The sequence below is a fragment of the Sphingomonas sp. LR55 genome, from assembly GCF_036856015.1.
Taxonomy (GTDB): domain Bacteria; phylum Pseudomonadota; class Alphaproteobacteria; order Sphingomonadales; family Sphingomonadaceae; genus Sphingomonas.
Genome location: NZ_JASPFO010000001.1, coordinates 605,001 through 662,671, shown reverse-complemented (window position 1 = coordinate 662,671; position 57,671 = coordinate 605,001). Strand labels below are relative to the sequence as shown.

Here is a 57,671-nt window from a genome sequence, read left to right as displayed (position 1 = left end):
CCGAGCGGTCGGCCGCCTATCTCCTGTCGCTCAGCCTCGTGCTGTTCATGGCGGGGCGGTTCATCGGCGCCGCGCTGATGCACAGGCTGCCCGCGACCCGGTTGCTGTTCGGCTGCGCGGTCGCCAACATCGCGCTCTGTGCGGTGGCGATGCTGTCGGGCGGCTGGGTCGCGGTCGGTGCGCTCGGCCTGACCAGCTTCTTCATGTCGATCATGTTCCCGACGATCTTCGCGCTCGGCGTCCGCGATCTCGGACCGCGCGCGACGATCGGCTCATCGCTGATCATCATGGCGATCATCGGTGGCGCGCTGGTGCCCCCGGTGATGGGCCTGATCGCGGGCGCAGCGGGTGGCCTGCACGTCGCGATGGCGTTGCCGCTGATCTGTTTCGCGGTCGTCGCGCTGTTCGCGCGCGGCGCGACCGACGCCCCCTTTCCCCTACCATGAGGACGATCCATTGAGACTGAACGGTAAACGCGCGCTGGTGACCGCTGCGGCACAGGGCATCGGCCGATCGATCGCGGAGGCGTTCGTCGCACAGGGCGCGACGGTCTACGCCGCCGACCTGAACGGCGAGCTGCTGGCGACCGTCCCGGGCGTGACGCCCATCATGCTCGACGTCACGGATGCCGCGGCGGTCGCCGCGCTGCCAGCGCAGATCGGTGACATCGATATTCTCGTCAACGGCGCAGGCTATGTCCATGCGGGCGATATCCTCGTCTGCGACGAGGACGATTTTGCCTTCTCGATGTCCCTGAACGTCACGTCGATGTACCGGCTGTGCCGGGCCTTCTTGCCGGGCATGCTCGCCCAAGGCAGCGGATCGATCGTCAACCTCGCCTCGATCGCATCGAGCGTGAAGGGCATTCCCAATCGCTTCGCCTATGGCACGACCAAGGCCGCGGTGATCGGCCTGACAAAGGCGATCGCCGCGGATTATGTCCTGCGCGGCGTCCGTTGCAACGCGATCTGCCCGGGCACGATCGATTCCCCGTCGCTGCGCCAGCGCATCGCCGAGCAGGCGAGCGCGGCCGGCATTCCGCTCGAAGAGGCGACCGCCGCCTTCGTCGCGCGCCAGCCCGTCGGGCGCCTTGGCCGCCCGGAAGAGATCGCAGCTCTCGCGCTGTACCTGGCGTCCGACGAGAGTGCATTCACCACCGGCACGACCCATGTCATCGACGGCGGCTGGGTCAACTAACCACCCCCTTCCCACGACCTAGAACCAGAGGACGTTCGCTCCATGAAACTGTTACGCTACGGCCCGATCGGCCATGAAAAGCCCGGCATGTTCGATGCCGATGGTGCGATCCGCGATCTGTCAGGGTTCGTGGGCGACATTGCCGGCGACACGCTGACGCCCGAGGGGATCACGACACTGGCGGCGATCGACCCGGCGGCGTTGCCGCTGGTCGACGGCACGCCGCGCTATGGTGCCTGCGTCGGCGCGGTCGGCAAGTTCATCTGCATCGGCCTCAATTACAGCGATCACGCCGCCGAAAGCGGGATGGACGTGCCCAAGGAGCCGGTCGTCTTCAACAAATGGACCAGCGCGATTTGCGGCCCCGACGACGCGGTCGAAATGCCCCGCGGGTCGACCAAGCTCGACTGGGAAGTCGAACTCGGCGTCGTGATCGGCAAGCCCGGGCGCTATATCGACGAAGCCGACGCGATGGCGCACGTCGCCGGCTATTGCGTCATCAACGACGTCAGCGAGCGCGAATACCAGCTTGAGCGGGGCGGCACCTGGGACAAGGGCAAGGGCTGCGACACGTTCGGCCCGATCGGCCCGTGGCTGGTCACGGCCGACGAGGTACCCGATCCGCAGGCGCTGCGGCTGTGGCTAGAGGTCGATGGTCACAAGTATCAGGACGGCACGACCGCGACGATGGTGTTCGGGGTGGCCGAGATCGTGTCCTATCTCAGCCGCTTCATGAGCCTCCAGTCGGGCGACGTGATCTCCACCGGCACGCCCCCGGCGTCGGCCTCGGCCAGAAGCCGCCGAAATATCTGGCGGTGGGCAATGTCATGCGGCTCGGCATCGACGGCCTTGGCGAGCAGACCCAGCGCGTCGTGGAATCGCGCGCATGACGACGATCACCGGGCTGCGCATTCGCGACGTCCGCTTCCCGACCAGCCTGTCGCTCGACGGCTCGGACGCGATGAATCCCGACCCGGACTACTCCGCCGCCTATGTCGTGCTGGAAACCGACACGGCCGGCCTCGAAGGACACGGCCTGACCTTCACGATCGGGCGCGGCAACGAGATCTGCGTCGCCGCGATCAGCGCACTGCGCGAGCGGGTGATCGGGCTCGACCTCGACTGGATCGCGGCAGATGCCGGGCGGTTCTGGCGCCACGTCACCAATGACAGCCAGCTGCGCTGGATCGGCCCCGACAAGGGCGCGATCCACCTGGCGACCGGCGCCGTCGTCAATGCGGTGTGGGATTTGTGGGCGAAAAGCGTCGGCAAGCCCGTCTGGCAGCTGGTCGCGGACATGACGCCCGAGGAACTCGTCCGCACGATCGACTTCCGCTACATCACCGACTGCATCACGCCCGACGAAGCGCTCGCGCTGCTGACCAAGCGCGCCGAGGGCAAGGCGGAGCGCATGGCCACGCTGAAGGTCGAGGGCTTTCCCTGCTACACGACGTCAGCGGGCTGGCTGGGCTATTCAGACGAAAAGCTCTACCGGCTGGCGCGCGAGGCGGTCGATGCCGGGTTCGATCATATCAAGCTGAAGGTCGGGCGCGATCTGGACGACGATATCCGCCGCCTGCGGATTGCGCGCGAGGCGATCGGTCCCGATGCCAAGCTGATGATCGACGCCAACCAGATCTGGGAGGTCGATCAGGCGATCGAATGGGTCAACGCGCTCGCTTTCGCGAACCCGTGGTTCATCGAGGAGCCTACCAGCCCGGACGACGTGCTGGGCCATGCCAAGATCCGCCGCGGGATCGGATCGGTCAAGGTCGCGACCGGCGAGATGTGCCAGAACCGCATCCTGTTCAAACAGTTCATGGACGCGGGCGCGATCGACGTGGTGCAGATCGACGCATGCCGTCTCGGCGGCGTCAACGAAGTGCTCGCCGTCCTGCTGATGGCGGCCAAGCACGACCTGCCGGTCTGTCCGCATGCTGGCGGTGTGGGGCTGTGCGAATATGTCCAGCACCTCTCGATGATCGACTATCTCTGCTTTTCGGGCACGCGCGAGGGTCGGGTGATCGAATATGTCGATCATCTGCATGAACATTTCGTCGATCCCTGCGTCATCCGCGACGCCGCCTATATGCCGCCGACGCGGCCGGGCTATTCGATCGAGATGAAGCCCGCATCGCTCGATCGCTATGCGGTGTCGGCGGAAGTGCGATACTGATCGCGTCATGATCATCGCCTCGACGCACGACTTTCGCGAAGCCGCCCGACAGCGGTTGCCGCGCTTCCTGTTCGATTATGCGGATGGCGGCGCGTACGCGGAGCAGACGCTGCGGCGCAATGTGGACGACCTCGCCGACATTGCGCTGCGCCAGCGCGTGCTGCGCGACGTCGCCGACATCGATCTGACGACGTCGCTGTTCGGGCGGACGATGGCGCTTCCGGTCGCGCTGGGTCCAGTCGGGATAAGCGGCATGTATCATCGGCGCGGCGAGACGCAGGCTGCCCGCGCGGCGACCACCGCGGGCGTCCCCTTCTGCCTGTCGACGGTTTCGATATGCCCCTTGTCGGAGGTGAAGCAGGCGAGCGGCACGGGCGCGTTGTGGTTCCAGCTCTACGTGATCCGCGACCGGGCGTTCATGCGTGACCTGATCGCCACGGCGAAACAGATCGGTGCGGAAGCGCTCGTCTTCACCGTCGACATGCCGGTCCCCGGCGCACGGTACCGCGACGCGCATTCCGGCATGTCCGGCGCGGGTGCACCCCTGAAGCGCGTCCTGCAGGCGATAGGCCGGCCCGGCTGGACGTGGGACGTCGGGCTGCGCGGGCGACCGCACAAGCTCGGCAACCTCGAACCCGTGCTCGGCAGCAACAGTGGGCTCAACGACTATATGGGCTGGCTCGGCGCGAACTTCGATCCGTCGATCGGCTGGGCTGATCTCGAATGGATCCGCTCGGCCTGGGATGGACCGCTGATCATCAAGGGGATCCTCGACGTCGAGGATGCGCGCGAGGCGGTGAAGATCGGCGCGGACGGCATCATCGTCTCGAACCATGGCGGCCGGCAGCTCGACGGCGTGCTGTCGACCGCACGCGCACTGCCGGCAATCGCGGACGCGGTCCGCGGCCAGGTCACGGTGCTGGCGGACTCCGGCGTACGGTCAGGGCTCGACGTGGTCCGGATGCTGGCACTGGGCGCGGAGGGCGTGCTGCTCGGTCGCGCCTGGGTCTATGCACTGGCCGCGCGGGGCGAGGCCGGAGTCGACTTGCTGCTGACGCTGATCGAACGCGAGATGCGCGTGGCGATGGCGCTGACTGGTGTTCGCTGCGTAGCGGATATCAATTCTACCATCTTGGCATAGCGTGATTGGTGACCTCGCTCGTGGACAGTTAAGCGGTACGAATTTTCGTTGATCCACGTTGAGTTCGCGGTCCGTCATGTACCGCCGGTATCAGCCTCTGATCTTCGACAACACGTCCGCCGCAACGTCGGTTCTGACCGCAAGCTTGCTCGCGTATCCCAGCGCGTTCGACGGTGAAGACCAGCGCAGCACCTGTGCAAAGCCAACGTCGCCTTACTTACCGAAAACAGATTCTGCGTAAGCCCAACGCGCAGCGAATGCCTCTGGACATTTGTCCCGTTCAATCGTCAGCCACTGGCCGCGATTCTGATTCAACCTGACTCATTGGCGTTGCGCACAAACTGCCAGCGGGCATCATCCATGCCATGGAACAGCGGATCATTCATGCCTGCGGTCATGAGCAAGCTCATCATCTCACCGGCTTTGAAAGCCAGCAGGAACGAAAGGCCAAGTGGCTGAAGACGACTACCTGTCGTGACTGCTTCGTTGCGGAGAAGCGGGCTGAGGAGGTCGCTGCGGCAGCGTTAAGCAGCGCCGCTGTCTCACACCTTGTCCTTCCGCCGCTGACTGGGACTGATCGGCAAATCAGCTGGGCGTCGACGATCAGGAACAAGCGGCTCGCAGCGCTAACCAACTCAAACAGCGACGCCGACTGTAACGCATGCCTCCGGGTCACTGACGCCAAATGGTGGATCGATTGCCGCGATCTAGGTGATGTTGATCTGATGGCAGCCGCGAACCGAGCGTCAAACATGCAATGCGTGTCGACGCTTATGCCATCGACTACAAATCCCACGATCGCCCTCTGAAGGCATAGGCCGGCCTCGCGATCCACGCCGGTAAGCCAGACGCCTATGTGTGCAAGCAGGGTCTAAACCTCCTGAATAAGGTGTTCAGTTTCGCTGGCACCGACCCTGTTTGAACGGGATTTGTGTTCAAACCATATGCTCACTCAGGGTATACCCAGATTGACTTGAGGGTGACTTCCCGCCTTTTTTGGTAGGCGACGGAAAACCCCCGGATTTTGGTTTCCGCACAATCGGACAAAGCGACAGGGTTTGTCGCATGTGCCACGCGTAGAATGGGCTAGCCCTGATCGCCTGACCTGCGGCCCGACGACAATCATGTGTTTTACGTCACTTTGAGCTTTCCCGTTTTCCCATCGAAATTCGCAATTTCGAGAAACTCAATTCGGGAACAGATTTTGGGAAAGCGAAACCCGCCTGTGGCCGTAAGCCTGAACGGCAGTGCCGCTTCCCCCGCCCCACGTTCCTTGCCGGGAATGCCAAGGCCGTCTCGATCACTATTCCCAATCAAGGCAATCTGAGGCGGGGCGTCAGGCTATTAAGCACTCAACTCGAATAGCAAGGCCATGACAAAAACGCGGTGTGATATACTTGCCGATCACGTTTGTAAGTTTGTAGCTCTCCAGCGAATAGCCTTGTGTAAAACGCGGGAAAGCTGCTCCAGTGAGTAGGGCTTATGCAAAAGTTCGAACCCATGCGCGCCATTTTCTGCAAGAACATGGCTGTAGCCGCTGGTAAGGATTATCGGCAGATCCGGGTAGTCACGTCGGACGCGCTTTGCCAATTCAACACCGCTTATTCCAGGCATGACTACATCAGTGAATAAGACATCGAACTTTTCAACGTCCTCTTCCAATTCGGCAAGGGCCTTTTCTGCGTCCCGGGCAAGGACGCTGGCATAGCCTAAATCCTGCAACGCGCTGGTCGCAAAGTCTCCAACGTCGGCATTGTCTTCGACGATGAGTACGCAGACGCCGCTTCCGTCTATGTTCTCCTCAGCCAACGGCTCGTCCTGTGTTCGCGCATCTGTCAGCATCCGCGGAAGATAGAGCGTGAAGGTACTCCCTTTTCCAGGCTCGCTCTCCACCCTGACATCGCCGCCGGACTGCTTGGCAAAACCGATGACCTGGCTGAGGCCAAGTCCGGTACCATGCCCTGCTCCCTTGGTGGTGAAGAACGGTTCAAAAATGCGGTCGAGGTTCTCTTGGGCGATGCCGGTCCCTTGATCCGTGACGGCAACAGCTATGAAGTCTCCAGCCACCGCGTCATGTGATCGGCGTGCAGGCAAACCGGATACGGCGCCTACGGCGATCGTCAACCTTCCCTCACCGTTCATGGCGTCACGGGCATTGATAGCAAGATTGACGATCGCGGTGTCGAACTGGCTTCGGTCAGCCATGACCAGCAACGGCTCTTTCGGGGACTTCAATTCTAATTCGATACGCGCCCCCGCTAGTGTCCGTATCATCGTGGCCACGTCCAGAATACTGGGACCTACGTCAAACAGCTCCGGCATCAGCGCCTGACGGCGCGCAAAGGCCAGCAACTGGCCCGTCAGCTTCGCGGCCCGATCGGCAGTGTCGCCGATTGCGGCGATATATCGGTCGCGCCGATCGGCGGTAAGGTTCGGACGCCGCAGCAGATCGACCGACCCCCGGATCACGGTGAGGAGGTTGTTGAAGTCATGAGCAACCCCACCGGTAAGCTGCCCGATCGCTTCCATCTTCTGTGCTTGGCGCAGGGCGTCCTCAGCCAGCTTCAGTGCTTCGGCCTGCTCCTTCTCGCCTGATATGTCGCGGGCGACAGCATGGATTAAACCTTCACCCGGCACGGCTGTCCACGACAGCCAGTGATAAGCGCCGTCCTTGCGCTGGTATCGATTTTCAAACCGCAAGGTGGTTCGCCCTTCGGACAGCTTTTCCACTTCGTGCAGTGTGATCGCTACATCATCCGGGTGAACGAGATCGATAAAGCGCCTCCCGACCAGTTCACTTTCGGCCCAACCAAGAAGAGTCTTCCACGCAGGATTTACGGCGGTGACCGTCGCGTCAAACCGAGTGACCAACATCAGGTCCGTCGAAAGCAGCCACATACGGTTACGATCGGCCGTGCGTTCAGCCACCTGCGCTTCAAGAGACTCGTTCAACTCGCGAAGCCGTAATTCGTCAGCCTTGCGCGACGTGATGTCGACGGCAGTACCGATCATGCGATAGCATGTCCCTTCGGCATCGAACAAACCGCGGCCTTTTGCGGCAACCCACCGAGTGACGCCGTCTTCCCTGCCGATCGTTCGATATTCGACATCGTAAAGAGGGCGGTGCCGGGGATCGGAGGCTGCTTCGTAAGCTGCTAGGGTCCTCTCTCGATCATCGGGATGCACGCCGTTGGCATAGTCATCCAACGTCACTGGGACATCGGGCGAGATACCGAACATCGCCTTCACGCGCGGTGGCCAGAACATGACTCCGGTGTCAGTATCGACATGCCACTGCCCGATTTCTGCAACCTCAAGTGCAAGGCGAAGCCGCTCTTCGTTGAGTGCCAGCCTGTCTTCTGCTTCTCGACGCTCGTCGATGTCGATGACTGAGCCGACATGACCAAGAAAGGTCCCGTCATCAGCGAAACGCGGCGCGGCCGCGTCAATTGCCCACCGATACACGCCATCGGCGCGGCGCAGTCGATACTCGACGCGAAAAGGACCTTGGGCAGCAACCGCAGCAAGGAAAGTGTTCTCGGCCAGATTCTGATCGTCCGGATGAGTCGCCGCCGTCCAGCCTAGACCGAGCGCTTCTTCCTCGGTCTGCCCCGTAAAGTCATACCAGAGCTTATTGAGGTAGCTGCAGTAGCCATCTGGCTCTGTAACCCACATCATGACCGGTGCATGATCGGCCATATTCCGAAACCGGGTTTCCGCTTCGCGCGCGCTGGCATGGCCGGAACCGCTTAAGGGCATCGTTTGGTCTGCCTCGGACTGTTTCGACATTGAGCCTGGAGTTCCTTGCACAACGGCAAGGAGCATACCTTCCGTTATCTGATCAGCCCGCTACGGGCATCGGCATGCGACAGGCCAAAACAATCCGCCGCATCGAAAAATAACCCGCTACCGGCGAGTATCCATGATCGAGAATGCACAATCACTGTGTCACAATCAATGATCGCGCCATGAAATGTGCCTACGATCTGGCTCTAAAGGAACGATATTCCTGCAAGCGACGTTCACGCATGCGTGGAGCCTTCCGGCCTTCGCTGGAGGTAGCTTTGAAACAACGTGACGACTGGCATCTAACTGACGTACTCGATTACGAACATGGCCGTGGCGATCCCTTTGCGGCAGCTGTTCGCGCCACCCGGATGCCGATGGTCATTACTGACCCGGCCCGCGATGATAACCCGATCGTGTTCTGCAACGTCGCGTTTCAGGAGCTGACGGGTTATTCCCGTGACGAGATTCTTGGACGAAACTGCCGCTTTCTCCAAGGTCCTGAAACCGACCCTGCGACAATCAACCAAGTCCGCGAAGCCATCAGGGTCGGGCAAGCTGTTGACGTCGATCTCCTGAATTATCGCAAGGACGGAACGACGTTCTGGAACGCGCTGTATCTGTCGCCAGTCAGGGATAACGAGGGGATAGTCCGCTTCTTCTTCGCATCCCAGCTCGACGTCAGCGATCGTGTCGAGGCTCAAAACATTATCAATGACCAGAAGCTTTTGGTCGAACGCGAAGTTGAACGTCGCACAGCCGATCTGCGTGCCGCGCTGGATGCCAAGACCATCCTCCTTCATGAGGTCGATCATCGGGTCAAAAACAACCTTACGATGATCGGATCGCTGTTGCGCCTTCAGGTTCGCACTATTGATGATCCTTCCGTGGCATCAAAACTCGATTCCATGCTCGAACGCGTCGATGCCCTTGCCGTCGTCCATCGCCAGCTCTACCAATCCTCCGACATTGCAAGATTCGATATAGGTAGCTTCGCGCAGAGCCTGGTGTCGGACGTGGTCGGATCAAGCGGTCGTAGCGACATCACGTTGGACGTGCAGGCTCAGCCATTGTTCGTGGACGCAGCCAATGCATCTGCGCTCGGCCTGATCCTCAACGAGATTCTGACTAATGCCGTCAAGCACGCCTTCACAGACGGGCGCTCAGGTCACCTCAGTCTCGTTGTCGAAGGTGGTAACGACTATGGGACTATCCGAATATGTGATGACGGCCCGGGCATGCCCTCGGCCGCCCGCAGCAAGAGCATCGGCACGTCACTGATAACCCGCCTCGCGCGCCAAGCTCGCGCGGAGGCCATCTGGCGTAACAATACGCCTGGAACATGCGTGACGATCACGTTTCCTCAGACCGAAGCGCGATAATGACCAATATATTGCAGGTTTTAATCGTTGAGGACGAAATGCTCCTCGCAATGGATATGGAGGCAATGATCGAGGACAGCGGACATCGCGTCCTTGCTGAAGCGGCGAGCCTTCAGGACGTCGAGGCGCTACCAGACGATTTGAATCCGCAGCTTGCGTTTGTTGATATCCATCTCGCGCAGGACTCCAACGGCCTCGACGTGTGTCGTTACATACGGACACACTGGCCCGATGCGCTGATCGTTTTCGTTACGGCCAACGTGTCGAAAATACCGGCAGATTTCTCCGGTGCGCATGGGGTGATTGCAAAACCATTCTCCCATGCGGGTGTCGTCAACGCCATCAATTACCTAGCGAACGGTGTTTTCGCCCCACCGCCTAGCATGCCGAGGCCAGCGAGCCTTATTCCATCACCAAATCTCGAGGGCCGGTGGGCGAATACGATAGCGTAGAAGCTATATCGACGCCGATCAGGATCACGGATTGTCACCGACCACCATTCCCAAAATACCGTCCAAATCGAGAATTGGAAGACGACTAGCCTAGAGCCGCCTTGTAGGCCGCAACTGCTGGCCCGAACCCCATCACTAACGCGTCTGCCGTCAACTCGTGGCCTATGGACGCTTCGGCGATCGGAGGCATAGCGCCGATCAAATCGGATAGGTTGGCAAGGTTGAGGTCATGACCGACGTTCACCCTCATGCCGGCAATATGCAGTGCTCGCGCCGCCTCCGCTGCGGCCGCGAGAATACGACTGGGACCATTGGCGCGATGCTCGGCCGCATAGGAGCCGGTGTATATTTCTGCGCCATCAGCGCCGCTTTCGATAAGGCCGCGTACTGCCGTCGGGTCCGGATCAATAAACAGGATTACGCGTCCGCTTACCGCCTGGAAGCGGGCGACATCATTATAAATCTGTATTGCCGCGTCTCGATCGTCAAACTTCCAGCCTTCCTCCGATGTGAACGCGGAGGGAGGATCAGGAACGAGTGTGCATTGCTCAGGCTGCACAGCAGACACGATCCGGAATAGTCGATCGTCGGGATAGCCCTCGATATTTAGTTCAAAGGTCGGTCTGAGAGGCTTCATCCACTCCGCGAGTGCCGATACGTCATCATCACGGATATGGCGTTGGTCGGGGCGCGGATGCACTGTAATCCCGTCCGCGCCAGCTTCATGAGCAATGCGGGCGAAGGCGAGTAGATCGGGCACGCCTGTTCGCCGGGAGTTTCGCAGTAGGGCGACCTTGTTCAGGTTCACACTTAGACGCGCCATAAACACTGATCCCAAATCGCCTTCGATACGGGAATTATTGCATGTAGCGGCCAATGGCGAGAGCGAGCCATGCGTAAACGGCAGGGCATCCGCCCTCGCCTGCAATTCCCGTTTCACGATCAATTCCGAGAACGCCGCGCCTTCTCGCTGACCGTTCTTTTTCGAGAAGCGGGAGACCGGCAGAAAGCGCCCATTAGCGGGCAATCGGCGCAGCTTGACCGGCGTCGAAAATCGGCCGCATTTGGTGTGCTACTAGATCGGGCATGAACTATCTCATGCTCGCAATCGCCATCGTCGCCGAGGTTTGTGTCACAACTGCTATGAAGCAGTCGGATGGTTTCACGCGTATGCCTTGGACGGTCGTCACCGTCGTTGGCTACGGTATTGCCTTCTACTTTCTGTCCCTGACCCTTCGAACGATCCCAACAGGAATCGCATACGCAATATGGTCGGGTGCCGGCATTGTTCTCATTTCAACTGCGGCATGGGCATTCCAAGGGCAAAAACTCGATGCTGCTGCCGTAATAGGTATGGGACTGATCGTGACTGGCGTCATAGTAATGAACGCGTTCTCGCACACGGCAGCTCACTAAATCTGACGTCCTCTTTCCTCTCCAACTTGGGCATTCCTGAAAACTCGATGCTCAAACGGGAAGAGCATGAAGCGCCTGTAACCCGTGCTAAATGGCGTGATAGATCGAGGCACCGGACGCTACCGTTCCAGTGACCAGCAGGCCCTGACATCGCAAGCGCGGCCAAGTGAGAGTGAAGTAATGACAGACGCCGCAAACGTTATTGCCGTGGACCATACAGGCTTCGCCGTATCGTCTTTAGACGAAGCCGTTCGCTTCTGGAAGGAAGCGCTCGGTTTCACACTTGAGCGGCAATCGGAGATGGGGGGCCATTTCCTGCATCAGGTGACTGGTGTCGATGATCCTAATGTCAAAACGGCGATCGTCAGGGCACCGGACGGCTATGTGGTCGAACTGTTGCAATACTCAAAAGGGCGCCAGAACGGTGCCGTGCCCAACAGCGCGGGGGCGATCGGTGCGGCCCACCTGGCCCTGGCTGTAAACGATATCCATGCCGCTATTGCCCGCGTCGAGGCAGCAGGATGGAAGGCCAAGGGTAGTCCGCTACCGATCGCGGGTGGTCCCCGGAAGGGTACGTTGGTGGCATACGTTTCAGGCCCCGATCATATCACGATAGAGCTTATGCAGCCGCCGGCCCGTTAATGAGCCTGCGGAAGTTTTCCCGCTTCACCATCGATTCCGAGAACGCTCACCCCTTCTCGCCTGCCGTTCCCAATCGAGAAAGGGGATCGGCTAAAGGTCCACCAACGTCGTCTCCGCTTAGCCGCTCAAGCTGCGGTACTGCTACGTCCATCAATACGGCGCTGTCGACGTTCGAAGAATACGACGATGCCAGCGAGTAGCAGGACGCATACTAAGGCAGTGGCAAAGGTGTTGAGGCCAAATCCACCCTTGGCTGCCTCCTTCGTGAGCAAATTCCCGAAGTCGGCGCCGAACGGCCTTGTGAAAACGAATGCTGCCCAAAATATCAGTGCCGCGTTGACCCGAGCAACATAGTGCAGAAGCAACACTACACCTATCACCACCATGCAGACCAAAGACCCCGTGGTGTATGTGAGGCCGAAAACATAAACCAGTCCATCGCCGAACGCAGTGCCAAGGCTGTTCGAGAACAGAACGGCCACCCAGAAGAATAATTCGCTCTCACGGTCCACCACCGCGCTCACGTCACAAGTGCCCCGCCTCAAATACCAAACGCCCAGGGTCAGCAACATGCCACCGAAAAGGATGGCCGACGTTGCATTATAGCCAAGGCTGAGTGTGTGCGTCGACAGGTCGGCTATTTCGGTTCCGGCCGTCGTCGTACCAACGATTGTCGCCCAGAAGAGAAAAGGGCGATAGTGATCAACACGAACCTGTGCGACGAGGAAGGCCGCCAGCATGGCCAGTGTGATGGCAAGCCCGGCGACGTAGCCCAAGTTCAGCGTCTGGGCGATGGCGTCGCCAGCAACCTCGCCCAATGTGGTTGCGACGACCTTGGCCAGCCAAAAGCCCAAAGTGATTTCAGCAACTTTACGGGCAGAATGATTCCTCGTCACGTTGACCCTCACTATACGCATCCCCCCAGAGCGGGCGATCATCAGGTCGGAGCATAAAATTCAAATCGAAACTGGTGGGACACCGGCTACATTGGGACTTTGTATAGTCGGCTCCAGCAGCGCCCATCGTTTCGTGACTAAGCCGTCACGATGCGCCAAACATGCCTTCTGATCCTGACCCTGCTCGCCGGTTGCGGCGAGAAGACCGCGAAGCCGCCCGCACCGCCCGCCCATGCCGAAACGATCGCGCACGAGGGCGACCTGCTGAAGCTGACTCTGACGCCACAAGCGCAGCAGCGGTTAGGCATTGTGCTGGCGCGGGTGGGCGGCGGATCTGCAATCGCGAAGCGCGAGGTGGCCGGCGAGATCGTCGTGCCGCCACTCACCGCCAACGGAGTGCCGGTCAATTCGACGTCCAATCTCCAGCAGATCGGAAGCCAGCAGGCCGCAGCCGATGCCGAACTAACGCGTGCCACCGCGCAAGCGCGACTTGCGCGGATCGCGTTCGACCGCACGGAAAGCCTCGTTCGCGAGGAAGCCGGGAGCGTGCGCGCCCGCGACGAGGCCGCAGCGGCGCTGGCGTCGGTGCAGGCCGCACTCGGGGCCGCACGGCAGCAGCGCCGGCTGCTCGGACCGGCGGTCTCGTCGCTCGGTTCGCAACCCGTGTTGTGGGTGCGCGCGTCCGTGTTCGGTAGTGACATGGGAGAGGTCCGCCGCGAAGTTGGTGTTACGGTCCGCACGCTCGGGGAAGGCGGCGCGCCGCGCATCGCACGTCCGGTGCAGGCTCCGCCTTCGGCCAACACCGTCGCGGGCACGGTCGATCTCTATTATGCGCTCGACAATCGCGACCGCGCCTTCCGGGTCGGCCAGCGGGTAGCGGTCGACCTGCCGCTCGCTGGGCAGACCGACGGGTTGTCGGTGCCATCGACCGCGATCCTGCGCGACATTCATGGTGGCGAGTGGGTCTATCAGAAGACCGCGCCGAACACCTTCGTGCGCCAGCGCGTCGAAGTAGCGTCGGAGACCGGCGGACGGGCACTGCTCGCGCGCGGCCTGGCCGCCGGGGCGCAGGTGGTAACTGATGGCGCGGCCGAACTGTTCGGCACCGAGTTCGGGGCGGCGCACTGATGCTCGGCCGGCTTGTTCATTTCGCGCTGGCGCAGCGCGTCCTCGTCCTTGCGCTTGCCGCGTTGCTGGTCGTGCTCGGCGTCCGCGCTGGCCGCGACGTGCCGCTCGACGTATTCCCCGAGTTCGCGCCCCCAATGGTCGAAATCCAGACCGAGGCACCGGGGTTGTCGACCGAGGAAGTCGAGAGCCTGGTCACGGCGCCAATCGAAACCGCGGTCAACGGCGTCCCCGGCTTGATGACGTTGCGCTCCAAATCGGTGCTGGGTCTGTCGTCGGTGCAGATCCTGTTCGAGCGCGGCTCCGACGTGATCCGCGCTCGACAGATGATCGGCGAGCGGATCGCGCAGGTGCAGCCGCGGCTGCCGCTCGCGGCGCGACAACCTGTGTTGATGCCTCCGCTGTCCTCGACCAGTCGCGCGATGAAGGTCGGCCTTTCCTCAGGCAAGCTCGACCAGATGCAACTGTCCGAGTTGGTGCGCTGGACGATCCGGCCGCGCCTGATGGCGGTTCCCGGTGTCGCCAACGTCGCGGTCTGGGGCCAGCGCGACCGGCAGTTGCAGGTGCTGGTCGATCCCGATCGCCTGCGCGCGGCCAGCGTGACGCTGGCGGAGGTACGCGCCGCGGCCGGCGATGCGGTGCTGGTCGGGGGCGGCGGGTTCGTCGATACGCCCAACCAGCGCCTCGCCGTCCAGCAGACCGGCACCGTCCAGACTGCGGCCGACCTCGCGCAGGCGATCGTCAAGCAGGCGGGCGAAGCGCCGGTCAGGATCGGCGATGTCGCGCGCGTGGTCGACGGCTTCAACGCGCCGATCGGCAATGCGATCATCGATGACGGTCCCGGCATCATGCTGATCGTCGAGAAGCAGCCCACCGCCAACACGCTGGAGATGACCCGCGCGGTCGAAGCCGCGTTTGCGGAGCTGAAGCCCGGTCTGAAGGACGTGAAGGTCGATACGAGGATCTTCCGGCCGGCCACGTTTATCGAACGCTCGATCGACAATCTCACCCGCGCGCTGATGATCGGCTGCGCGCTGGTGGCGGCGGTGCTGTTCCTGTTCACGCGCGACTGGCGGCAGGCGACGATAAGCCTAGTCGCTATACCGCTGTCGTTGCTCGGCGCGGGCCTGATACTGTTGTGGTCGGGCGCGACGATCAACGTGATGATTATCGCCGGCCTCGTCATCGCGCTCGGTGAGGTGGTCGACGATGCGATCATCGACGTGGAGAACATCGCACGCCGGTTGCGCCTGAACCGTGAGTCGGTCGATCCAAAGCCAGCCTTCGAGGTGGTCCTCGCCGCGTCGCTGGAGGTGCGCTCGGCGGTTGTTTTCGCCTCGCTGATCGTGATGCTGGTGTTCGTGCCGATCTTCTTCCTCGGCGGGGTGGCGGGCACCTTCTTTCAGCCCCTCGCCATCGCCTATGTGCTGGCAATCGGCATGTCGCTGCTGGTCGCGCTGACCGTGACCCCGGCGATGTGCCTATTGCTCCTGCCGAACGCACCGCTGACAGAGGAGCGAGACACCCGCATCGTCGCCGCGCTGAAGCGCCGCTATGTCGGCTTCCTGCCGCGCGTCGTCGGACGTCCGGCGCTGGCGGTCGGGGTAGTGGCGGGCGGGCTGCTGCTGGCAGGCGTCGGCTATGCAACCTTCAAGGACCAGTTCCTCCCCGACTTCCGCGAAACCGACTTTCTGATGCACTTCGTCGAAAAGCCGGGCACGTCGATCGAGGCGATGGACCGGATCACGATCCGCGCATCGAAGGAGTTACGCAGCATCCCCGGCGTCCGCAATTTCGGCGCGCATATCGGCCGCGCCGAACAGGCCGACGAGGTGGTCGGCCCCAACTTCACCGAACTGTGGATCAGCCTCGACGAGAATGCCGACTACGATGCGTCGGTGAAGCGGATCAAGGAGGTAGTGGAGGGCTATCCCGGCCTCTACCGCGACGTGCTGACCTATCTGCGCGAGCGGATCAAGGAGGTGCTGACGGGTGCTGGCGCGACTATTGTCGTACGCATCTACGGCCCCGATCAGGCAGAATTGCGCGCGGCTGGCGCGCGTGTCCGCGATGCGATCGGCGGTATTCAGGGCGTTTCCGACCTAAAGCTGGAGAGCCAGGTGCTGGTCCCGCAAATCCGCATCCGTCCGCGCGCCGGCGAACTGGCGCGGCTCGGCCTGACCGCGGGCGAGGTCCGCCGTCAGGCGCAGACGCTGGTCGCGCAGACCAAGGTCGGCGAGATCTACCGCGATCAACGCGCCTTCGACGTCGCGGTGTGGGGGAGCCCGCAGTACGGAGCAGCGTCCATGCGCTCCGCGACCTGATGATCCAGGCCCCCGTCACCGGTGCGCCGGTTCGGCTCGGCGATGTTGCCGATATAGAGATCGCGCCTGCCCCCAACGAGGTGAAGCGCGAGAACGGGCAACGCCGGCTCGACGTAACGATGAATGTCGCGGGCGCGGACCTCGGCACCGTCGCGCAGGCTGTCGAGGCCGCAGTCGCGAAGGTGCCGTTCGCCACCGGCTATCACCCTCAGGTGCTGGGCGAATATGCCGCGCTGAAGGAATCGCGCAGCCGCCTGTCGAGCATCGGTGCGCTGTGCTTGGTCGGCATTCTGTTGCTGGTCTGGATGGAGTTCCGCTCGTCTCGCATCACCGCACTGGTCGCCATCAGCTTGCCGTTCGCGCTGGTCGGCGGGGTGGTCGCAGTCGCGCTGACCGGCGGGGTGCTGTCGCTTGGCTCCCTGGTCGGGTTCGTCACCGTCATCGGCATCGCCGCACGCAACGGCATCATGCTCCTGTCGCATTATCAGCATCTCGAACGGCATGAGGCGATGACGTTCGGTCGCGAGCTGGTGCTGCGTGGTGCGGAGGAGCGTCTGGCGCCAATCCTGATGACCGCCGCCTGCGCCGGGCTGGCGCTGGTGCCGCTGATCGTCGCGGGTAATGCGCCGGGGCATGAGATCGAGCATCCGATGGCGATCGTGATACTCGGGGGTCTGATTTCCTCTACTGCGCTCAACCTGCTGCTGCTGCCCGCGCTCTACGCCTGCTATGGCAAGGAACAGCCCGATCCGCCTGCCGCCCCACATAAGGAGGCGCTGGCATGATCCGTCGCTTGGCCCCCGCCGTTGCCCTGCTCGCCTCCGCCTGCATGAGTGTGCCTGCGCCATCGCCGACGATCGCGCCGCCCAGCGCGACGGGCGCTTTCGCCAGGCTTCCCGTCGCATTGATCGCGGCGGTGCCCGACGACTGGTGGCGGCTCTATGACGATCCGGTGCTTGACGGTTTGGTCCGGTCTACACTGACCGCCAACGCCGATCTGCGTGTCGCCTACGCCAATCTCGACGGGGCACGCGCGGTCTTGCGTCAGGCACGGGCCGCAAGATTGCCGCAGACGACGATCGAAAGCGCGCTGGGCGTCGACGATCCCGCCGGACAGCCAAGCGCGTCAGGGAAGGTGCCGACGACGGATTACGATATCGCTGCGACGGCGAGCTGGGATCTCGACCTGTTCGGCCGGCTGCGATCGGCCGCGACCGCCGCAGGCGCGGATGCGGAGGCGCAGGCCGCCGTCGTCGATGGCTTGCGCGTCGCAGTCGTCGCCGACACCGTCCTCGCCTATGTCGACCTGTGCGGATCGACCCGCGCCATCGCAACCGCACGCGAGGTTGCCTCCGTACAGGATCGTTCGGTCGCGCTGGTCCGCGAACAGCTTCGAGCCGGCGAGGTATCACCTCTGGAGGTATCGCAAGTTGCGACGATCGCAGCCGCCACCCGCGCCGCCATCGCCCCGTTCGAGGCGCAGCGCGCCAACGCGCTGTACCGGCTCGTCACGCTACAAGGCCGTCCCCCTGCTGAGGCCCGCAATTATCGCTTCGCCTGCACCGCCGCACCGCGCCTGCGCGGGGCCGCGCCGGTCGGCGACGGCACCGCGCTGCTGCTGCGCCGTCCCGACGTGCGCGAGGCGGAACGCCGCCTTGCTGCCGCAGCCGCGCGGATCGGCGTGGCACGCGCGGACCTCTACCCCCGCGTCAATCTGGGCGGGGCGGTCGGGCTGCTATCCGGCGGTATCAGCGCGGCGGTGACGCCGCTTGTCAGTTGGGCCTTCCCCAACCAGGCACCGGTCCGCGCGAGGCTGGAACAGGCCCACGCAACCGAGCGTGCGGCGCTGGCCGGGTGGGACGTGGCAGTCCTACGCGCGCTTCGCGAGGTTGAGACGACGCTGGCCGCTTATGATGCTGAGGCCCGCCGTAACCGCGATCTGGCGACCGCCTTGCGCGAGGCGCAGGCCTACGCGCGGCGGGCCGGTGCCCGGGTCCGCCTCGGCGACGCGCCCGGGCTGCTCCAGGTCGACGCCCAGCGGGCGTCGGCGTCGGCCACGCTGCAACAGGTCCAGTCCGATCTGGCGGTCGCTCAGGCAGAGGTCGCACTATTCCGCGCGCTGGGTGGCGGTTGGCGAACCGACGCCGCTACGCGATAGGTGGGGGATGCGGATATTGATCGTCGAGGATGATGCCGACACCCGCGCCTTCGTGGCGCAGGGGCTGGGGCAGGCGGGGCACCAGGTCGCGGTCAGCGCTGATGGCCGCGACGGGCTGTTCCAGGCGACCGGGGGTGGGTTCGACGCGATGGTGGTCGACCGGATGCTGCCCGGTCTCGACGGGCTGGCGCTGGTTAAGGCGTTACGTGCGGCCGGCGACGCGACCCCGGTTCTGATGCTGACGGCTGTCGGCGGGATCGCCGATCGCGTCGAGGGACTGGAGAGCGGCGCAGACGATTATCTGGTCAAACCGTTCGCTTTCTCCGAGCTGGCCGCCCGCCTCAACGCATTGACCCGTCGGCCTGCTGTGCGTGGCGATGACGCGCACATTCTTCGAGTCGGTGAAATCGTCCTCGATCTGCATCGCCGCACCGTCGAGCGGCGTGGTCGACGCATCACGCTTCAGCCGCGCGAGTTCGCGCTGTTAGCCGAACTGATGCGCAACCCGCGCCAGGTCATGACGCGCACCATGCTGCTGGAGCGGGTGTGGGATTTCGACTTTGATCCGAAGACCAACATCGTCGAGACGCACCTCAGCCGCCTGCGCTCCAAGCTCAATGCCGGTTCCGACGCCGATGCGATCGAGACGGTCCGCGGTGCCGGCTACATGATCCGGGGCGAATAGATGCTCGCCCGCCTGTGGCGCTCGACCTTCGGGCTCGTCGTGCTGGTCGCGCTGGCATTCAGCGCCGCGACGGTAGGCATCGGTGCCATCGCCTATGAGGTGACGCACGAGGCCCTGGAGGAGCAGCTGGACCACCGTATCGCGGTTGAAACGCGCGCGCTGGTGGCGGAGGCACGCAAGGGTGGCATAGCTGCGGTGGCTGACGCGATCCGATTGCGCGAAAATGCACGCAACGAAGCGAGTCTCGATTATTTGCTGGTCGACCACACAAGCCGGCAGATCGCCGCCACCATCGCGCCACTGGCCCCGCTGGCATCAGGCTATCAGGAGCATTTCGGTTTTCGGCGCGGCAACGAAACCGGCGTAGGACAGTCCCTCGCCACGCCGCTGCCCGCGGGAATGCTCGTCGTCGTCGCCGATCGGCGCGACCTCTCGGCGATCGACCGGACGTTGGCGCTACTGTTTGCAGCCGCCCTCACGGCGATGCTGGCGCTCGGGATCGGCGCGGCCGTGCTGGTCGGATGGCTAACTCGGCGTCGCCTGTCGCGTATCGATGCCACCGCGCATTCGATTATCGCCGGCGACCTGACGCAGCGGGTACCCCGAGACGACTCCGGCAGCGAGTTCGACCGCCTCGCTGCGACGCTTAACCGAATGCTCGACCGAATGTCGGCGCTGATGGACAATCTGCGGCAGGTGTCGACCGACGTCGCCCACGACCTGCGCACGCCTCTGACGCGCTTGTGCAACCAGCTCGACCGCGCAGCCGCGGGCGATGCCGCAGCTATTGCCGTTGCCCGACTGCAAGCTGACGACTTGCTGGAAATCTTCGCTGCGCTGCTCCGCATCGCCGAGATCGAAGGAATGGCGGAACGCCGGGCGCTGGCGTGGCTCGATCTCTCGGCACTGCTGGAGGACATGGCTGAAACCTACCGCCCGGATTTCGAAGCCAGCGGCCACATATTATTGACGAACATTCCGACCGGTCTGCACATTGAGGGCGACCGCCGTCTGCTGGCTCAGGCGCTGTCGAACCTGCTGGAAAACGCCCTCCGCCACACGCCGGCCGGTACTACGGCGATACTGACCGCGAAGGCGACGCGGGATGCGATCGAGGTGATGCTGGAGGACAACGGCCCGGGGGTTCCTTCTGCTGATGCCGAACGCCTGTTCCAGCGTTTCGCCCGCGCCGAGACGTCACGCACCACTGAAGGGCATGGGCTGGGCCTCGCATTGGTTCGCGCCGTCGCGATCGGCCATGGCGGCGATGCCCTTCTATCCTCACCGGATCGCGGCTTTGGTGTCATAGTGCGGCTCTCCAAGTAGGAGGAGGGCCGCGGGTCTTCGACTGACAGATTCCTCAAAACAGCATGAGCGGCGGTTTTTGGGAAGGGTGCCTGCTTTCCCGATATTCGATCGTTTTCGGCAAGTAGTCTAATTTAAGGGTCATGTTTCTAAGCATCGTGCGAGACGACGGGGGCAGCTGCAACGTGTTCGTAAGGTTAAACCTGACTATGCAGGATCGCAGCCCCATATTCCGGGATCGCATGGCTAACGAGATGCCCCGACACCTCGATGGCGTAGCGCCAGACTTCATCGTCTGGATCGGAAAGGGCAAGCCGGAGCATCTTGTCAAAGCGACCCTCGCCAATCTGCTCGGGCAGGTTCTGAGATACGTCCTGCGGACTTGGCGCACCCGATCGAAAGAGCCGAGCATGACTTTCTGGCAAAATCGCAGCGCCAGGGTCGGTAGCCGTTTCGATTGCGCTGCTCCTCATAATTACGATAGATGATGTCCACCGAATTGCGATCAAGCAGGTACAGACCTCATCCTCCAGTCCGCCGCCATACCATATCGCAAAAGTGACCTGAACGGCGTCGAAGTTCTGCTAGTCACCTCTCGCAAGCGATCCAGGTGGGTATTGCCCAAGGGTAAGGTAAAGCGCGGGATGCCAGCGCATCGATCTGCCGCCCGCGAGGCCTTCGAGGAAGCGGGCGTCGTAGGCACGATCAGCACCGTACCCGTTGGGACCTACCGTCAGGTCAAGACCCACGAAGACGGCCAAGCCGAAATGATAGCCGTACGGGCGTTTCCAATGCTGGTCCGTCAGGAAAATGCCAGCTGGCCCGAAATGCGGCAACGAGAGAGATGCTGGATGCCCATCAACGCAGCGATCGAGGCCGTTAAGAATGGCGAGCTTCGTGCGCTGCTGATTACTTTCGCTGGTGCAATACCCGACTTCGCCTAATGTCGGCGGTTCCCGATTGAGCATCGTTTGTGAGAACCCTACCCGCTTAAGTGGGGGCGTTCGCGATCTGAAAGCAGAGCCCATGCGTGCGCTATGCAACAACATTGTAGGTGTGCAGCAATCCAGCAATCCAACGATCGCCAGCTTCATTCGAGGCTGGCGATCATCTAGCACTGTCTAGAAATTTACGCGGGCACCCAGGCGCAAGGTGCGTGGCTCAACTACGCGGCTCAACCGACCATCGGTCGGTCCCGCGGTATCGAACGAGGGAATGTAGGACTCGTAGGAATAGGCGATGTCCTTGTCGCGGCTGTCGAGGATGTTGAGCACCTCGCCGTACACCTCGAACCGTCCGATCTTGCGAGCCGCGCGGACGTTGACGACCGTGCTTCCTGAATCCCGGACACTGTTGTCTTCGATCAGCGGATAAGGCCCGAGGTGACGGACGCGAACGCTCGCTTCCCACGGATCGAGCACCAGCGCGATCCCGGCGGATGCGGCGTTCTCGAAGGCGTTGGGAATGCGGTCGCCATTGTCGTAGCGCGACCGGCTTGCCGTATAGTTGCCGTCGATCGCGAGCCACGGCCTAGGCCGCCAGAACGCCACCAGTTCATAGCCGCGACGTTCGCTCGCACCGGTCGGCTCGACCGCGTTAGAGTCGCCGACGAAGCGCAGTTCACTGTCGACGTCGAGCCACCAATAGGTCGCGGTCAGCGTAATGCCGGGTAACTGCCACCGGGCGCCGACTTCACGGCCGTTGCCGCGGACCAGCACAGGCACCGGCGTTTCGACGTTTACCGCGCCGCGGACGTCGTTGGAGTGGAACCCGCGCCCCCAGTTGCCGTAGAACTCCAGCCGATCGGTTGGTGAGTACGCGATCGACGCCTTCGGTGACAGGATCGTATCGTCTCCACTGCCCTCGCCGGCTACCGCCGCCGCCTGATCCCGCGCGCACGACATAATGATAATAATCACCGCGCACCCCGCCGATCAGTCGGAGACCAGTGACCGGTGTCCAAGTCGCTTCGCCATACAAAGCTGCCGACGCCTCCTCGACATGGTAGCGGCCGAGCGACGACAGGAACGATCGCGCACTAGTGCGATAAACACCGACGCTGCCGATATGGTCGTAGCGCTCTTCGGTACCGAGCGAGACGGCAAGGGTCGGTGCGACCGTCCAGCGCTTTTCGCCCCTTGCACCGACGATCCAGCGTTTGTCGAACTGGCGGATCTGCGCGCTGGTCCCCTCCGGATCGGTGTAGGTCGGGTTCGAATACATCGACCAGTCGTAGAACTGACCATAGACATTGGCGTGCCAGTCAGGCTGGCGGACCGCGACGTTGCCGACGAGCCGTGTCGTTTCACCCCGCGCCGTCGGATCGGGTGAGCAGAACACGTCCTTGCAGAGCGCGGTACCGATTATGCGCTCGGGAATCTGTTCTGTCGGACGCCAGGTCGCGCGGTAGGCGTTGAGCGAGGCTTCGAGCTGGCCTGCGCCAGCTGGAGCGGCATACTTCGCGAAGCCAGATGCGTGTCGCAGATGCTCAGGCTCCTCCCATGGTCCGTCGTAGACCTTGGTCTGCGCGACGAGCGTCAGCTTCCCCGCACCAATCCCGTCAATCGTCCCGCCCGCGGCGATCCGACCATAGCCATAAGAGCCGCCCTCAACCGAAAGCCACGGCCGGGCAAAGCTGTCGATCGTGGTCATGTACGCAGCCCCCGCCAGCGCGAAGTCGCCGCCATCGGCACGGTATGGCCCTTTGCGAAAATCCTCGCGCGCGACGATCTCCGGTATCAGTCCGTTGAGATCGAGATAGCCCTGGCCATGACCGTGGGTGCGCAGGTTCATTTGCACCCCGTCGATATAGGTCGTGAAGTCCGAACCGTGATCGAGATTGAAGCCACGCAGGAAATACTGATTGGCCTTGCCGCTTCCCGAATGCTGCGCAGCGACCATGCCAGGGATCGCCTCCAGCAGTTCGGCAACGCGCAGCAGAGGGCGAATCAGAAGGTCGGCACCGGCGACGGTGCCCTCACTTGCTGCATGCGCAACACCGATCTTCGCTTCGCCGCGGCCGAATACGACGATGTCGTTTGGTGCCTGTGACGGCACAGCCTCGGTGTCTTGCCTCTGAGCCCATGCTGGTGTGGTGCTACATGCCGAAGCGATAGCCACGCATTCGAGCCATTTTGTTCGTAATCTCAGATTCTGCATGTCCGTCCCCCGTGCGCCAAGCGACTTCGGACGGGGGCGTCCGCTGCGAACGGTCGGCACGCGTCGGCAGGCGGACGCAAGCGCCCGCGACACGAACCGATGCGACCCCCGCCGCTCGTTCGTCGCCCAGACGGAAGAACCGTGCCCCGACCATCCCCTGGATCAAAGCAAGAGCGACCAGACGCTGGCAGGTCTCCTGGCTCACGGGTCGTCGCTCGATATACGGCCTTCCCGGATCTCGGCCGTTATGGCGTTGATCCAGTGGCTGCACCCTCCGGAAGAGGACGCGATGTATGTCTCGCTCGCCGCTTACAGTTGCAGGGACAGCCTCGGCTTCGGGAGAGCGTCTCCCACACCGTGTTCCCTATTAAGTCCCTCTCGGGACACCAGCGCGATCATTGTCGGGTCGGAGATACTTCTCCGGCCTGACAGACATTGCGTACCGGGGATGGTTCCGATCGGCAAGACAGCCTCGGCCTTCTTTGATCCCGTCCGTTTGCAGGGGAGATCGACACGGCAATGACAGGACTGCCTGCCTGCGCTACCCGCGTCCGGTGTTCGCCGTTCGTCGCCTCCTAGCGCAACGCTACTTCGCCGTGCTCGTGTGCGCGGCAACGCTGTTGCTCAAGCTGCTCGTGCCGGCCGGGTACATGATCGGCAGCGAGCACGGCCGGATCACAATCGAGCTATGTTCCGGCGTCGCCCCTCGAGCCGTGACGATGGCAATGCCGGGTATGCACGGCGACATGCCTGATCACGGCAAGTCGCGGGACCACGGCAAGGCTGAAATGCCGTGCGCGTTTGCGGGCCTGTCAGCCGCAACGCTCGGTGCGATCGATCCTATTCAGCTCGTCACCCTGATCACCTTCGTCATGGCGGTCGGGCTGTCACCAACCGTGCTGCCGGCAATCATTCGCCGCACCCATCTTCGGCCTCCGCTTCGAGGCCCCCCAGCCGTCCTTTGACCAACTGATCGCGTGCTCCTTCGGGAGCAACCACGTCCACGGCCCGAGTGCTTTCTCGGGGCCGGTCAAAGGCCTATTCATGATCCGATCCCACTTGTTGGCGGGGGCATGCCTGCCCTGCCTCCTGCTCGCCGTACCAGCATCTGCTCAGGAGCTGGCGGCACCCCCCACGAAGGCCGACGCAACAGCGAACAACGCGCTGAGCGTTGGACCAGCGGAACCCGGCGACATCATCGTCACCGCGCTGAAACGCCCGCAAGCGCTCCAGGATGTGTCCGCTAGCGTCACCATCTTTTCCGCTGACCTGCTTCGCCGCCTCAACGCGCAGGACTTCTCCCGCGCGGCGGACTCCGTACCGGGCTTAGCCTTCGCGACCACCGGGCCCGGCAACTCGCAGTATATCATACGCGGGATCGGCGGGGTGGGGTTCGTTCAGTCGCCGACCACAGGCGTCTACCTCGACGAGACCCCACTTCAGACCCGCGCACTCCGCGGTTTTTCACAGCCCGACCCGCAGCTGTTCGACGTCGCTCGGGTCGAAGTGCTGCGCGGACCGCAAGGCGTGCTGTTCGGATCGTCATCGATGGGCGGCCTGGTCCGCATCGTGACCAACCAGCCCGATGCCACCAAGATCGCCGCACTGGGGCAGGCGAGCGTTGCGACCGTTACCGATGGCGGTACGAGCTGGGACGCCAAGGCGATGCTCAATCTGCCGATCGTCACCGATAGACTGGCGCTGCGCATATCGGGCGGGTTTGTCCGGCAGGGCGGCTGGATCGACGATCTGCGGCCGACTACCGGTGACCTGACCGAGAATGCGGGAACGTCGGCGGTTCGCAAGGACGTCAACTGGACGCGCACCGGCACGGTTCGCGCGGCGCTTCGCTGGAATGCCACGCCGAGCCTGACGATCACCCCGTCGTTGGTCTGGCAGGACGCGTACAGCAATGCGGACCGCCCCCATAGCGACGTGACCTTTGGCAAACGCGCGCGGCTCAAGGCGCGGTATGCCGACACATATGCCAAGGATCGGTTCGTCATCGGCTCGCTGCTAATGGAGAACCGGTTCGATGCACTAGGTGGTTTCACCGTGTCGTCCAACTCGTCCTGGCTCGACCGGCGCAACCGGCTGTCGTTCGACGTCACCGCGTTCGACTCTCCAATCGTCGAGGACATTGTCGGGCCGGGTCCAGGCGGCAAGCTGTTCCCAACACCGCTCAAGGATTTTGGCCGCACGAAGCAGTTCACACAGGAGGTGCGCGCGGTGTCCGACGGCCCGGGGCGGCTGCAATATGTGTTCGGCGCGCTCTACCGCGACCTTCATCAGGACTCCGGCCGTACGATCACCGTCGCTAACCTGTTCGGCGTCGCCGCGCCGCTGCCGCTCGGTGCCAGCAGCCCGGCCGTCATCCAGGACACGACGGTGCGTTTCCGTGAGAGTGAGATCGCGGCGTTCGGCGAGCTGACCTACGCCGTGGTGCCGAAGGTGAAGGTCGCGGCGGGCGCCCGCGTGTTTGCCTATCGCCAGGGTGAAGCGAGCCGACGCTATGGCATCGGTGGCGTAGCAGACGGCGATCTCGCCTACGACTATGACGAGCGCAATCGCGAGAACGGCGTCACACCGCGCTTCACGCTAAGCTATGAGCCAAGCCGTGCCGCGACGCTCTACGCCAGCTACTCGCAGGGATTCCGCACCGGGGGCGTCAACGCGCCCGTGACCGATGATATCTGCTCGGCTGCGGAACGTCGCGCGGCAGGCATTCCCGATGTACCGCCGCCCTACGACAGCGATCGTACCGACAATTACGAGATAGGCGCCAAAACCAGCCTTTGGGGTGGTCGTGTGCGGATCAACGGCGCTGCCTATGCGATCGACTGGAAGGACTATCAGCAGGCGTTCCAGACAGCGTGCGGGATCAACAACGCGACGACCATCTCCTTTACCGTCAATGCCGGCCGCGTTCGTAGCCGTGGCGGCGAGCTTGAAGTTTCCGTGTCGCCGGCCCGGGGCTCGATCTTCACGCGGGCGGATCGTTCACCGACGCGACCTACCGCAACGACGTGCCCAACCTGCTGCTGCCGGCAGGGTCCCGTGTGCTCGATGTGCCGCGCTGGCTGTGGAATGTGCGCGGCGAGTACGAGACCGCGCTCACAGAAGGGCTGACCGGCACGCTGTTCGCCGCGGCGCGCCACGTCGGCGGATCCAACAGCGGGTTCGGCGAAGGCGAGGTGCTGCCGCGTCCGGCCTATACGTTGGTCGACGCATCGGCCGGGGTAACGATGCGTGGCGGCGTGGGGATCGACCTGTTCGTCACCAACCTGTTCGACGCCGTGCCGGTCTTCGGTCAGGAGTTCACGACGTCGCCCGGCAACACCACTGCGACCAGCTACTTTTCCTATCTCGTCGGACCGCCGCGGACGGTCGGGATACGTTTGACCAAGGCCTTATGATGGCGGGCATGGACGCTTCGGTAATGAACAGGAACTCACCCAACGGACGGGGGACACCCGGCGCACGGTGGTACAACGCGGTATGGCGCTGGCACTTCTATGCGGGGCTGTTCTGCATCCCGTTCATCATCTGGCTGTCGCTGACGGGCACGATCTATCTGTGGCGGCCGCAGCTGGAAGCCTTGTTGGACCGGCCCTACGATCATCTTCCCGTTGCCGGGCGGACGGTCTCACCCGATGCGCAGGTCCGCGCGGCGCTGGGGGCAGTCCCAAGATCGTCGCTGCATAGATATGTGCTTCCGGAATATCCGGGAAACGCCGTGCGTGTCATCGTCTCCGCGGATGGCGTTGATCACCGCGTCTACGTCGATCCGCACTCGCTTGCGGTTCTCAGGGTCATTGGCGAGGAGGACCGGCCGCTCAACGTGGTGTCGCGCCTTCACGGCGAATTGCTGGCGGGGGTGTGGGGCAGCTACCTCGTCGAGATCGCCGCCTGCTGGGCGATCGTCATGCTCCTGACGGGTCTCTATCTGTGGTGGCCGCGCAACCGGAAAGGGCTCGCGGGTGTCCTCTACACACGCCTGGGGGGCGGACGACGCTTGTTCTGGCGTGATATCCACGCGACTGCCGGCATCTGGGTGTCGGTGTTCGCGCTCGGGCTGATCCTCACTGGCCTTCCGTGGGCAAACGCCTGGGGCAGCTATCTCGGCGAAGTCCGCACGCTCACGGGCGCGACGCAGGGTCCGGTTGACTGGACGATCGGCGGCAAGGCGCCGACGCCGAAAACGGACGCAATGCTCGGCCCTCACGCTGGGCATGACGGCATGGTGATGGCCACGCCCACGATCCGACCGGGTGAACTTGCCCGCGTGATCGCGACGGTCCGGCCGTTGCGGATCGCGCCGCCCGTGCTGCTGTCTCCGCCCGAGCATGATGGTGCACCGTGGGCGGTGTCATCGGACGCAGCCGATCGTCCGCTGCGATCGGACGCGCAGGTGGATGGTGCGACAGGGCGCCTTGTCGGCCGTGTCGCGTTCGCCGAGCGCCACTGGATCGACCGGGTCATCGGCTACGGCATCGCAGCGCACGAGGGCGCGCTGTTCGGTATCGCCAATCAGATCCTCGGCACGCTCACTGCGCTGTTGCTGGTCGTTTTAGCCGTATCGGGCGGGGTTACGTGGTGGCGGAGGCGACCGACGGGTTTGTTGGGTGCGCCGGTGCCATCGGCGCACCCACGCTACCGGCCTGCGTTAGTCGCAGCGATCGTCGGCCTTGGGATCTATATGCCGCTGTTCGGGCTGACGCTGTTGGTCGTGACGATTGTTGAAAGGGTCCTGCTGCGGCGCGTCCCTCAAGCGCGGCTTTGGCTGGGACTGGAGTCTCCCGCCCTTCGCACTGCCTGAACAACGACCCTACCTCGGGGGCAACTGTGTGAAAAACCCTGTCGCAATCACGACTATGCGGAAAACAGGTGTTTTGCGACACTTGGGCGGGTCGCATGTAGCGCTGACAAGCCGCGCCGATCAGCATCGACGGTTACACAGCAATCGGCTGTCCTGCTGTCGCGAAAGTTAGGACTTCCGCGAGAATGCCGCGGAAGTCCTATGTGATACGGGCTTTAGGTGACTTGCTTAGATTGTGATCTCGCCCTCATCGCTACCATCCCAGTAGCGGATCGCCTTTGCATCGACACGGATCATTACGATACCGGGTGTGTCGATGCCCTCGGGAAAGTACCGATCGAGATCCTTGGTCCAGTGATCGGCGAACGCGCCTTTGTCCTCGATCAGCGCAGCGGCGCCTTCGACAGTTACAAACAGCGGGGGACCGCCGAGCATACCGACGGCACCGGTATAGCTAAGCGTGACGTGCGGATCGGCACGCAGGTCAGTAATCTTTCGCGAGTTTTGGTAGGCGAAAAAGTAGCTGTCGCCTTGGTATTCTACATCGCCGTTGTTGCTCATCGGGCGGGCTGTCAGGGTGCCATTGGGTGAGCGAGTGGCCATCATCGTGAAGTCCAACTTTGCCATCTTCTTTGACAGGTCGTGTAGGCTGAGGTCCGACATCGTGTTGCTCCTTCAAAGTGGGGCCATGAAAGTTTGCCCAAGCGGTTGCAACGAACATGGTGGCATAACGGTCGCGTGCGGCAATACGACTATCGGTACAATCGGGAACAGTTTTTGGAAAATGGACAGGCGAGACAGAGGCCCCTCCCCAGTTCTGCCGAGCCACCTCTGTTCGCAGTAGTTGCTAAGAACCACTGCTCACGACTGCAGATAACGATCCGTCCGGATTGCGCCCCTCACGAATTAGTACAGCATCCTGTTGCACTTGCCGGATATCTTGCGGACTGCCTTCTCTAGCCGGCGGAAGCGCAACCTCGGCAATTCCCCCGACGTTAGCCGAACCATGGAGCGCACCTGCTATCTCACGATCAAATTCGCCTGCTTCGATAGCGGCCCGCATGTTCACTAGGTAGTCGGCAAAGCGGTCAGCGGGAATGAAGTTCGTCGTTTGACCACCGATCGTCAGTGTCGCCCCATTTCGCGTCGTGGGCGTGAAGGCAACATGCTCGCCGTCACGGACGAACCATACTCCTGAATGAACACCGTCGGTCGCCCATGCCTTTTCGGCCAGATGTAAGTCCTGCAAAACCTCGTCACGGTCGGAAATTGGGTCAGCAGATGGCGACGAGACGACATCCTTCAAAGCAGACTTGGCCGCGTTAACAATGTTTTCTAGTGCCATTTCACTTCTCCAATACGGCTCCGGGACGTTATGAACGCAACGGTCTAATTTGCAGATTGGGCGCAGGTTCACTGAATCAAATCGCCAGCGCCCCGCGTGGTCGGGCGTGCGGCTGATGTCGCCGGGCGCGCTCAGCAACGTCCATGTGCTGCGGCTCGACTTCGACGGGCAGCTCAGCGGACTTCGGCGCCGCCCGAGGGAACGGAGGACCAGCTTGCTCTGCCGGACAGTGCAACGAGGACCAAGCGATGACCGGCCGTACCGACGACGACCGCCGAAATGCATCCGTCGCGGCGGTCACGCAGGGTCCGGATACCGACCGCCGCCTCCGCTTCACCGGAGATCATCTCGATCTGCCGATCCTGCTCGTCGCGGCGGTCGAGGCGGCGGACACCACGGTCGAGGCCTTCATCGCTAGGCTCCGGCGTGAGGCAATCTGGCAGGATCAGTCCCTACGGTCGGCCGACCGCAAGATAGACATCCAGGCCTATCTCGCTCCCGAAGGCCTGCGGTGCGTCATCCGCGTCGCCGAGAACATCTGGTATCATCACCCGCTCGAGACGCTCCATGTCTGGTTAATGCACCTTCCGACGGTCGAGCGAAGCGCGACGGTCCCGCTTACCCGCCTGGTGCGCCATGATCTCACCGACCCCCTGCCGATAGTGGTACGAAGCCTGACGTATCTCAACGCGAGAAAACCCGAGCTCGGCACGTGTCTGCGGCTCGACATGCCGAGGGTAAGCGTCGCCCTCACCAACGACCCATCGGCTTCTACCGATGGAAGTTGACCCATATCATCCATCGGTTAAAACCGATGGATGATTGAAGATGACGCACTGGGTGCCCTTGCCGCGCTGGCGCACCCCACTCGACTCGCGACCTTCCGCACGCTGATCCGCCATGAACCTGACGGGCTGTCCACCGGCGAGCTCGTCGACAAGCTCGCGCTGACGCAGAGCACGTTCTCGACGCATCTCGCCGTTCTCGTCCGGGCAGGACTGATCCGTTCCGAGAAGCGCGGCCGGAACCTCATTCAGCGTGCGGACGTCAGCGCGCTGAAAGCGCTGATGGTCTTCCTTGCCAAGGACTGCTGCCAGGGGAGCGCCGAGCTGTGCGAGCCGCTCGTGGCCGAACTCACCTGCTGCTGAATGGAGCCGAGCACATGACCACCGATGTCGTCATCTACCACAACCCTGCCTGCGGCACGTCGCGCAACGTGCTGGCGCTGATCCGCAACTCCGGCGTCGAACCGCACGTCGTCGAATACCTGAAGACGGCGCCTTCCCGCGCAATGCTCGTCGAGCTGATCGAGCGCGCCGGCATCACGCCACGACAGCTGCTGCGCGAGAAGGGCGGCCCGTACACCGAGCTCGGCCTCGACGACGAGGCGATCAGCGACGAAGGATTGATTGACGCAATGATGGATCACCCAATCCTCATCAACCGCCCGCTGGTCGTCACATCGCTCGGCGTGCGTCTCTGCCGTCCGTCCGAGGCGGTGCTGGGCATCCTGCCCAAGCCGCAACGCGGCGCCTTCGCCAAGGAGGACGGCGAGAAGGTCGTCGACGCAGACGGGAACCGCGTGGCGGGATGATTGCCGCGCTACTCATCTTCGTCGTCACCATCACGCTAGTCATCTGGCAGCCCCGCGGCCTCGGCATTGGATGGAGCGCGATGGGCGGCGCCGCGGTGGCGCTGATCGCCGGCGTGGTGACCGTATCCGACATCCCGGTGGTGTGGGACATCGTCTGGAACGCGACCGCGACCTTCGTGGCGATCATCGTCGTCAGCCTTCTGCTCGACGCCGCCGGTTTCTTCGAATGGGCCGCGCTCCATGTCGCCCGATGGGCTGGCGGGCACGGCCGTCGCCTCTTCGCGATGGTCGTCCTGCTGGGGGCGGCCGTCTCCGCGCTGTTCGCGAACGACGGTGCGGCCCTCATCCTCACGCCGATCGTCATCGCGATGCTGCGTGCGCTCGGCTATGGTCCGAAACCGACGCTCGCCTTCGTCATGGCCGCCGGGTTCATCGCCGATACCGCCAGCCTGCCGCTGGTCGTGTCCAACCTGGTCAACATCGTGTCTGCCGACTTCTTCCGCCTCGGCTTCGGCAAGTATGCGTTGGTCATGGTGCCCGTCGATCTCGCGGCGATCGCGGCCACTCTGCTCGTTCTGACGTTCTACTTCCGGCGAGACATCCCCGCGAAATACGACGTCGGGCAGCTCCGGATGCCGGCGGACGCCGTTCGCGACCCTGCGACCTTCCGCACCGGCTGGATCGTTCTGGCCCTGCTGCTGATCGGCTTCTTCGTGCTCGATCCACTCGGCGTACCGGTCAGCGCGGTCGCCGCGGTCGGGGCGATTCTGCTGCTTGCAGTGGCCGGACGAGGAAAAGTCATCGAGACGCGCAAGGTGATCCGCGACGCCCCATGGCAAGTCGTAATCTTCTCGCTCGGCATGTATCTCGTCGTCTACGGCCTGCGGAACGCCGGCCTCACCACGCACCTCTCGACACTGCTCGATAGAACCGCCGAGGGTGGCGTCTGGGGCGCGGCGTTCAGCACCGGAATCATCGCGGCCGTGTTGTCGTCGGTGATGAACAACATGCCGACCGTGCTGGTGGGCGCCCTGTCCATCGATGCGTCGCACGCCACGGGCACGATCAGGGACGCGATGATCTACGCCAACGTCATTGGCTGCGATCTCGGGCCCAAGCTCACCCCGATCGGCTCGCTGGCTACTCTCCTCTGGCTGCACGTACTCGACCAGAAGGGCGTGAAGATCGGCTGGGGCTACTACTTCAAGGTCGGCATGACGCTTACCGTGCCCGTGCTGCTCATCACGCTCGCCGCCCTTGCCCTGAGGCTCTCCATCGCATGACCGCCATCGTCTACATCGCCGCCGCGCTCGCCGAGATCGCCGGGTGCTTCGCCTTCTGGGCGTGGCTCCGGATGGGAAAGTCACCCATCTGGCTCGCCCCGGGCATCGTATCGCTCATCCTGTTCGCATGGCTGCTCACCCGAGTGGCCAGCGACGCGGCAGGACGAGCGTATGCTGCATATGGCGGCATCTACATCTGCGCCTCGCTACTGTGGCTATGGAGCGTCGAGGGTGTTCGACCGGACCGATGGGACGTCGGTGGAGCTGCACTATGCCTGGCAGGCACCTGCGTGATCCTGCTTGCACCGCGAACAGCCTGACGGCGAACAGCTATCCTGGAGCTATCTTCATGCCTCTCCGCACGCTTGCCGACCCGACGCACACCCCGGCACTCGACCGATCCTTCGTCATCGATCAGCTGGCGCTTGGTCTCGGGACGGATCAGCCGCCGCCACGCATCCTTCTGCTCTACGGGTCGCTCCGGGAGCGCTCGTTCTCGCGCCTCTGCGTTGAAGAGGCGGCACGGCTGCTGCAGCTGTTCGGCGCGGAGACACGCATCTTCGACCCCCACGACCTGCCGCTGCCCGACCAGGTCGCCGGCGACGACCACCCGGCGGTGCACGAACTGCGTGAGCTGTCGATGTGGTCGGAGGGGCACGTATGGTGTAGTCCCGAGCGGCACGGGCAGATTACCGGCGTCATGAAGACGCAGATCGACCATCTGCCGCTTTCGATGGGCGGCATGCGACCGACGCAGGGGCGCACGCTGGCTGTGATGCAGGTGTCGGCAGGATCCCAGTCGTTCAACAGCGTCAATACCCTGCGCTTGCTCGGCCGGTGGATGCGCATGTTCACGATCCCGAACCAGTCGTCGGTGGCGATGGCCTACAAGGAATTCGGCGAAGACGACCGTATGCGGGCCTCCAGCTACTACGACCGTATCGTCGACGTGATGGAGGAGCTGGTGCGGTTCACGGTGCTTCTGCGACCCCACTCGGGCCAGTTGGTCGACCGATATTCAGAACGCAAGGAACGCGGCGTGCCGATCGATCCATCCATGGACCACTCCGCAATCGCCATCGCACGATGATCTACTGCCGCCGTCATCCACGTCGGCGAACATTTGCCCTCGCAGGTTTTCTCATATCAGCCGAACGCGCCTTACGCCCTCTCTCCTCGGCCTCGGGAAACAGACCCGACATGTCACGTATCGCCGGGGTCAGAAGGGTCGCCGCGAACTCCAGAGCGGACGCCATATAGAAGGTGTCCTTCTCGTTCCGGTAACCTGCCCCCGACCGTGCTCGCCCATGCGGTAGAAGGCGACCGGGCCTGTGTGGGTGTGGTTGCTCAGGAATCGGTATAAGAAGCGGAAGTTCTTCTTGTCGAGGTCCGTTCGGTCGATCACGTCGTCCTGAACGAAGAAGGTTTTCTCACCCCTTAAAAGTTCGCGCTGTCTCTTCTCCGGCAGCGCCGCGAGATAGGAATTTGCGGCGAACTTCGTCTCCAAGTCGGTCCTGACGACAATGCGGAGAGCACGTGTCTCGTCATCCAGTTCCTCCTCGCCAAGTTCGGCAAATAGTTTCGCCCTTGATCCGTCATCGTGAAGATTGAGCAGGATGATGCGCGCGTCCTTCTGATCCTGCGGCACATCGTCGATGCAGAGGAAGAAGAAGAACAGGTAGCATTCGGCCAGATTGCGAACGATCGACGCGACCGCGCTGAAGTCGACGTGCGTGTTCGGGCCAAGCGCCGGCGTCAGGACTTGGATGCTCTTGGCCGTCACCACCAGCCGGGTGAAAAGCACTGATGCCCAGTAGTGCTGCGGCGTTGGGCTGGATATCCCGCTAGCTCCAACGGAAACGATATCAGCCGTTGATACTAGCTTGCCGAAAGCTGCTCGAGCCGGGCCATACATGGCCTCGGCATCCATCAGCGGCCACCCGGGGCGAATGCCTCGAGGATGCGACACTCCGCCATCGTGCCACCGGCGCAGCTCGAGATGACCCCGGCAAGCTCGCGCCGAAGCGCTGTAAGGTCGGCGATCTTGCGGTCGATCTCCCCCAGGTGCCTGTTGGCGAGCTCGTCGACAGTACCACAGTCCCGGTCCCGCTGCACCGCCATGTCGAGCAGCGCGCGCACCTCGTCCAGTGAGAAGCCGAGATCGCGCGTGCGACGGATGAACCGCAGCCGCTCCAGATCCTCCGACTGATACGAACGGTAGTTGCCCGATGTCCGAGCCGGTGGGGCGATCAGACCCGCACGTTCATAGTAGCGGACGGTCTCCACCTTGGTGCCGGTCGCCTCCGCCAGCTTGCCGATCGTCAACGCATTCATGTCTTGACCCTGTAGCAGCTACAGGGTGCATATAGGGCGTCGCACGAAGAACACGAAGGGCGACGACCATGGCCTGCAACAGCTGCTGCGCATCATCCGGCAATGGGACTTCCGCCGATCCCAGGTGGAGGCGAGCGCTCTGGATCGCGCTCAGCGTGAACGGCGCGATGTTCGCCGCCGAGATAGTCGCCGGCGTAGCCGGGGATCGAAGGCGGTGCAGGCGGACGCACTCGACTTTCTCGGCGACAGCGCCAACTACGCGATCAGTCTCGGCGTGACCGGCATGGCCCTCGCCTGGCGCGCAAGGGCGGCGCTGCTGAAGGGAGTCACGCTCGCCATCCTCGGCGTCTACGTGCTGGCAACCGCTCTGTGGAGTGTCTGGCACGGGGGCACGCCGCAGGCCGGGATCATGGGCGTGGTCGGCGTGATTGCGTTGGTGGCGAACGCGGGCGTCGCGCTGATGCTATATCGCTATCGCACCGGTGACGCGAACATGCGTTCGGTCTGGATCTGCTCGCGCAACGACGCGATCGGTAACGTGGCAGTGGTGCTCGCCGCAGTCGGCGTGTTCGGGACCGGGACCGCCTGGCCAGACCTGATCGTAGCGGGCGTCATGGCCGTTCTCGGCATCAGCGGCGGCGTGCAGATCATCGTGCAGGCGCGATCCGAACTTGTCCCGAATGGACGGGGTTACACGGTGCCGGCGGAATGATAGGGAACGGCATGCGCAAGCTCGTGCCCTTCCTGGCGTGCCTGATGCTGGTCCTCACGACGTGGGCCGGCATGGCTCATGCCGCGGAAGCACGCGGCGTCGAGATGAGCCGGACCGAGATGGCCGCGCACGCCCCGGGCGATGGCGACGAAGTTCCTGCGGACGCGGACAAAGGCTACCCGCACCACCACGCGAGCTGCCACGAGCACCACGTGAACACACCGATGATCCGGACCACCATAAGCGCGGCCGTCGCGACATCGGCGATGCCGCTTGCACCGCCCAGTCGCACGTTGAGCGGTCACGTCACGGAAGCGGCCCTCCGACCTCCCCAGGCCTGACGCGTCGATCGGGCGCGCGCCGACGCGCGTCCGGGTCACCATCGTCAGGAGCACTCCATGTATCGCATCATCGCGGCCGTCCTGGCCGCAGGCGCCTGCGCATCGTCGCTGCAGGCCCAGACCGACCCGACCGCGGCCTCGTCGCCGGTCCTCACGCTCGCCGAAGCGCTCGACCGAGCGGGTGCCTCATCGCCCTTTCAGGATGTGGCTGCGGCCGGCATCCGTGCCGCCGAGGCCCAGCGCCGCGTCGCCGGTCTTCGCCCCAACCCGTCGATCGTCGGCGAGGCGGAAAACGTCGCAGGCACCGGCATCTATCAAGGACTGCGATCGTCGGAGACGACGCTCGGCCTCGCCCTGCCGCTCGAACTCGGCGGCAAGCGCGGAGCGCGCATCGCCGTCGCCGAGGCACAGATCGGACGCGCCGGTCTCCAGTCGGAGATCGCTCGCGCCGACCTGCGGCTGAGGGTCACACAGACCTACAATGCCGCCGCAGCCGCGCAGCGCCGGATGGCAATCGCACAGGATCAGGTCGGTATCGCTGCCGAAGTGCTTCGCGGGGCCCACGTGAGGGTTCAGGCCGGCCGCGCATCGCCGCTCGAGGAGCAGCGCGCCGACGTGGCGCGCATTGCAGCTGAAGGTGCGCTTGAACGGGCACGGCGCTCGGCAGAAGCGGCCTCCGGCAATCTTGCCCGGCTGCTCGACATGCCGGTGGGGCAGCTCGATCGCAGCTGGTTCGACGCGGTCCCTTCGACTGGCGCGATGCGACCGATCGCGACCTCCGGAACCCTCACGGTCGCAGCGGCGCGTGCCGACCTCGACACGGCGACCGCGCAGGTGCGTCTGGCGCGCAGCCAGAGGGTGCCCGACCTCACGGTCAGCGCAAGCGCACGGCGGCTGGAACAGACCAACGACGTCGCCGCAGTATTCGGCATCTCCATCCCCCTCAACGTCTTCAACAACGGGCGCGCGAACATGGCCGTAGCCGAGGCGCAACGCGAGCAGTCGGATGCTCTGCGACGGGTCGCGATGCTCGACGCCGACCAGGACGTGGCGACGGCTCGAGCCGATGCCGACAACGCCGCGACCACTGCGCGCAACGCCACCGGACCGGCGCTCGCCGCCGCCACCGAGGCGGCACGGATCGCCCGGATCGGCTACCGCGAAGGCAAGTTCGGGCAGCTCGATCTGCTCGATGCCGAACGCACGCTGCTCGAAACCCGGACGGCCGCGATCGACGCGCTGGCCGCCCTCCACGATGCCCAGGCACGCCTGGAACGCCTGACCGCCGCCGCACCGCTCCCCAAGGACGATCAACGATGAACCGCATACTGAAGGTCGCCATGCCGGCCGTCCTTACTCTCGCCATCGCTGGCTGCGGCCGCTCGGAGGCACCGGCCGACAATGCCGGCAAGGCCAACGAGAGCAAGGAGGCCGCCACCGGCGATCCGATGACCGCCAAGCTGTCAGCCCAGCAGATTGCCGATGCGGGCATCGAGGTCACCCGTCCAACCGTCGGCGGCGTCGCCGGCGCCATCGAGCTTCCCGCCACCATCGAGGGCGATCCTCAGGGCGTGCAGGTGGTATCGGCTGCCATCGGGGGACGCCTCGTCTCGCTCACGCGCAATCTCGGCCAGCCGGTCCGGCGAGGCGATACGCTCGCCATCATCGAGAGCCGTGAAGCCGCAAGCCTGAACGCCGAGGTGGAAGCCGCCCGCGCTCGCTCCTCGCTGGCCCAATCGAACCTGCGCCGCGAGCAGCGCCTGTTCGCAGAACGCGTGTCGCCCGAACAGGACCTCATCGCCGCCCGCACCGCCGCGACGGAGGCGAACATCGCGCTGCGTCTCGCCCGACAACAGCTGTCGGCAACCGGCGGCGGCGGCGGCGCCCTCAACCGCATCACGGTCCGCTCGCCGATTTCCGGTCAGGTGATCGCCCGGTCAGCGACACTTGGCCAGCAGATCGCTGCGGACGCCGAGATCTTCCGGGTCGCGAACCTTGCGAAGGTGTCGGTAACGATGTCGCTAGTGCCGGCGGATGCCGGCCGCGTCAGGCCTGGCGCACGCGTCGAGGTGACGTCGGCGGGGCGTCGACAGGAGGGTCGCGTGACCTTCGTTTCCCCGATCCTGGACGAAACCACCCGTCTAGTGCCGGTGATCGCCACCATCGACAACGCCGGCGGCACATGGCGGGTCGGCGAGAACGTCGGCGTTTCGGTGCTGCTGCCCGCCACTGGCGATCGCAGCGTCGCCGTGCCATCGGCCGCCGTTCAGATGATCGGCGACAAGCCGCATGTCTTCGTCCGCACGCCGTCGGGCTTCAAGGCTACACCCGTGACGCTCGGCCGGACAAACGGCGGTTCGGTCAGCGTCACCGCAGGCCTGACCGGTGAGGAGCGCATCGCATCCACTAACTCGTTCACGCTCAAGGCCGAACTCGGCAAGAGCGAAGCGAAGGACGAGGACTAGGCCATGCTCGCCCGCATCGTAACCTTCGCCGTCGAGAAGCGATGGCTCGTCCTGCTGCTGACGATCGCCGCGGCACTCGCCGGGGTGTTCGCAATCCAACGGCTGCCGATCGACGCTGTACCCGACATCACGAACAACCAGGTGCAGATCAACGTCGTCGCACCTGCGCTCTCGCCCGACCAGATCGAGAAGCAGGTCGCCTTCACCGTGGAGACCGCACTCGCCGGCATCCCCGGCCTCGAATACACGCGTTCCCTCAGCCGCAACGGCTTCGCTCAGATCACCGCCGTCTTCGACGAGAAGACCGACATCTACTTCGCGAGGGCGCAGGTCGCCGAACGCCTTCGCACGGCGGAGGAGAACCTGCCCGAGGACGTGAACCCGGAGATGGGGCCGATCGCTACCGGGCTCGGCGACATCTTCATGTGGACGGTAGAATACCGCGAGCTCGACCAGGTCAACCACCGCAACGGTGAGCCGGGCCTGCAGAAGGACGGCAGCTACATCACGCCGGAGGGCGACCATCTCGTCGATCCCGCGGACAAAGCGACCTACCTTCGCACCGTTCAGGACTGGATCGTCACGCCGCAGCTGAAGAGCAGCGCAGGCCTCGCGGGCGTCGATAGCCTCGGCGGCTACACCAAGCAGTATCTGGTCGTCCCCGACATCCAGCGCATGGCGGCGATGAAGATCACTCTGCAGGATCTCGCCATCGCGCTGGAGCGCAACAACACCAGCGCCGGTGCTGGCGTCGTAAACCGCAACGGCGAAGGGCTTGCCGTTCGGGCGGATGGCCGCGTGCGCAACGCCGACGAACTGGCGCGGACGGTCGTGGCCACGCGCGAGAGCGTGCCGATCCTGCTCAGCCAGATCGCCACGGTCCGCACCGGACAGGCGCTGCGCATGGGTTCGGCATCCGAGAACGGCCACGAGGTCGTCGTCGGCACCGCGGTCATGCGGATCGGTGAGAACAGCCGCACCGTGTCCACCGGCGTCGGCGAACGACTGAAGGAAATTGGCCGCGCGCTGCCGGTCGATGTTGTGGTCAAGCCGGTGCTCAACCGCACCGAGCTGGTCAACTCGACCATCGCCACCGTCACGCGCAACCTCGCAGAGGGGGCACTGCTCGTCATCGTCGTACTCTTTGCGCTGCTCGGCAATTTCCGCGCGGCGCTGATCGCAGCGCTGGTCATTCCAATCACGATGCTGCTGACGAGCGTCGGCATGCTCCGCGCGGGTGTCTCGGCCAATCTGATGAGCCTCGGCGCACTCGACTTCGGCCTGATCGTCGATGGTGCCGTGATCATCGTCGAGAACGCGTTGCGGCGGCTCGGCGATGCCCAGCACGGCCGCACCGAACCGCTGCCGATCCGGCAACGCCTCGATCTGGTCGCGGCATCGGCGCGCGAGATGATCCGCCCGTCCGTCTACGGCCAGGCGATCATCATCCTCGTCTATGCGCCACTGCTCACCTTCACGGGTGTCGAGGGCAAGATGTTCGAGCCGATGGCGCTGACCGTCATCATCGCGCTGGTGTTCGCCTTCATCCTGTCGATGACGTTCGTGCCCGCCGCGATCGCCATTTGGCTGAGCCGATCCGTCGACGAGAAGGAGAGCCGGATCATCGGCTGGCTCCGTCGCCGCTACGAACCAGGTCTCGGAAAGGCGATGAGGCGGCCGAGCGTCACGCTAGGCGTCGCGGTCGGTGCACTGGCACTTGCCGGCATCGCGTTCACGACGCTGGGGCAGGAGTTCCTGCCGCAGCTCGACGAGGGCAACATCCTCGTCCAGGCCGTCCGTATTCCCGGGACCTCGGTCGACCAGAGCCAGGCGATGCAGTTCCAGGTCGAGAAGATGCTCGCCCGGCAGCCCGAGGTGCGCTTCGCCTTCTCGCGCACGGGGACGTCGGAAATCGCGTCCGACCCGATGCCGCCCAACGCCACCGACACCTTCGTCATCCTGAAGCCGCGTGCCGAGTGGCCCGACCCCGGCCTGAGCAAGGAGGAATTGGTGGAGCGGATGGAAAAGAGGCTCTCGACGCTGCCCGGCAACGCCTACGAGATCACTCAGCCGATCCAGATGCGCTTCAACGAGCTGATCGCGGGCGTCCGGGGCGACATCGCCGTGAAGGTGTTCGGTGACGACTTCGGCGGCATGAACGCCGCCGCCGGCCGCATTGCCGAAATCCTGCGCGAGACCCGCGGTGCCGTCGACGTACGGGTCGAGCAGACCGAAGGGCTGCCGATGCTCGACATCCGCCCCAACCGCATGGCGATGTCGCGGATCGGCGTCACCGCCGGTGACGTGCAGGATACGGTCGCGGCGGCTATCGGCGGTCGCCAGGCCGGTGTGATCTTCGAGGGCGATCGCCGCTTCCCCGTGGTCATCCGCCTGTCGGAGGCATCGCGGTCGGACCTGACCGAGGTGGCTCAGGTGCCGGTACCGACCTCCGCCGGCGGCTTCGTGCCGCTGTCCACGGTCGCCGACATCGCGGTCGTCGACGGACCGAACCAGATCAGCCGCGAGAACGGTAAACGCCGCGTGGTCGTTCAGGCGAACGTCCGGGATCGCGACGTCGCCGGCGTGGTGGCCGACGCCCGTGCCGCCATAGACGCGAAGGTGAAGATGCCCCCGGGCACGTATGTCGAATGGGGCGGGCAGTTCGAGAACCTCGCTTCGGCACGCGACCGGCTGCTGCTCGTCGTTCCCGTCTGCTTCGCGGTCATCATGCTGCTGCTTTACGGGGCGCTTGGCTCGGTACGCGATGCGGTGATCGTCTTCACCGGCGTTCCGCTGGCGCTGGTCGGTGGCGTGCTGGCGCTGACGCTGCGGGGAATGCCGTTCTCGGTCTCGGCAGCCGTCGGCTTCATCGCGCTCTCCGGCATCGCCGTCCTCAACGGCCTCGTCATGGTGTCGTCCATCCACGACCTGATGGCGCGCGGCATGGACCGGGTGCAGGCCGCCCATGATGGGGCACTCGCCCGTCTGCGGCCGGTCGCCATGACCGCGCTAGTCGCCAGCCTCGGCTTCGTGCCGATGGCGCTCGGCCACGGTGCGGGCGCGGAGGTGCAGAAGCCGCTGGCGACGGTCGTCATCGGTGGGTTGATCTCGGCGACGCTGCTGACGCTGTTCGTCCTGCCGACGCTCTACGCCCGCTTCGGCGGGTGGCGGCGCGCCGACACGAAACCCGCAACCACATACGAGGAGGCGCATTATGCCGCATGACCACGGCCAAGCCGGACACTCGCACGATCACACGGCAGGAGCCAACGCCAAGATGCTCGGCTGGGCACTCGCCCTGACCTCCACCTATCTCGTGGCGGAGGTGATCGGCGGCATCGTCTTCAACAGCCTCGCCCTTCTTTCCGACGCCGCCCACATGATGACCGACGTCGCGGCGCTGGTGATCGCGCTGCTGGCGATCAGACTGTGACGCAAGGCGCCGGACGAGAAGCGGACGTTCGGCTACCGACGCTTCGAGATCCTCGCTGCCGCCTTCAACGCGGTGCTGCTGTTCGGCATCGCGATCTACGTATTCGTGGAGGCGATCCGGCGGTTCACCGAACCACAGGAGATCCAGTCCTGGGGGATGATGATCGTCGCGGCGATCGGTCTGGTCGTGAACCTCATATCCATGCGGCTGCTGACCGCCGGCAAAGATGCGAGCTTCAACGTAAAGGGCGCGTATCTCGAAGTCTGGGCCGACATGATCGGCTCGATCGGAGTCATCGCAGGCGCCGCGGTGATCCACTTCACCGGCTGGGCCTGGATCGATCCCCTGGTTGCGGTGGCGATCGGCCTCTGGGTGCTGCCGCGCACCTGGATCCTACTTCGCGATACCACCAACGTGCTGCTCGAGGGCGTTCCATCCAGTCTGCGACTGACCGAGGTTCGCTCCGCCATCGCGGCGGTGCCGGGAGTGGCCGGGCTCCACGACCTACACGTCTGGTCGATGTCGAACGACGACGTCAGCTGCACGGTACACGTGACGCTGGGACAGGGCTGCGATCCGGATCCCGTTCGTCTCGGCGTCGCGGCCATGCTGGACCAGCGCTTCGACATCTCGCACGTCACTGTGCAGACCGAGGCGCGGGGCGAACCATGCGGAGACGGGCATGAGGTCCATGCCTGAAGACGCTCCGCCGGGACGAAGGCCGCCCCGACGTTGGTCGGAAGAGGATGACGACGATCTACGCCGGCGCATCGCCGCCCGTCAGGAGATCAGTGACATCGCGCGGGCTGAATCGTACGGCAGACGGCATCCGCGGCCGAGCGGCGTCGCTTCGTCTGAGACTGCCGGGGCGGAACAGGCCTTGGCGTATTAACGGCGGTACCGTCCCGGACGCTCAGGGCTGAGCGGCGGAGGCACCAGCCTCCGCCGGCAGCATCACTTGGATGGCATCTTCATGCCCGACATGTCGTGGCCGGCATTGTCGCCACCCTTCATGTCCTTGCAGCAGTCGCCCTTGCCGTCCTTGCAGCAGTCCGCGCCGTCCTTGCAGCACGTCTTGTCGGCGCAGCAGTCGGCTGCCGCGAACGCGGTTGCAGGGACGAGTGCGAGCGCGATGGCCGCACCGATGAACTTGATCGTCTTCATATAGGCCTTCCTCGAATTACGTGATCGTCGATGTCGTCAATCGATCACGCGGTTCGCGGAGGAGGCGGAGATGGGGCGCCGGACAAACCTTCCAGCTGAGCATACGACGCCGGCACGTATCGGGCTGATCGAGACATCGGTTCGGCGACGATGGACTGGCGATCCACCTCGATTGCCAGGCACGCGCCAGCACATGCGCCGATGGTCGCCTTCCCTTCGATTCTGACGGACCGGCACCGGTCGGTCGCAGTCGGACATGGCAACGTGTCCGGAGGCCGGCGTCGCTGCCATGGCCATCGACTCGCACAGCGGGCCCATGCGCACCAACATCATCATGGCGAGCATGAGGAGCGCCGATGCGCGGATGATGCGACGCAGCGTCATGCCCCTTTAATAGTACGGTTTCCTGAACGCGACCAGTACGATCAGTCCGCTCGGACAAGCGGCACTTCGTCGATGCGCGTCGTCCATGCCGGGGATCGGTTCTCCGCCCGCATCTTCCAGTCGCGCCTGAACCCCTGCGCCGCCGGCACGGCGGTGAACTTGCCGAACTTCCCGTTCACCTCGTCGAGCGCCGTCATCAGCCGATCGCGTCGGTCCGTATCGCCTTCGAACAAGGTCCGCGGTCGTAGCTCTGCAGCGATCAGGTCGTCGAGCATGATGCCCGCCTTGGTGTAGGCGTAGCCGTCACGCCAAGCCGCCTCGACGCCTCGCCGGGCGGCCGCCAGCAGCTCGAGCGAGTCCGCAGTCATAGGCTGGAGCGCCATACGCCTGGCACCCTGATACTGACCGGCCCCGGTCTTGAAACGATTGGTATGGAAGAAGACGGTCAACTGACCGGCGACCAGACCATGCTGACGCAGCTTCTCGCCTGCCCGCATGGCATACTGGGCGACGGCGCCCATCAGCGTCTCGATGTCGTGCACGGGCGTCCCGAAGCTCCGCGTCACCGCCATGCCCTTGCGCTGCGGCTCGATCATCTCGACTGCGCTGGCCGGAACGCCCTGCAGTTCGGCGACGAGGCGTTCCAGCACGACGGTGCCGAGGCTACGAGCCTGCTTCATCTGCATGTCCCGGATCTGGCCGGCGGTAGTGACCCCGAGCTCGGCGAGCTTCGTCGCCGTCGCACGGCCGACGCCCCAGACGTCAGCAGCCGGAAAACGATCGAGAACCCACGACCGCAGCACGGGATCGCGCAGATCGGCGACGCCGTCGAACAGGGGTTCTTCTTCGCTGCTGCGTTCGCGAGCTTGGCCAGCGTCTTGGTTGGCGCAATGCCCACGCACGTCGGGATCGTAGTCCAGCGCTGTACCTGGTCGCGCATGGCGTTCGCATGCTCGACGAGATTGCGGCCGGCGAACGGTTCGAGATCGAGGAATGTCTCGTCGATCGAGTAGATTTCAACCTCGCTGGCGAAATCCTCGACGGCCGCCACGACCCGGCGCTGCATGTCGCCATACAACGTGTAGTTCGACGACCGTACGACCACGCCGTGCTTCGTCAGACGGTCGCGGATGAGGTGGATGGGGTCCCCCATCTTCACGCCCAAGGCCTTCGCCTCGCTGGATCGCGCGATCGCGCAGCCGTCGTTGTTGCTGGCGACGACGACCGGTACACCCGTCAGACTGGCGTCGAAGGCGCGCTCGCAACTAACGTAATAGTTGTTGCAGTCGATGAGCGCGATCGTGCTCACCTGCGGTATCGCCTGGCCAACGCCACGACGACGCCCCAGACCTCGACCGTCTCATCGACGATGATCCGATCGTAACCCTCCGCCTCCGGCACCAGCCACAGACGACCGGCCGATCGTCGCAGCCGCTTCATCGTTCGGCTGCCGTCGACCAGCGCGACGACTATGTCGCCGGGACGCGCTTCGATCGCTCGGCTGACCACAACCATGTCACCGTCGGCAATGCCGGCATCGACCATCGAGTGGCCCGCCACCCGCATCACATAGCTCGCCGCCGGGTGATCGATTAGCCACGAGGCCAGATCGATCGGTTCGTCCATATCGTCCTGCGCAGGCGACGGGAAGCCGGCGGGCGTCGTCTCAACGAGCATCCGCGCCTCGGTGGGCACCAGTTCGAACGGCACTTCGTAGAGCGTCAGCATCATCGTTCTCGCCAAGGTCATGCCACGTTGTAGGACGAAGAGAACAGTTAGGGAACAGTCCATGATGCGGCTTGTCATGGCTGGGTCGCTCGCTACCCTCATCGCGATCGTCAGGACCAAACCTGCGGCACGCCGGGAGATTTGAATTTGAAGCTCTTTCGGGATGCCCGCACACTGAAGGGAAAATCCATCAGCTCGCTGAAGACCGCGATGACGGCCTTTAACAGCTACGACGACGAAGGGCGCGTTACGATGGTGCTAATGCACCTCCAGCATGCATGTGAGATGCTGCTCAAGGCGGTACTCGTTCAGCGGAAGGTGAAGGTATTCGACCGCGAGAGCGGCATGTCGATCAGCTTTGACCGCTGCGTCAGGCTCTGTTCGTCCGACCACGGACTCCTCTCGGATGAAGCCGGCATCATGCGGACGGTCGACAGTCTGCGGAACGCCGCACAGCACTGGTTCCTGTTTCATTCGGAGGACCTGCTTTACCTCCACACCCGCGCGTTGATCACCGCCTTCGATGCCTACCTGAAGCGAACCTTCGAGACAGATCTCTACTCCCATATTCCGCCACGCGTCCTTCCCGTCTCGACCAAGCCGCCTGGGGATTTCGACTTCTTGATCGATCGGGAATACCAGCTCATCGGCGAACTGTTGGAGCCCGGCCGGCGGAAACGCGACGAAGGACGTGGTCGTATTCGCTCAATGCTCGCGATGGAAGCGATGGTCGCTGATCATGTGGAAGTGTCGGAACGTGACATCGACCGGATTGAAAAAGCGGTGCGAGCCAAGCAGGCGATCGCGGACGTTTTCCCGCGATTGACGACGATTGGGACGAGCACGGAAGGTGAAGGCACAACCTTCACGGTCAAGTTCTCGAAAAGGAAGGTGCGCCGGTGCGCTTCGTCGACGGCGACGATCCTGCGGCCGCAGCTGCAATCCGAGAAGTCGACCTACAGAAGCGCTTCCATCTGCGCCCGAAGAGTCTCGCTCAACGGCTGGGTATCAACACAAACAAGGCGAAGGCGATGCGTGATCTGCTTGGGATCGACCACGACCCTGCATGCCATCACGTTTTCGAATTCGACGGTACCCGGGTGCCGAGCTATTCCGACAACGCCGTACGTCGCATGCGAGAGGCTATCGATGGCGGACGCATGGACGAAGCATGGACTGCATGGACCGTCGCAAGGCAGGGCGGCTGACCGCCATATGGTGTACGAACGAGACGGAAGATCACTGTGAAATAACACTCTAACGCGTTCTGCAGCGCGGAGAGCGGCTAGATCAACGCTGCCTGTACCATGCTCGCGCTTCCGCGTCGGACCAGGAAATCGTCCTTCGGCGTGCGGACAGTACCTGCGGGCCATGTCGGAAACTCGAGAATGTCCATCTTGCGATAATCGTTGGCGATGCGCTTCAAGTCCTTCAAGCGTATAACATGCCTGGTCAGAACAACGGGCCAGACGGCGTCCCATCGGACGCCTGGCCCGCCCTGCGGCACCTGCGTCCGCAGAAGGTCGCCGGCTTGCTGCTCCTCCGCGACGAGCGAGATCGAACTTCTATCCGGCCCCATGTCGTTCGTGGACGCAAGCAGTTCGAACTGGCCTGTTCGGTTCGCCTTGCCTTCCAGCTTGCGTCGACCACGCAGTTCGCTCTGAACCGTGAGCGACGCGACATGACAGTCGCGAAAAACCTCGACGCCCTTTGGTCGTCGGGTGGCGTAAACCAAGAAATATAACGTCCGGTCCTTGGTCGGCTTGAGCACGTCGATGTCCGACACAAACCGATAGCCGCCCACGTCGGCGAGTGCAGCCCGAAACTCCTCGACCAGTACCCCCTTGCGCGCGTCGGATATCCGATGGCCTACGACATGCGACGAGGTCTCTCGATCAATGGATCTGATCCGTGAGCGCCAGTCCCGCCCAGGGATCAGCCCGTCCAGCTGCGCCGCAATCACAGGGTCGTCAGATAGCGCAAAGCGGTTGATGAAGTCGAACATGAAGTTGAACACGACCTCGCAGTTATTGCGCGAGATCAAAGGACGAAGTGCTTCGAGATCGACTGACCAGCCCTTCGGGTCGATGAGGACGAACGAAAACGCCTTGGGCGATATCTGATTCGCGATGTGTCCGGCTATGGTCGGGAAGCTCTCATTATGAGCGACGATCGTGACGTCTGGGAACATGTCCTGAAGGGCGCCCAGCTTCGAGAAGGCCTTCTTGTTGGTCTCGACGAGGTGAGCCGTCATTCGCACATTTCTGCGCTGCGATGGGTCGGCCATGGTAGCCCAAGTCTGCTTCGCCAAGGTCAATGCCCTCAGCGCAATGCCGAACGACGTATCCTCGAATTGCTCACCCTGGTTTTTCCAAGGTCCGGAAAATCCGTCGACATAGACGATCTCCTCGAAGCCGCTGGCAACCTTGAAGATCAGGCTCTGGAGATAATCGGCCAGGAAGTGATGCTTCACATACGCCTGTTCGCGCCCCCCGTAGTTCGCCAGATCCAGCGCCATCAGGCGGCCCTCGACGCAACCGGCGCAGGAAGCTCGTTCCACTCGCGGCCATCGAGATTGCGGCCACCGGTCTTCGGCCGGATACCGCCCCACTGCTTGAAGAAGAACGCCACATCCTGATCCGCGCACTGGTCGCGTATCTCTCGCGCCCACTCGATTGCCATCGGCCTCGCACCCGGCCCGCTCTCCCCCGGCAATCACCCAGTGGATGCCAGCAAGATCGACCTGCCCGACCGCGCCAATCAGTGGCTCGATCGACAGGAAACGAACTGCGGCAGGTGCCTGCTGGAGATGCTGAATACGCGCCCTCGACTTGCTATTCTCGACCGACACACCAAGCCAGATGTGCGCCGGCGGCGGTGCAGTACGATAGCGGCGCTTCAGATAATCGCGCATGAGCGAACTGCGCTTCGTCAGGACCTGGAAGACGTGCCAGTCTGCCTTCTCCATGGTGTCGAACACGCTGTCTATGAACGGCCGCGGCACGTCCTTGTGGAACAGGTCGCTCATGGAATTCACGAAGATCATCCGCGACCGCTTCCACGCCAGCGGCTGTTCGATACGTTCTGGTCGCAGGGTCAGGTCGAAACCGTTTTCGAACGGGTGCCCAGGCACTCCACGCCAGCGTTCCGAGAACCTCGCTGCGTAGCAGTTGTCACACCCAGCGGTGATCTTGGTACAGCCCGTTACCGGGTTCCACGTCGCGTCGGTCCACTCGATTGCACTACCATCAGCCATCGTAATCACGCCTTCGAGAACGAACCGTGAATCTGCCATATTGCAATCCACGACGCAATGAATTTGGCAGTTGAACATGGCATTTTGAGGGGCCGTCAACCGCTTTTCGCTAGACAGATTGCGAGCCGGATACCCATATTTACTGCTCCGACGGCAAGGCGTCGGCGGAGTGAGATCAGTGGGGAAACGTCCGGGATACGACTGGATACTCGGCGGCGACCTTCCGGAGCTTGGTCATCACAGCGTAGCGAAGCACGAAGTTTTTGACCGGTACATCGCGGCCTACATACGCACATTGACCCGCAACCATCTCAAGCGTGCCCTGAACCTCACGATCATCGACGGCTTCTGCGGTGGGGGTCGGTACAGCCTCGACGGCACCGAGGTGGACGGCTCACCGCTTCGCATGCTGGCCGCCGTTGAGCGGGCACAGGCGGAGCTCAGCGCCGCAAGAGCAATGGGCTTCGAAATCAAGGCCGACTTCGTCTTCATCGACGACAACCCGAACCACATCGAGTTCCTGCGCGATCTCCTCCAGCGACGTGGTCATGGAAGTCGCATCGGGCATGACATCAGGATCATACGGTCGACGTTCGAGAATGCCTACCCAACCGTCATTGAGGCGATTCAAAAAAGGGCCGTGCTCATCGCTCGCTCTTTTTCTCGATCAGTACGGCTGGAGCGACGTGACGTTCGCGACCGTGCGGAACATCATGAGGCAGCTGGCCAATCCCGAGGTGATCCTGACCTTCATGGTCGATAACCTGGTGAACCTGCTTCACGAGCGCATGTCGGATTTCCGCGCTCTGACCGCGATTGATTATGACCGGGAAGACATTAGGGCTCTCATGGCGTTGAAGCAGCAGAAGGGCTGGAAGCGGATCATCCAGAACACCGTCTACAGTCATATACAAGAGCGAACGGGTGCAGCGTTCTACACCCCTTCTTTATCCATCCCGAAAGGTCGAACCGCGACTACTGGCTCATTCACCTGTCCAAGCACCACCAGGCTCGCGAGGAGATGGGCAAGGTGCATTGGGGCATGGAGAACACCTTCGAGCACTTCGGACGTACCGGCTTCAATGCACTCGGATTCATTCCCGGCGTCGACGTGCGCGAGGACAACTTCGACTTTGGCTTCAACGACAATGCTCGGACGCGATCGGAGATGGCGGTGTTGGATCAGCTACCCCGCCTCATCCATGCCAGCACGAAGAGCGGAGGTCCGCCGCTCACCAAGCAGCAGATTTTCATCTCCCGGTGCAACGACACGCCGGTCACCGGCGACATCGTCGATAGTCGCCTCGCGCTACTGCGCGAGGAAAAGGAGATCGTGATCACCGCTTCAGACGGATCAGTCCGCCGGTCGGTCAGGCAGTTCGCGTGGGACGATCGTATCGAACCAGTCAAGGAACCCAGCCTATTTTCCATCCTCGGCCAGCATGCTGCCTGACCTCTGCGTCAAGATGTTCGCGTGTGGAGGGATGGCTAGGTAGCGAGCCGGTCTGCAGGCCTGACCGCTGATCGAGTTTGGCGAACGCCGGGGTCCATCCTAGAACGACCATAAAATGACGGACGGACGACAGATCAGCGGCGCGAAACCACATGCCTTTGGCCACGGGCAGCATGGCCCGTCGGGCGCGGATCACCGCGGCGCAACGCCGCAGCGGAACAGAGGCCTGTCACCGGCCGACGAACAGGCGCTGTCCGCGGCGCTGGCGCGTACGCCGGACGACCTGCTTTGCGAACTGCGTGCGGCCTGGGACATGCCAGCCGAACGCCCTATTCGGGTGGTCGGACGGCTGACGCTGACGTTCCGCGGAAGCGACGGCGCAGATATGGTCTTCCTGAACGACCTCGAGCACCCCGAGACGGGTACGAAGCTCGAGTATCCGACTATCGCGGGCACGCCGAAGACCGGAACAGCACCCGTCATGGCGTTCGTACCGCAGGGGATTTCGCACGACATTGCTCCCGCGAGCCTGCTTGCGGCTGGACAGCAGTGGGCCATGGCAGAGGTGGAACTCTCGTCCGTCCAGCAACGCAAGAAACACGGTAACCCGTTGAGCGTGGTCGTACGCCCGGGAACCGTGCGTCTGCTCACCCAGATTCCGGAGGAGTGGGAAGTCCAGGTGCTCGGATCGGAATCGGTACGGCGCATCTTCACCTCGTCTCGTGACCGTATCGGGGAGCAAATTCGCAAGACCATCCTTGCCGGCGAAGAGCAACTGCGTCAGCGACACGAAGAAACCCAGAGGTTGCTCAGCGATCTAGCGGTCAGCAGACGACAGGCCGAGAACGATGCCAGCAGGCTGATCGCCGATCTGGACCAGGAACTGGCCGCGCACCGGTCGAGCGGCGACGCTGCACGACAGGAAGCTGCCGAACTCCAGCGTCGGCTGGCAGCGGAAATCGATCATTTCGAACGACACCAACGGCAAATCCAGGAAGAGACGCAGCTCATGCAACTTCGACACCGTCAGCTGAAGGAGCTGCTGACCGAGAAGCGGGATCGCCTGATTGCGCTCGGCCTCGTCGATGCGTCGGACATCGATGCGGTGATGCCGGAAGACGAAAGCGGGAACGACGATCGGCCAGGCGTCGGGTTCGCCGAGGCGCTGGACGGTAACTTCGGTCTCCTCGCACCCGTTCTGCAGGTCCAGCTACAGAAGAAGGGCCTGCTCTACACCCAGGCGCTGCTTCGCGACTTCCTCGCTCTGCTGCGCACGCGTGACCTCGTCGTCCTTGCCGGCGACTCCGGTTCGGGCAAGACCAGCCTAGTGCGCGCGGTTGCCGAGGCGATCGGCGGCGTATGCACCGTCGTGCCCGTCAAGCCGAACTGGACGGGACCCGAGGATCTCCTCGGATACTACAATCCCATGGAGCGCAGCTATCAGGCGACATCGTTCCTCGTCGCGCTGCAGGCCGCAGCGCGCCAGCCGGAGGTCCCCCACTTCATCTGCCTGGACGAGATGAACCTCGCGCGGGTGGAACACTATTTCGCCGACTTCCTCAGCCTGCTCGAGCAGCGCACCGACCTGCCGACGATCCAGCTCTATACCGCAGACGAGGAACGTCACGTCGTCGTCGAGCAGGGGCTGTTCCTTCACGTCGAGGCGGAGGCGCGGCAGCGAGCCGGGCTCGACGACACGGCGACGTTCGAGGAAATCCTGAGCGACGATCGGGCGAACGCCGAGCTTCACCGCCTGAGCGGGCTCGCCGATACGGAGTCGGTGCTGCTGCATCACGCCCGCCTGCGTCGGTCGCTCGCGGCGCAGATGCGCATGCCGACGTCCCTGACCATGCCGGGGAATGTCTGGATCTTCGGCGCCGTCAACATGGACGAGACGACACATCAGCTGTCGCCCAAGGTGCTCGACCGCGTGCACGTGCTGCGGTTCGGCAATCCGATGCTGGCCGACTGGGACGCGATCGAAACCGAGATCGACAAGGCCGCCGACACGCTGCCCGCCGATCTGCCGTCGGTGCTGATCCGATCGGACGAGATCGGGCTTCGCAAGGACTATCCCGCCTTCGATCGCGTCGACGGGAACGTGACGTTCCTTTCCGAGATTTCGCGCCGGTACCTCGATCCACTCGGGGTGGAGTTCGGTCTCCGGGCGATCCGGCAGGCGCAGGGCTATATCGCCGCGGCCGGTGCAGCGGGCCTGAGCCAGGACGAGGCGCTGGACAACGTCGTCAGGCACAAGGTCCTGCCAAAAATGGCGTTCGACACTGCTCGTCCGTCGGGCAGCGGTCGCGCCCGGCAGGAAATCCTAGTCGATCTGCGCGGCGAACTGGCGAAACGCTTCGAGGGCACGAACGTCGACATGAGCGCGAGCAGCGTCGCCGAACTCGACCGGATGATCCGCCTCGCTGAAGGCAACAACGGCATCGTCAACTACTGGCTGCGCTGAACGGCAAATGGACGTGCTGGCGCACCATCTCGAGATCGACTGGGAGTCGGAGGGCATCGCCCGTCGCGTGACGGTATCCACCTATCCCATCGAGATCGAGACCGGTCCCGATGGCGCGATGCATCTCGAGACGGCGATCTTCCGCGACTTCGCGCCATGGCTAGGCCTGCGCCTATCGGGCGATCTCGCCCGGATCGAACCGGCGACGATCACCGCTCAGAACGATCGCGTGCCGTGGATGGCTGTGGTCGACGAGCATGGCGACACATGGTGGATCCCGTCGACAGGGTGGAATAGGCAGAGTGGCCGGCACATGTCGGAGATGCACCGCTCGTTCGGCTCGTTCGTCGTCGAACTCGGTCCGCGGCGGAACCTGATGATCGACGCCGTGGCGCTCGAGCTCGATCGGGCGCATGCGCAGGAATACCTCGACGATTTCGCAGACGAGCTGATCTGGCTTGCCGTCGGGCAGCCGACCGGCGCGACCGGCCAGATCGGTTCCGACTACAGCCGCGAACTCGTTGATGCGCTAGAGGACTTCACGAAGGCTGCGATGCGCGTGCTCGACCATCCCGCACGGGACATCCGCGAAGTGATCGAGCTGGCGTCCTCCGCCCGCCTGCGCCCCAGCGCGGAGACATTCCGGGCAGCCATGCGACGTCCCGGCGCCCGGATGTATCCCGGACGCACGGCACGAGAGAGCGCCGACGTACCGGAGAACCGCTATATCAGGGGCATGGTGGAGCACTGTCGTCGCCTGGCCGATTCCGTGGCGCGATCGTCAGGTCGCCATCAGGGGCACCTCGCAGCGCGATCCGCGCGAGAATGTCCGCGCAGCGCAGCTTCTGGCAACCGGCGAGATCGTGATCGACCCGGTCGTCTTCGACAACCAGATCGCGGACATCCGGCGGCTCATGGATGCCATCGGCGACTGGAGGAGCGACACGACCTCGACCCCGCACGAAGGTCGCGAATACCGGTTCACGGTCGGGGGCGAGTACACGGGCGGAAAAGGCGAGCTGCTCTATCGGAATGTCGACGTCCAGGTCAGTCGAGATGACGGCTTCGGGGTCAGCGTGCTGAAGCTGCCGGACACACTGCACGATCTGGTAGCAGAGGCCTTCCATGTTGATCGGGCGATCCACCTCAACCTCGTGGGGCGGGCGACCGTTGGTACGTTCCCTAGACGAGCAGGCAAGCCGGGTCGCAGGGCGACCTTCGACAGGGTGGACGGGGTAAGCGCTCGTTCGCCCACACTGGAGAGAAGAGAAGCCCTGCGCAGCCGCTATGAACGCAATGGATGGCGCCGCGCTATCACAAGCAAGGAGCGGGTGGAGTACCGCTCGGAAGCGCGCACGGCGCAGGCGCGTGCTGCGCGGCTTCAGGAAGGGGCCGACCTCGGCGCGGACATTCATTCTCGACTTCGTGTAGTCGGTGCGGGGCTCGGTCGTCAGAACGACGACTGGGCCGTCCTGAAGGTGGAATCCAGCACTGCATTCCCGATGGGCATGCGGTTTGTCCAGAACCCCGTGTATGCAGCGGCCCTCGCTGCGTTCCACAAGGTGACCGAGCTGGAGCGGCGTACAGGCATCGGAGCCGATGCGCTGGACCGGCTGGGCCGCATCAACACGCTGCACGCCAGCGCGCTGTACGAGCGCTGGTGCCTGGTGAAGATCATCGCCGTCCTCGCTCAGGACTTCGGGTTCGTCGCCCAGGGGGACTGGGTCGGACGCATCGTGACCGCTGTCTGCGGTCCCGGCGGCGCGGACGGCAAGGGGTTGTCGCTCGACTTCCGGCGACCTCACCCCGACGTCGCTGCTCGTCTCGATGTCGAGCCGGTTCTGGCGAACGGCCGGCGTCCGGACTTCCGCCTTCGTTTCTCTATCAGCAGATCGGCTCCTGCGCGCCAGATCGAGCGGGAGAGAGCGAGGTCTATCTTCCAGGATCTGGCCCCGCGGCAGTCCGGGCTCGTCATGGACGCGAAGTTCCGAACCCGGTGGAAACGCGACGAGCTCGCCGACATGCTGACGCTGCTGGTGGAAAAGAAAAAGTACGGGCAGGACGGCGACCGCGTGTTTATTCTGCAGCCTGCACGGAATGCCGTCGATCACCGCACGTCGCCCCTGGGATGGGGGCCCGACAGCGACTATGGGCAGGCCTCGCCGACCGACCATGCGCGCGGCAGCATTCAGCTCGCGGCAGATGCCGTTTCGAGCGGGTCGTCGCTGACCAACCTGCGACGACTGATCGCGCTGGGGCTTCAGGACGTATTCCCCGAACCACGGTCCGAGGAGCTGAACGGCGCCGAAGGCCGGGTCGAGATATGCCGGTCGACCGACAGCTTCTGCATCAGCTGCGGCAAGGCCCACGAGCCAGCCGACGTCACGCCGGATCGGACGGAAGCCGGCAACCGGAAATGGTACTTCAAGTGCTCGGACTGCGGCGGAGCTACCATGGAAACGCACTGTTACGGCTGTGGAAAAACGCTCTACAAGAACGGTCTACAGATGACCTACCACCTAACCGTCGCCGATCAGATCTCGAACGTCGTATGTCAGGGATGTGGCTCGGGTTTCTGACTTGGCTCCCTTAGCGTGCGGTACAATCGACACAGAAAAAGAATCGAGTGATTTACAGGCGGTAGGCTAACCCATTGATCTTGCGATGCGTCAAACCCGCTTTTTTTACAGCAAAACGGCTCGACAATTAGCCTTAAAAGTAAGCACAAAAAAACCCGCTAAGTCGTTCGACTTACGGGCTTTTCGGTTTGGTTGCGGGGACAGGATTTGAACCTGTGACCTTCAGGTTATGAGCCTGACGAGCTACCGGGCTGCTCCACCCCGCGACGGTTCTCGTTGGAGAACGTGGGTAGAAGACATGGTGAATGGGTTTTAAGCGTTCTGTGTTACGTATCGTCGCACGGGCTTCAATGCCTGGCGACGACCTACTCTTCCATCGCTTGAGCGATAGTACCATTGGCGCGGTCGGGTTTCACGGCCGAGTTCGGAATGGGATCGGGTGGGACACCGACGCTATAGCCACCAGGCAATGGAGCCGGTGCGACGATACGTTGGGGAATGCTTTGGGTACCCCGTCGGCGCTTTCGCTGAGACGGGGCTTAAAATCGATACCGTGCACATATTGGTTGCCAGCCTCTCGGAACACCGAGTGCTGGTGTATTTGTAGTTGGTACCAATCCCTCGACGGCGAGGGGATTGGCAATCTGGCGTCGTCTTAATCATCCGCACGCATCGTTTGTCGCTACTGGTGACCCAGTGTTGTCATTGATGGTGTGAGACTCTCAAGCGCGAATAGAGCAATTAGTATCGGTTAGCTCCATGCGTTACCGCACTTCTACATCCGATCTATCAACGTCGTGGTCTCCGACGGCTCTATGAAATCTTATCTCGAGGGAGGCTTCCCGCTTAGATGCTTTCAGCGGTTATCCCGTCCATACATAGCTACCCAGCTGCGCTCCTGGCGGAACGACTGGTACACCAGAGGTATGTTCAACCCGGTCCTCTCGTACTAGGGTCAACTCCTCTCAAATTTCGACGCCCACGGCAGATAGGGACCAAACTGTCTCGCGACGTTCTGAACCCAGCTCACGTACCACTTTAATTGGCGAACAGCCAAACCCTTGGGACCTGCTCCAGCCCCAGGATGTGATGAGCCGACATCGAGGTGCCAAACAACCCCGTCGATATGAGCTCTTGGGGGTTATCAGCCTGTTATCCCCGGCGTACCTTTTATCCGTTGAGCGATGGCCCTTCCACGAGGGACCACCGGATCACTATGACCGACTTTCGTCTCTGCTCGACTTGTCAGTCTCGCAGTCAGGCGGGCTTATGCCATTGCACTCTAACAGACGGTTTCCGACCGTCCTGAGCCCACCATTGCGCGCCTCCGTTACTCTTTAGGAGGCGACCGCCCCAGTCAAACTACCCGCCACAGAGGGTCCCTGTTCCGGCTTACGGAACGAGGTTAGACATCAGAAACAAACAGGGTGGTATTTCACCTATGGCTCCACATCAGCTGGCGCCGATGCTTCAAAGCCTCCCACCTATGCTACACAGTTTCTTCCTAATGCCACTCTGAAGCTGCAGTAAAGGTGCACGGGGTCTTTCCGTCTAACCGCGGGTACTCCGCATCTTCACGGAGAATTCAATTTCGCTGAGCATGTCCTGGAGACAGTGGGGAAGTCGTTACGCCATTCGTGCAGGTCGGAACTTACCCGACAAGGAATTTCGCTACCTTAGGACCGTTATAGTTACGGCCGCCGTTTACCTGGGCTTCATTTCAGAGCTTGCACCCCTCCACTTAACCTTCAGGCACCGGGCAGGCGTCAGGCCCTATACGTCGTCTTGAAGCCGACTTAGCAGAGCCCTGTGTTTTTGCTAAACAGTCGCTACCCCCTGGCCTGTGCCCCCTCAAAGTGCTTGCGCATAGTGAGGGCCTCCTTCTTCCGAAGGTACGGAGGCAATTTGCCGAGTTCCTTCAGGACACTTCTCTCAAGCGCCTTGGTATACTCTACCTGACCACCTGTGTCGGTTTCGGGTACGGTCTATACGGTGGGGCTATTTCCTGGAACCATTTCGAAGCCATCCCAATCCGATAAGGGATGACAACACACATGATCCGTCACACACCACCAGGCCCACGAATATTAACGTGGTTCCCATCGACTACCCCCTTCGGGCTCGTCTTAGGGGCCGGCTCACCCTGCGCGGATTAGCCTTGCGCAGGAACCCTTGGTCTTTCGGCGAGAGGGCATCTCACCCTCTTTATCGCTACTCATGTCTGCATTCGCACTTCCGATACCTCCACGACCCATTACCAGATCGCTTCACAGGCTTACGGAACGCTCCGCTACCGCGTACCACATAAGTGGCACACCCTAAGCTTCGGCACGTATCTTGAGCCCCGTTACATCTTCGCCGCAGGACCTCTTGTTTAGACCAGTGAGCTGTTACGCTTTCTTTAAAGGATGGCTGCTTCTAAGCCAACCTCCTGGTTGTTTTGGAAGTCCCACATGCTTTCCCACTTAGATAC

At 63.2% G+C, this 57,671-nt stretch carries 45 protein-coding genes, 1 tRNA gene, 2 rRNA genes, 5 pseudogenes and 1 riboswitch (2 of these 54 cut by a window edge); of the genes and pseudogenes, 36 read left to right on the top strand and 17 right to left on the bottom strand.

Annotated features, from left to right (window positions below):
* From fucP to lldD, 5 genes and pseudogenes are all read left to right on the top strand, one after another.
* Positions 1-446 carry the 3' portion of an L-fucose:H+ symporter permease gene (fucP, locus tag QP181_RS03310; RefSeq protein ID WP_333927580.1) on the top strand. Its footprint begins 874 nt before the window's first position, so the window shows 446 of its 1,320 coding nt (coding positions 875-1,320); the start codon falls outside the window, past its left edge; its stop codon occupies positions 444-446.
* A gap of 10 nt (positions 447-456) precedes the next feature.
* Positions 457-1,197 carry an SDR family oxidoreductase gene (locus tag QP181_RS03305; protein ID WP_333927579.1) on the top strand — a complete coding sequence of 247 codons (741 nt, stop codon included), beginning with the start codon at positions 457-459 and terminating at the stop codon, positions 1,195-1,197.
* A 42-nt stretch (positions 1,198-1,239) separates the two neighbouring features.
* A pseudogene (locus QP181_RS03300) lies at positions 1,240-2,087 on the top strand (fumarylacetoacetate hydrolase family protein).
* Positions 2,084-3,373 carry an L-fuconate dehydratase gene (locus QP181_RS03295; protein ID WP_333927578.1) on the top strand — a complete coding sequence of 430 codons (1,290 nt, stop codon included), beginning with the start codon at positions 2,084-2,086 and terminating at the stop codon, positions 3,371-3,373. The pseudogene QP181_RS03300 and the gene QP181_RS03295 overlap by 4 nt, the downstream one beginning before the upstream one ends.
* Positions 3,374-3,380: 7 nt before the next feature.
* On the top strand, positions 3,381-4,514 hold the full coding sequence (lldD, locus tag QP181_RS03290) for an FMN-dependent L-lactate dehydrogenase LldD (protein WP_333927577.1): 1,134 nt from the start codon (positions 3,381-3,383) through the stop codon (positions 4,512-4,514).
* Between the two features lie 1,404 nt (positions 4,515-5,918).
* On the opposite strand, the gene QP181_RS03285 is transcribed toward lldD, so the two are convergent.
* Positions 5,919-8,303 carry a hybrid sensor histidine kinase/response regulator gene (locus tag QP181_RS03285; RefSeq protein ID WP_333927576.1) on the bottom strand — a complete coding sequence of 795 codons (2,385 nt, stop codon included), beginning with the start codon at positions 8,301-8,303 and terminating at the stop codon, positions 5,919-5,921.
* A 275-nt stretch (positions 8,304-8,578) separates the two neighbouring features.
* On the opposite strand from QP181_RS03285, the gene QP181_RS03280 reads away from it, so the two are divergent.
* Entirely contained in the window at positions 8,579-9,682 is a 1,104-nt protein-coding gene (locus tag QP181_RS03280; protein ID WP_333927575.1) for a histidine kinase dimerization/phosphoacceptor domain -containing protein, read from the top strand.
* Complete coding sequence (locus tag QP181_RS03275) at positions 9,682-10,134, top strand: response regulator (RefSeq protein ID WP_333927574.1); 453 nt, start codon at positions 9,682-9,684, stop codon at positions 10,132-10,134. The genes QP181_RS03280 and QP181_RS03275 overlap by 1 nt, the downstream gene beginning before the upstream one ends.
* Positions 10,135-10,219: 85 nt before the next feature.
* On the opposite strand, the gene QP181_RS03270 is transcribed toward QP181_RS03275, so the two are convergent.
* Positions 10,220-11,161, bottom strand: a complete 942-nt coding sequence (locus QP181_RS03270; RefSeq protein ID WP_333927573.1) for a pyridoxine 5'-phosphate synthase — start codon at positions 11,159-11,161, stop codon at positions 10,220-10,222.
* 59 nt (positions 11,162-11,220) lie between these two features.
* Here QP181_RS03270 and QP181_RS03265 point away from each other — a divergent pair, with 59 nt between their 5' ends.
* Together QP181_RS03265 and QP181_RS03260 are read left to right on the top strand one after the other, a co-directional pair.
* The gene (locus QP181_RS03265; RefSeq protein ID WP_333927572.1) at positions 11,221-11,550 is read left to right on the top strand and encodes a DMT family transporter; all 330 of its coding nucleotides are present in this window, start codon (positions 11,221-11,223) and stop codon (positions 11,548-11,550) included.
* 180 nt (positions 11,551-11,730) lie between these two features.
* Positions 11,731-12,192, top strand: a complete 462-nt coding sequence (locus QP181_RS03260; RefSeq protein ID WP_333927571.1) for a VOC family protein — start codon at positions 11,731-11,733, stop codon at positions 12,190-12,192.
* Positions 12,193-12,317: 125 nt separating this feature from the next.
* Here QP181_RS03260 and QP181_RS03255 read toward each other — a convergent pair whose 3' ends face one another.
* Positions 12,318-13,130: a COG4705 family protein gene (locus QP181_RS03255; RefSeq protein ID WP_333927570.1), complete on the bottom strand. Its 813-nt coding sequence runs from the start codon at positions 13,128-13,130 to the stop codon at positions 12,318-12,320.
* Between the two features lie 108 nt (positions 13,131-13,238).
* On the opposite strand from QP181_RS03255, the gene QP181_RS03250 reads away from it, so the two are divergent.
* The 5 genes and pseudogenes from QP181_RS03250 to QP181_RS03230 all read left to right on the top strand — a co-directional run bounded on the left by QP181_RS03250 (position 13,239) and on the right by QP181_RS03230 (position 20,706).
* Entirely contained in the window at positions 13,239-14,216 is a 978-nt protein-coding gene (locus QP181_RS03250; protein ID WP_333927569.1) for an efflux RND transporter periplasmic adaptor subunit, read from the top strand.
* A pseudogene (locus QP181_RS03245) lies at positions 14,216-17,322 on the top strand (efflux RND transporter permease subunit). The gene QP181_RS03250 and the pseudogene QP181_RS03245 overlap by 1 nt, the downstream one beginning before the upstream one ends.
* Positions 17,319-18,695: an efflux transporter outer membrane subunit gene (locus QP181_RS03240; protein WP_333927568.1), complete on the top strand. Its 1,377-nt coding sequence runs from the start codon at positions 17,319-17,321 to the stop codon at positions 18,693-18,695. Before QP181_RS03245 ends, QP181_RS03240 begins: the two are co-directional and overlap by 4 nt.
* 7 nt (positions 18,696-18,702) lie before the next feature.
* Positions 18,703-19,380, top strand: coding sequence for a response regulator transcription factor (locus QP181_RS03235; RefSeq protein ID WP_056678360.1), 678 nt, complete (start codon positions 18,703-18,705; stop codon positions 19,378-19,380).
* Positions 19,381-20,706, top strand: a complete 1,326-nt coding sequence (locus QP181_RS03230) for a HAMP domain-containing sensor histidine kinase (protein WP_333927567.1) — start codon at positions 19,381-19,383, stop codon at positions 20,704-20,706.
* Positions 20,707-20,882: 176 nt separating this feature from the next.
* Here the strand turns inward: QP181_RS03230 and QP181_RS03225 are convergent, their stop codons facing one another.
* Positions 20,883-21,008: a hypothetical protein gene (locus tag QP181_RS03225; RefSeq protein WP_333927566.1), complete on the bottom strand. Its 126-nt coding sequence runs from the start codon at positions 21,006-21,008 to the stop codon at positions 20,883-20,885.
* 201 nt (positions 21,009-21,209) lie between these two features.
* Here QP181_RS03225 and QP181_RS03220 point away from each other — a divergent pair, with 201 nt between their 5' ends.
* Complete coding sequence (locus tag QP181_RS03220) at positions 21,210-21,629, top strand: NUDIX hydrolase (RefSeq protein ID WP_333929532.1); 420 nt, start codon at positions 21,210-21,212, stop codon at positions 21,627-21,629.
* 177 nt (positions 21,630-21,806) lie between these two features.
* Here the strand turns inward: QP181_RS03220 and QP181_RS03215 are convergent.
* Positions 21,807-23,844, bottom strand: a pseudogene (locus QP181_RS03215) (TonB-dependent receptor).
* A 169-nt stretch (positions 23,845-24,013) separates the two neighbouring features.
* A riboswitch (cobalamin riboswitch) is annotated at positions 24,014-24,250 on the bottom strand.
* 148 nt (positions 24,251-24,398) lie between these two features.
* Here QP181_RS03215 and QP181_RS03210 point away from each other — a divergent pair.
* The 4 genes from QP181_RS03210 to QP181_RS03195 all read left to right on the top strand — a co-directional run bounded on the left by QP181_RS03210 (position 24,399) and on the right by QP181_RS03195 (position 28,663).
* Positions 24,399-24,809, top strand: coding sequence for a DUF2946 family protein (locus tag QP181_RS03210; RefSeq protein ID WP_333927565.1), 411 nt, complete (start codon positions 24,399-24,401; stop codon positions 24,807-24,809).
* Positions 24,810-24,888: 79 nt separating this feature from the next.
* Positions 24,889-26,973, top strand: coding sequence for a TonB-dependent receptor (locus QP181_RS03205; RefSeq protein ID WP_333927564.1), 2,085 nt, complete (start codon positions 24,889-24,891; stop codon positions 26,971-26,973).
* On the top strand, positions 26,934-27,260 hold the full coding sequence (locus QP181_RS03200) for a TonB-dependent receptor (protein WP_333927563.1): 327 nt from the start codon (positions 26,934-26,936) through the stop codon (positions 27,258-27,260). Before QP181_RS03205 ends, QP181_RS03200 begins: the two co-directional genes overlap by 40 nt.
* An 8-nt stretch (positions 27,261-27,268) precedes the next feature.
* Complete coding sequence (locus QP181_RS03195; RefSeq protein WP_333927562.1) at positions 27,269-28,663, top strand: PepSY-associated TM helix domain-containing protein; 1,395 nt, start codon at positions 27,269-27,271, stop codon at positions 28,661-28,663.
* 228 nt (positions 28,664-28,891) lie between these two features.
* Here QP181_RS03195 and QP181_RS03190 read toward each other — a convergent pair whose 3' ends face one another.
* Together QP181_RS03190 and QP181_RS03185 are read right to left on the bottom strand one after the other, a co-directional pair.
* On the bottom strand, positions 28,892-29,326 hold the full coding sequence (locus tag QP181_RS03190; protein WP_056418705.1) for a pyridoxamine 5'-phosphate oxidase family protein: 435 nt from the start codon (positions 29,324-29,326) through the stop codon (positions 28,892-28,894).
* A 184-nt stretch (positions 29,327-29,510) separates the two neighbouring features.
* On the bottom strand, positions 29,511-30,008 hold the full coding sequence (locus tag QP181_RS03185) for a hypothetical protein (protein ID WP_146168889.1): 498 nt from the start codon (positions 30,006-30,008) through the stop codon (positions 29,511-29,513).
* 248 nt (positions 30,009-30,256) lie between these two features.
* On the opposite strand from QP181_RS03185, the gene QP181_RS03180 reads away from it, so the two are divergent.
* From QP181_RS03180 to arsH, 6 genes are read left to right on the top strand one after another with little or no spacing between them, the layout of a single operon-like run.
* The gene (locus QP181_RS03180) at positions 30,257-30,796 is read left to right on the top strand and encodes a hypothetical protein (protein ID WP_333927561.1); all 540 of its coding nucleotides are present in this window, start codon (positions 30,257-30,259) and stop codon (positions 30,794-30,796) included.
* Positions 30,797-30,826: 30 nt separating this feature from the next.
* The gene (locus QP181_RS03175) at positions 30,827-31,156 is read left to right on the top strand and encodes an ArsR/SmtB family transcription factor (protein ID WP_333927560.1); all 330 of its coding nucleotides are present in this window, start codon (positions 30,827-30,829) and stop codon (positions 31,154-31,156) included.
* 14 nt (positions 31,157-31,170) lie between these two features.
* Positions 31,171-31,602 (top strand): arsenate reductase (glutaredoxin), encoded by a 432-nt coding sequence (gene arsC, locus QP181_RS03170; RefSeq protein ID WP_333927559.1) that lies wholly within the window; start codon positions 31,171-31,173, stop codon positions 31,600-31,602.
* Positions 31,599-32,885: an arsenic transporter gene (locus QP181_RS03165; RefSeq protein ID WP_333927558.1), complete on the top strand. Its 1,287-nt coding sequence runs from the start codon at positions 31,599-31,601 to the stop codon at positions 32,883-32,885. The genes arsC and QP181_RS03165 overlap by 4 nt, the downstream gene beginning before the upstream one ends.
* Positions 32,882-33,205: a YnfA family protein gene (locus tag QP181_RS03160; RefSeq protein WP_333927557.1), complete on the top strand. Its 324-nt coding sequence runs from the start codon at positions 32,882-32,884 to the stop codon at positions 33,203-33,205. The genes QP181_RS03165 and QP181_RS03160 overlap by 4 nt, the downstream gene beginning before the upstream one ends.
* Positions 33,206-33,234: 29 nt before the next feature.
* Positions 33,235-33,975 carry an arsenical resistance protein ArsH gene (gene arsH, locus QP181_RS03155; protein ID WP_056475085.1) on the top strand — a complete coding sequence of 247 codons (741 nt, stop codon included), beginning with the start codon at positions 33,235-33,237 and terminating at the stop codon, positions 33,973-33,975.
* A 129-nt stretch (positions 33,976-34,104) separates the two neighbouring features.
* Here arsH and QP181_RS03150 read toward each other — a convergent pair whose 3' ends face one another.
* Positions 34,105-34,815, bottom strand: a complete 711-nt coding sequence (locus QP181_RS03150; protein WP_333927556.1) for a DUF5677 domain-containing protein — start codon at positions 34,813-34,815, stop codon at positions 34,105-34,107.
* Positions 34,815-35,219: a MerR family transcriptional regulator gene (locus QP181_RS03145; RefSeq protein WP_056475076.1), complete on the bottom strand. Its 405-nt coding sequence runs from the start codon at positions 35,217-35,219 to the stop codon at positions 34,815-34,817. The genes QP181_RS03150 and QP181_RS03145 overlap by 1 nt, the downstream gene beginning before the upstream one ends.
* A 68-nt stretch (positions 35,220-35,287) precedes the next feature.
* On the opposite strand from QP181_RS03145, the pseudogene QP181_RS03140 reads away from it, so the two are divergent.
* The 6 genes and pseudogenes from QP181_RS03140 (at position 35,288) to QP181_RS03115 (ending at position 42,869) form a co-directional block, all read left to right on the top strand.
* Positions 35,288-35,931, top strand: a pseudogene (locus QP181_RS03140) (cation efflux transmembrane domain-containing protein).
* Between the two features lie 11 nt (positions 35,932-35,942).
* The gene (locus tag QP181_RS03135) at positions 35,943-36,272 is read left to right on the top strand and encodes a hypothetical protein (protein ID WP_333927555.1); all 330 of its coding nucleotides are present in this window, start codon (positions 35,943-35,945) and stop codon (positions 36,270-36,272) included.
* 57 nt (positions 36,273-36,329) lie between these two features.
* Positions 36,330-37,592: a TolC family protein gene (locus QP181_RS03130; RefSeq protein WP_333927554.1), complete on the top strand. Its 1,263-nt coding sequence runs from the start codon at positions 36,330-36,332 to the stop codon at positions 37,590-37,592.
* On the top strand, positions 37,589-38,737 hold the full coding sequence (locus tag QP181_RS03125) for an efflux RND transporter periplasmic adaptor subunit (protein WP_333927553.1): 1,149 nt from the start codon (positions 37,589-37,591) through the stop codon (positions 38,735-38,737). The genes QP181_RS03130 and QP181_RS03125 overlap by 4 nt, the downstream gene beginning before the upstream one ends.
* A 3-nt stretch (positions 38,738-38,740) precedes the next feature.
* The gene (locus QP181_RS03120; RefSeq protein WP_333927552.1) at positions 38,741-41,962 is read left to right on the top strand and encodes an efflux RND transporter permease subunit; all 3,222 of its coding nucleotides are present in this window, start codon (positions 38,741-38,743) and stop codon (positions 41,960-41,962) included.
* Positions 41,952-42,869 (top strand): annotated as a pseudogene (locus tag QP181_RS03115) (cation diffusion facilitator family transporter). Before QP181_RS03120 ends, QP181_RS03115 begins: the two are co-directional and overlap by 11 nt.
* A 255-nt stretch (positions 42,870-43,124) precedes the next feature.
* Here the strand turns inward: QP181_RS03115 and QP181_RS03110 are convergent.
* From QP181_RS03110 to QP181_RS03095, 4 genes are all read right to left on the bottom strand, one after another.
* Positions 43,125-43,334, bottom strand: coding sequence for a hypothetical protein (locus QP181_RS03110; protein ID WP_056475053.1), 210 nt, complete (start codon positions 43,332-43,334; stop codon positions 43,125-43,127).
* A 425-nt stretch (positions 43,335-43,759) separates the two neighbouring features.
* Positions 43,760-44,398 (bottom strand): DinB/UmuC family translesion DNA polymerase, encoded by a 639-nt coding sequence (locus QP181_RS03105; protein ID WP_333927550.1) that lies wholly within the window; start codon positions 44,396-44,398, stop codon positions 43,760-43,762.
* A complete protein-coding gene (locus tag QP181_RS03100) occupies positions 44,395-45,027 on the bottom strand; it encodes a Y-family DNA polymerase (RefSeq protein WP_333927549.1) in 633 nt (210 codons plus the stop codon). Before QP181_RS03100 ends, QP181_RS03105 begins: the two co-directional genes overlap by 4 nt.
* Positions 45,024-45,467, bottom strand: coding sequence for a LexA family protein (locus QP181_RS03095; RefSeq protein WP_333927548.1), 444 nt, complete (start codon positions 45,465-45,467; stop codon positions 45,024-45,026). The genes QP181_RS03100 and QP181_RS03095 overlap by 4 nt, the downstream gene beginning before the upstream one ends.
* Before the next feature lie 120 nt (positions 45,468-45,587).
* Between QP181_RS03095 and QP181_RS03090 the strand changes: the two genes are divergently transcribed.
* The gene (locus tag QP181_RS03090) at positions 45,588-46,694 is read left to right on the top strand and encodes a DUF8611 domain-containing protein (RefSeq protein ID WP_333927547.1); all 1,107 of its coding nucleotides are present in this window, start codon (positions 45,588-45,590) and stop codon (positions 46,692-46,694) included.
* A gap of 37 nt (positions 46,695-46,731) precedes the next feature.
* Here QP181_RS03090 and QP181_RS19880 read toward each other — a convergent pair whose 3' ends face one another.
* Entirely contained in the window at positions 46,732-48,702 is a 1,971-nt protein-coding gene (locus tag QP181_RS19880; protein ID WP_443027512.1) for a DUF5131 family protein, read from the bottom strand.
* 178 nt (positions 48,703-48,880) lie between these two features.
* On the opposite strand from QP181_RS19880, the gene tcmP reads away from it, so the two are divergent.
* From tcmP to QP181_RS03060, 4 genes are all read left to right on the top strand, one after another.
* Positions 48,881-49,465, top strand: coding sequence for a three-Cys-motif partner protein TcmP (gene tcmP / locus QP181_RS03075; protein WP_333927545.1), 585 nt, complete (start codon positions 48,881-48,883; stop codon positions 49,463-49,465).
* A 258-nt stretch (positions 49,466-49,723) separates the two neighbouring features.
* Positions 49,724-50,155, top strand: a complete 432-nt coding sequence (locus tag QP181_RS03070; protein WP_333927544.1) for a hypothetical protein — start codon at positions 49,724-49,726, stop codon at positions 50,153-50,155.
* 115 nt (positions 50,156-50,270) lie between these two features.
* Entirely contained in the window at positions 50,271-52,619 is a 2,349-nt protein-coding gene (locus QP181_RS03065; protein WP_333927543.1) for an McrB family protein, read from the top strand.
* Between the two features lie 863 nt (positions 52,620-53,482).
* The gene (locus QP181_RS03060) at positions 53,483-55,198 is read left to right on the top strand and encodes a hypothetical protein (protein ID WP_333927542.1); all 1,716 of its coding nucleotides are present in this window, start codon (positions 53,483-53,485) and stop codon (positions 55,196-55,198) included.
* Positions 55,199-55,387: 189 nt separating this feature from the next.
* Here the strand turns inward: QP181_RS03060 and QP181_RS03055 are convergent.
* From QP181_RS03055 to QP181_RS03045, 3 genes are all read right to left on the bottom strand, one after another.
* Positions 55,388-55,464: transfer RNA gene (locus QP181_RS03055), tRNA-Met, on the bottom strand.
* 86 nt (positions 55,465-55,550) lie between these two features.
* A 5S ribosomal RNA gene (gene rrf, locus QP181_RS03050) occupies positions 55,551-55,665 on the bottom strand.
* A 254-nt stretch (positions 55,666-55,919) separates the two neighbouring features.
* Positions 55,920-57,671: ribosomal RNA gene (locus tag QP181_RS03045) — 23S ribosomal RNA — on the bottom strand (it continues 1,044 nt past the right edge of the window).

Coding starts and splice junctions, on each gene's coding strand:
- QP181_RS03295 (WP_333927578.1), top strand. CDS start 2,084: ATGACGACGATCACCGGGCTGCGCATTCGCGACGTCCGCTTCCCGACC.
- lldD (WP_333927577.1), top strand. CDS start 3,381: ATGATCATCGCCTCGACGCACGACTTTCGCGAAGCCGCCCGACAGCGG.
- QP181_RS03285 (WP_333927576.1), bottom strand. CDS start 8,303: ATGTCGAAACAGTCCGAGGCAGACCAAACGATGCCCTTAAGCGGTTCC.
- QP181_RS03275 (WP_333927574.1), top strand. CDS start 9,682: ATGACCAATATATTGCAGGTTTTAATCGTTGAGGACGAAATGCTCCTC.
- QP181_RS03265 (WP_333927572.1), top strand. CDS start 11,221: ATGAACTATCTCATGCTCGCAATCGCCATCGTCGCCGAGGTTTGTGTC.
- QP181_RS03260 (WP_333927571.1), top strand. CDS start 11,731: ATGACAGACGCCGCAAACGTTATTGCCGTGGACCATACAGGCTTCGCC.
- QP181_RS03255 (WP_333927570.1), bottom strand. CDS start 13,130: ATGATCGCCCGCTCTGGGGGGATGCGTATAGTGAGGGTCAACGTGACG.
- QP181_RS03250 (WP_333927569.1), top strand. CDS start 13,239: ATGCGCCAAACATGCCTTCTGATCCTGACCCTGCTCGCCGGTTGCGGC.
- QP181_RS03240 (WP_333927568.1), top strand. CDS start 17,319: ATGATCCGTCGCTTGGCCCCCGCCGTTGCCCTGCTCGCCTCCGCCTGC.
- QP181_RS03235 (WP_056678360.1), top strand. CDS start 18,703: ATGCGGATATTGATCGTCGAGGATGATGCCGACACCCGCGCCTTCGTG.
- QP181_RS03230 (WP_333927567.1), top strand. CDS start 19,381: ATGCTCGCCCGCCTGTGGCGCTCGACCTTCGGGCTCGTCGTGCTGGTC.
- QP181_RS03225 (WP_333927566.1), bottom strand. CDS start 21,008: ATGCTCCGGCTTGCCCTTTCCGATCCAGACGATGAAGTCTGGCGCTAC.
- QP181_RS03205 (WP_333927564.1), top strand. CDS start 24,889: ATGATCCGATCCCACTTGTTGGCGGGGGCATGCCTGCCCTGCCTCCTG.
- QP181_RS03195 (WP_333927562.1), top strand. CDS start 27,269: ATGGACGCTTCGGTAATGAACAGGAACTCACCCAACGGACGGGGGACA.
- QP181_RS03190 (WP_056418705.1), bottom strand. CDS start 29,326: ATGTCGGACCTCAGCCTACACGACCTGTCAAAGAAGATGGCAAAGTTG.
- QP181_RS03185 (WP_146168889.1), bottom strand. CDS start 30,008: ATGGCACTAGAAAACATTGTTAACGCGGCCAAGTCTGCTTTGAAGGAT.
- QP181_RS03180 (WP_333927561.1), top strand. CDS start 30,257: ATGACCGGCCGTACCGACGACGACCGCCGAAATGCATCCGTCGCGGCG.
- QP181_RS03175 (WP_333927560.1), top strand. CDS start 30,827: ATGATTGAAGATGACGCACTGGGTGCCCTTGCCGCGCTGGCGCACCCC.
- arsC (WP_333927559.1), top strand. CDS start 31,171: ATGACCACCGATGTCGTCATCTACCACAACCCTGCCTGCGGCACGTCG.
- QP181_RS03165 (WP_333927558.1), top strand. CDS start 31,599: ATGATTGCCGCGCTACTCATCTTCGTCGTCACCATCACGCTAGTCATC.
- QP181_RS03160 (WP_333927557.1), top strand. CDS start 32,882: ATGACCGCCATCGTCTACATCGCCGCCGCGCTCGCCGAGATCGCCGGG.
- arsH (WP_056475085.1), top strand. CDS start 33,235: ATGCCTCTCCGCACGCTTGCCGACCCGACGCACACCCCGGCACTCGAC.
- QP181_RS03150 (WP_333927556.1), bottom strand. CDS start 34,815: ATGGATGCCGAGGCCATGTATGGCCCGGCTCGAGCAGCTTTCGGCAAG.
- QP181_RS03145 (WP_056475076.1), bottom strand. CDS start 35,219: ATGAATGCGTTGACGATCGGCAAGCTGGCGGAGGCGACCGGCACCAAG.
- QP181_RS03135 (WP_333927555.1), top strand. CDS start 35,943: ATGCGCAAGCTCGTGCCCTTCCTGGCGTGCCTGATGCTGGTCCTCACG.
- QP181_RS03130 (WP_333927554.1), top strand. CDS start 36,330: ATGTATCGCATCATCGCGGCCGTCCTGGCCGCAGGCGCCTGCGCATCG.
- QP181_RS03125 (WP_333927553.1), top strand. CDS start 37,589: ATGAACCGCATACTGAAGGTCGCCATGCCGGCCGTCCTTACTCTCGCC.
- QP181_RS03120 (WP_333927552.1), top strand. CDS start 38,741: ATGCTCGCCCGCATCGTAACCTTCGCCGTCGAGAAGCGATGGCTCGTC.
- QP181_RS03110 (WP_056475053.1), bottom strand. CDS start 43,334: ATGAAGACGATCAAGTTCATCGGTGCGGCCATCGCGCTCGCACTCGTC.
- QP181_RS03105 (WP_333927550.1), bottom strand. CDS start 44,398: ATGAAGCAGGCTCGTAGCCTCGGCACCGTCGTGCTGGAACGCCTCGTC.
- QP181_RS03095 (WP_333927548.1), bottom strand. CDS start 45,467: ATGACCTTGGCGAGAACGATGATGCTGACGCTCTACGAAGTGCCGTTC.
- QP181_RS19880 (WP_443027512.1), bottom strand. CDS start 48,702: ATGGCTGATGGTAGTGCAATCGAGTGGACCGACGCGACGTGGAACCCG.
- QP181_RS03070 (WP_333927544.1), top strand. CDS start 49,724: ATGGGCAAGGTGCATTGGGGCATGGAGAACACCTTCGAGCACTTCGGA.
- QP181_RS03065 (WP_333927543.1), top strand. CDS start 50,271: ATGACGGACGGACGACAGATCAGCGGCGCGAAACCACATGCCTTTGGC.